Annotated in this window: 48 protein-coding genes and 3 tRNA genes; 19 read left to right on the forward strand and 32 right to left on the reverse strand. The window is 44.9% G+C overall.

The features are described from left to right. Window positions 1-507: 507 nt before the first annotated feature. From R7Z47_RS22420 to R7Z47_RS22485, 14 genes are all read right to left on the reverse strand, one after another. Entirely contained in the window at window positions 508-1662 is a 1155-nt protein-coding gene (locus tag R7Z47_RS22420) for a flagellin (protein WP_005382038.1), read from the reverse strand. 427 nt (window positions 1663-2089) lie between these two features. Next, window positions 2090-3283, reverse strand: a complete 1194-nt coding sequence (gene flgL / locus R7Z47_RS22425) for a flagellar hook-associated protein FlgL (protein WP_047102907.1) — start codon at window positions 3281-3283, stop codon at window positions 2090-2092. Between the two features lie 13 nt (window positions 3284-3296). Continuing rightward, complete coding sequence (flgK, locus tag R7Z47_RS22430; RefSeq protein WP_115385803.1) at window positions 3297-5237, reverse strand: flagellar hook-associated protein FlgK; 1941 nt, start codon at window positions 5235-5237, stop codon at window positions 3297-3299. Between the two features lie 160 nt (window positions 5238-5397). Beyond that, the gene (flgJ, locus tag R7Z47_RS22435) at window positions 5398-6324 is read right to left on the reverse strand and encodes a flagellar assembly peptidoglycan hydrolase FlgJ (protein ID WP_151514573.1); all 927 of its coding nucleotides are present in this window, start codon (window positions 6322-6324) and stop codon (window positions 5398-5400) included. 16 nt (window positions 6325-6340) lie between these two features. Then, window positions 6341-7432, reverse strand: a complete 1092-nt coding sequence (locus tag R7Z47_RS22440; protein WP_005393118.1) for a flagellar basal body P-ring protein FlgI — start codon at window positions 7430-7432, stop codon at window positions 6341-6343. A gap of 43 nt (window positions 7433-7475) precedes the next feature. Then, window positions 7476-8255, reverse strand: a complete 780-nt coding sequence (gene flgH / locus R7Z47_RS22445) for a flagellar basal body L-ring protein FlgH (RefSeq protein WP_005382033.1) — start codon at window positions 8253-8255, stop codon at window positions 7476-7478. A gap of 30 nt (window positions 8256-8285) precedes the next feature. Beyond that, window positions 8286-9074, reverse strand: a complete 789-nt coding sequence (gene flgG / locus R7Z47_RS22450; protein WP_005382032.1) for a flagellar basal-body rod protein FlgG — start codon at window positions 9072-9074, stop codon at window positions 8286-8288. Between the two features lie 18 nt (window positions 9075-9092). Further along, window positions 9093-9842 (reverse strand): flagellar basal-body rod protein FlgF, encoded by a 750-nt coding sequence (gene flgF, locus R7Z47_RS22455; RefSeq protein WP_005382031.1) that lies wholly within the window; start codon window positions 9840-9842, stop codon window positions 9093-9095. A gap of 330 nt (window positions 9843-10172) precedes the next feature. Continuing rightward, window positions 10173-11486 (reverse strand): flagellar hook protein FlgE, encoded by a 1314-nt coding sequence (gene flgE / locus R7Z47_RS22460; protein WP_005382030.1) that lies wholly within the window; start codon window positions 11484-11486, stop codon window positions 10173-10175. Between the two features lie 30 nt (window positions 11487-11516). Further along, window positions 11517-12227, reverse strand: a complete 711-nt coding sequence (gene flgD / locus R7Z47_RS22465; RefSeq protein ID WP_005382029.1) for a flagellar hook assembly protein FlgD — start codon at window positions 12225-12227, stop codon at window positions 11517-11519. Window positions 12228-12245: 18 nt separating this feature from the next. Continuing rightward, the gene (gene flgC / locus R7Z47_RS22470) at window positions 12246-12659 is read right to left on the reverse strand and encodes a flagellar basal body rod protein FlgC (protein ID WP_005393132.1); all 414 of its coding nucleotides are present in this window, start codon (window positions 12657-12659) and stop codon (window positions 12246-12248) included. A gap of 5 nt (window positions 12660-12664) precedes the next feature. Next, window positions 12665-13060: a flagellar basal body rod protein FlgB gene (flgB, locus tag R7Z47_RS22475; RefSeq protein WP_005382026.1), complete on the reverse strand. Its 396-nt coding sequence runs from the start codon at window positions 13058-13060 to the stop codon at window positions 12665-12667. Window positions 13061-13363: 303 nt separating this feature from the next. After that, complete coding sequence (locus R7Z47_RS22480) at window positions 13364-14191, reverse strand: CheR family methyltransferase (RefSeq protein ID WP_005382024.1); 828 nt, start codon at window positions 14189-14191, stop codon at window positions 13364-13366. A gap of 11 nt (window positions 14192-14202) precedes the next feature. Then, window positions 14203-15129, reverse strand: coding sequence for a chemotaxis protein CheV (locus R7Z47_RS22485; RefSeq protein ID WP_005382022.1), 927 nt, complete (start codon window positions 15127-15129; stop codon window positions 14203-14205). Between the two features lie 76 nt (window positions 15130-15205). On the opposite strand from R7Z47_RS22485, the gene flgA reads away from it, so the two are divergent. The 3 genes from flgA to R7Z47_RS22500 all read left to right on the forward strand — a co-directional run bounded on the left by flgA (window position 15206) and on the right by R7Z47_RS22500 (window position 16836). Beyond that, window positions 15206-15952: a flagellar basal body P-ring formation chaperone FlgA gene (flgA, locus tag R7Z47_RS22490; RefSeq protein ID WP_005382020.1), complete on the forward strand. Its 747-nt coding sequence runs from the start codon at window positions 15206-15208 to the stop codon at window positions 15950-15952. 116 nt (window positions 15953-16068) lie between these two features. Further along, entirely contained in the window at window positions 16069-16383 is a 315-nt protein-coding gene (gene flgM, locus R7Z47_RS22495; RefSeq protein ID WP_005382018.1) for a flagellar biosynthesis anti-sigma factor FlgM, read from the forward strand. Between the two features lie 27 nt (window positions 16384-16410). Beyond that, window positions 16411-16836, forward strand: a complete 426-nt coding sequence (locus R7Z47_RS22500) for a flagella synthesis protein FlgN (RefSeq protein WP_005393142.1) — start codon at window positions 16411-16413, stop codon at window positions 16834-16836. A 103-nt stretch (window positions 16837-16939) separates the two neighbouring features. On the opposite strand, the gene flgP is transcribed toward R7Z47_RS22500, so the two are convergent. Both flgP and R7Z47_RS22510 read right to left on the reverse strand, forming a co-directional pair. Beyond that, window positions 16940-17371, reverse strand: coding sequence for a flagellar assembly lipoprotein FlgP (gene flgP, locus R7Z47_RS22505; RefSeq protein WP_005382014.1), 432 nt, complete (start codon window positions 17369-17371; stop codon window positions 16940-16942). A gap of 9 nt (window positions 17372-17380) precedes the next feature. Continuing rightward, on the reverse strand, window positions 17381-18019 hold the full coding sequence (locus R7Z47_RS22510; RefSeq protein ID WP_005382013.1) for a FlgO family outer membrane protein: 639 nt from the start codon (window positions 18017-18019) through the stop codon (window positions 17381-17383). Window positions 18020-18188: 169 nt separating this feature from the next. Here R7Z47_RS22510 and R7Z47_RS22515 point away from each other — a divergent pair, with 169 nt between their 5' ends. The 3 genes from R7Z47_RS22515 (at window position 18189) to R7Z47_RS22525 (ending at window position 20360) form a co-directional block, all read left to right on the forward strand. Further along, on the forward strand, window positions 18189-19322 hold the full coding sequence (locus tag R7Z47_RS22515) for a flagellar assembly protein FlgT (RefSeq protein WP_213912489.1): 1134 nt from the start codon (window positions 18189-18191) through the stop codon (window positions 19320-19322). 175 nt (window positions 19323-19497) lie between these two features. Further along, window positions 19498-19574, forward strand: a tRNA-Arg gene (locus R7Z47_RS22520). A gap of 279 nt (window positions 19575-19853) precedes the next feature. Then, the gene (locus tag R7Z47_RS22525) at window positions 19854-20360 is read left to right on the forward strand and encodes a hypothetical protein (protein ID WP_005382011.1); all 507 of its coding nucleotides are present in this window, start codon (window positions 19854-19856) and stop codon (window positions 20358-20360) included. A 148-nt stretch (window positions 20361-20508) separates the two neighbouring features. Here R7Z47_RS22525 and tnpA read toward each other — a convergent pair whose 3' ends face one another. The 5 genes from tnpA to chiP form a co-directional block, all read right to left on the reverse strand. Then, window positions 20509-20898, reverse strand: coding sequence for an IS200/IS605 family transposase (gene tnpA, locus R7Z47_RS22530; protein ID WP_137282459.1), 390 nt, complete (start codon window positions 20896-20898; stop codon window positions 20509-20511). Window positions 20899-21089: 191 nt separating this feature from the next. Next, entirely contained in the window at window positions 21090-22052 is a 963-nt protein-coding gene (locus R7Z47_RS22535) for an OmpA family protein (protein ID WP_005382010.1), read from the reverse strand. A gap of 640 nt (window positions 22053-22692) precedes the next feature. Next, complete coding sequence (gene gltX, locus R7Z47_RS22540; protein WP_005384075.1) at window positions 22693-24120, reverse strand: glutamate--tRNA ligase; 1428 nt, start codon at window positions 24118-24120, stop codon at window positions 22693-22695. Window positions 24121-24297: 177 nt separating this feature from the next. Next, entirely contained in the window at window positions 24298-24894 is a 597-nt protein-coding gene (locus R7Z47_RS22545; protein ID WP_262630491.1) for a DUF2057 domain-containing protein, read from the reverse strand. Between the two features lie 123 nt (window positions 24895-25017). Continuing rightward, window positions 25018-26139 (reverse strand): chitoporin, encoded by a 1122-nt coding sequence (chiP, locus tag R7Z47_RS22550; protein ID WP_005382007.1) that lies wholly within the window; start codon window positions 26137-26139, stop codon window positions 25018-25020. Between the two features lie 478 nt (window positions 26140-26617). On the opposite strand from chiP, the gene R7Z47_RS22555 reads away from it, so the two are divergent. Further along, window positions 26618-29314, forward strand: a complete 2697-nt coding sequence (locus tag R7Z47_RS22555) for a copper-translocating P-type ATPase (protein ID WP_318130630.1) — start codon at window positions 26618-26620, stop codon at window positions 29312-29314. A 21-nt stretch (window positions 29315-29335) separates the two neighbouring features. Beyond that, window positions 29336-29785: a DUF411 domain-containing protein gene (locus tag R7Z47_RS22560; protein ID WP_151514570.1), complete on the forward strand. Its 450-nt coding sequence runs from the start codon at window positions 29336-29338 to the stop codon at window positions 29783-29785. A 65-nt stretch (window positions 29786-29850) separates the two neighbouring features. Here R7Z47_RS22560 and R7Z47_RS22565 read toward each other — a convergent pair whose 3' ends face one another. Together R7Z47_RS22565 and R7Z47_RS22570 are read right to left on the reverse strand one after the other, a co-directional pair. Then, on the reverse strand, window positions 29851-30543 hold the full coding sequence (locus R7Z47_RS22565) for an oligogalacturonate-specific porin KdgM family protein (RefSeq protein ID WP_005382004.1): 693 nt from the start codon (window positions 30541-30543) through the stop codon (window positions 29851-29853). 439 nt (window positions 30544-30982) lie between these two features. Then, on the reverse strand, window positions 30983-33634 hold the full coding sequence (locus tag R7Z47_RS22570) for a beta-N-acetylhexosaminidase (protein WP_253657013.1): 2652 nt from the start codon (window positions 33632-33634) through the stop codon (window positions 30983-30985). Window positions 33635-34128: 494 nt separating this feature from the next. On the opposite strand from R7Z47_RS22570, the gene R7Z47_RS22575 reads away from it, so the two are divergent. Next, on the forward strand, window positions 34129-35001 hold the full coding sequence (locus tag R7Z47_RS22575; protein WP_253657014.1) for a TraB/GumN family protein: 873 nt from the start codon (window positions 34129-34131) through the stop codon (window positions 34999-35001). A 151-nt stretch (window positions 35002-35152) separates the two neighbouring features. Then, window positions 35153-35536 (forward strand): hypothetical protein, encoded by a 384-nt coding sequence (locus tag R7Z47_RS22580; protein ID WP_005384085.1) that lies wholly within the window; start codon window positions 35153-35155, stop codon window positions 35534-35536. 321 nt (window positions 35537-35857) lie between these two features. Here R7Z47_RS22580 and R7Z47_RS22585 read toward each other — a convergent pair. Then, window positions 35858-35934: transfer RNA gene (locus R7Z47_RS22585), tRNA-Pro, on the reverse strand. Between the two features lie 259 nt (window positions 35935-36193). On the opposite strand from R7Z47_RS22585, the gene R7Z47_RS22590 reads away from it, so the two are divergent. The 3 genes from R7Z47_RS22590 to rluF all read left to right on the forward strand — a co-directional run bounded on the left by R7Z47_RS22590 (window position 36194) and on the right by rluF (window position 38300). Further along, a complete protein-coding gene (locus tag R7Z47_RS22590) occupies window positions 36194-36334 on the forward strand; it encodes a DUF3149 domain-containing protein (protein WP_005382236.1) in 141 nt (46 codons plus the stop codon). A 132-nt stretch (window positions 36335-36466) separates the two neighbouring features. After that, the gene (gene smrA / locus R7Z47_RS22595; protein WP_213894378.1) at window positions 36467-37048 is read left to right on the forward strand and encodes a DNA endonuclease SmrA; all 582 of its coding nucleotides are present in this window, start codon (window positions 36467-36469) and stop codon (window positions 37046-37048) included. A 94-nt stretch (window positions 37049-37142) separates the two neighbouring features. Continuing rightward, on the forward strand, window positions 37143-38300 hold the full coding sequence (gene rluF / locus R7Z47_RS22600; protein ID WP_213901876.1) for a 23S rRNA pseudouridine(2604) synthase RluF: 1158 nt from the start codon (window positions 37143-37145) through the stop codon (window positions 38298-38300). Between the two features lie 64 nt (window positions 38301-38364). On the opposite strand, the gene ybaK is transcribed toward rluF, so the two are convergent. The 8 genes from ybaK to hemA form a co-directional block, all read right to left on the reverse strand. Then, entirely contained in the window at window positions 38365-38838 is a 474-nt protein-coding gene (ybaK, locus tag R7Z47_RS22605; protein ID WP_154204786.1) for a Cys-tRNA(Pro) deacylase, read from the reverse strand. Window positions 38839-38940: 102 nt separating this feature from the next. Beyond that, a complete protein-coding gene (ushA, locus tag R7Z47_RS22610; protein WP_213901875.1) occupies window positions 38941-40623 on the reverse strand; it encodes a bifunctional UDP-sugar hydrolase/5'-nucleotidase UshA in 1683 nt (560 codons plus the stop codon). Between the two features lie 220 nt (window positions 40624-40843). Then, entirely contained in the window at window positions 40844-41695 is an 852-nt protein-coding gene (kdsA, locus tag R7Z47_RS22615) for a 3-deoxy-8-phosphooctulonate synthase (protein WP_005384095.1), read from the reverse strand. A 53-nt stretch (window positions 41696-41748) separates the two neighbouring features. Then, complete coding sequence (locus tag R7Z47_RS22620) at window positions 41749-42558, reverse strand: SirB1 family protein (RefSeq protein ID WP_005384098.1); 810 nt, start codon at window positions 42556-42558, stop codon at window positions 41749-41751. 6 nt (window positions 42559-42564) lie between these two features. Beyond that, complete coding sequence (locus R7Z47_RS22625; RefSeq protein WP_005382225.1) at window positions 42565-42948, reverse strand: SirB2 family protein; 384 nt, start codon at window positions 42946-42948, stop codon at window positions 42565-42567. A gap of 40 nt (window positions 42949-42988) precedes the next feature. Beyond that, window positions 42989-43843 (reverse strand): peptide chain release factor N(5)-glutamine methyltransferase, encoded by an 855-nt coding sequence (gene prmC, locus R7Z47_RS22630; protein ID WP_017634841.1) that lies wholly within the window; start codon window positions 43841-43843, stop codon window positions 42989-42991. Window positions 43844-43846: 3 nt separating this feature from the next. Further along, entirely contained in the window at window positions 43847-44935 is a 1089-nt protein-coding gene (gene prfA, locus R7Z47_RS22635) for a peptide chain release factor 1 (protein WP_005382222.1), read from the reverse strand. Between the two features lie 29 nt (window positions 44936-44964). Continuing rightward, window positions 44965-46221, reverse strand: a complete 1257-nt coding sequence (hemA, locus tag R7Z47_RS22640) for a glutamyl-tRNA reductase (protein WP_318130631.1) — start codon at window positions 46219-46221, stop codon at window positions 44965-44967. Window positions 46222-46355: 134 nt separating this feature from the next. Between hemA and lolB the strand changes: the two genes are divergently transcribed. The 6 genes from lolB to R7Z47_RS22670 all read left to right on the forward strand — a co-directional run bounded on the left by lolB (window position 46356) and on the right by R7Z47_RS22670 (window position 51040). Further along, complete coding sequence (gene lolB, locus R7Z47_RS22645) at window positions 46356-46994, forward strand: lipoprotein insertase outer membrane protein LolB (RefSeq protein ID WP_017634843.1); 639 nt, start codon at window positions 46356-46358, stop codon at window positions 46992-46994. Then, a complete protein-coding gene (ispE, locus tag R7Z47_RS22650; protein ID WP_005384108.1) occupies window positions 46991-47863 on the forward strand; it encodes a 4-(cytidine 5'-diphospho)-2-C-methyl-D-erythritol kinase in 873 nt (290 codons plus the stop codon). Before lolB ends, ispE begins: the two co-directional genes overlap by 4 nt. Before the next feature lie 27 nt (window positions 47864-47890). Then, window positions 47891-48835, forward strand: coding sequence for a ribose-phosphate pyrophosphokinase (locus tag R7Z47_RS22655; RefSeq protein WP_005393176.1), 945 nt, complete (start codon window positions 47891-47893; stop codon window positions 48833-48835). Between the two features lie 151 nt (window positions 48836-48986). Further along, entirely contained in the window at window positions 48987-49577 is a 591-nt protein-coding gene (gene pth / locus R7Z47_RS22660; RefSeq protein ID WP_005384112.1) for an aminoacyl-tRNA hydrolase, read from the forward strand. Between the two features lie 10 nt (window positions 49578-49587). Beyond that, window positions 49588-50679 carry a redox-regulated ATPase YchF gene (gene ychF / locus R7Z47_RS22665; RefSeq protein ID WP_005393178.1) on the forward strand — a complete coding sequence of 364 codons (1092 nt, stop codon included), beginning with the start codon at window positions 49588-49590 and terminating at the stop codon, window positions 50677-50679. 284 nt (window positions 50680-50963) lie between these two features. After that, window positions 50964-51040: transfer RNA gene (locus tag R7Z47_RS22670), tRNA-Met, on the forward strand. Window positions 51041-51156 lie beyond the last annotated feature (116 nt).

The raw sequence follows: 51156 nt of genomic DNA on the forward strand, positions 1-51156 counted from the left end.
TGGTGATTTCTCCAATTGATTTTCCGGTGTAGCGGTTTCCGACGTCTCGGAAAACCAAGTAGTTCTCTCAAAGTTACCTCTATTAACGACACCAAATTCAGAAGCTTTAGAAAAAAGTTTAAAAAAATAACATTGCGAGATTTAGCTAATAAAATTGAAGAAAAGTAAGAAAAAGTGCTCAAGTTTCCACAAATCGAGCCGAGAGGGCCAGATTGTATAGAAAACCAGCAAAAGGAAACAATTGAAGATAAGTTCGCAGACGATAGACGTAAGAATTAGAAAAGAAAAAGCCCCTTTTCCTTTGAGAGAACTGGGGCTAGGTTGGTCGCCAGAGCCTATGTGGAGATCAAGAGAAATGAACACATTTCCGGCATACCGAGTGCAACTTTACATTGAAAATGATTGGCAGGTGAGAGATGAGAGAGCCGCTCATTCTATTGTAAAGCTGCTTGCCAAAAGCCTGCATTCCCATCCACGTCTGAATGTATTGAGTACAGGCTAAGTAAACTACTGCAATAGTGACATTGCAGAGTTTGGCAACTGTTTCGCTTGAGCAAGAATCGATGTACCTGCTTGTTGCAAAATTTGTGCTTTGGTCATTTGCGTGGTTTCTTTCGCAAAATCTGTATCTTTAATTCGGCTGTTCGATGCGTCAACGTTTTCTTGGATATTCGCCAAGTTGTTGATGCTGTGACTCAAACGGTTTTGCTTCGCACCTAAGTCTGCACGTTGCGAGTCTACGTATTTCAGTGCCGAATCCAGCACAGAAATCGCGTTTTGAGAACCTTGTACCGTGGTCATATCAATATCTTGTACTGACGTTCTGATAGGTTCATCACTCAGGCCAAGCTCAGATGCTAATCCACCAGAAATAGAAATCTCACCCTGAACGTTTGGATGCGCGACAAAAACTTGCAACTTGCCATCTTCACTTACAGACGCATTAATCATATCAGACTGACCATTAATGTAAGTGGCAAGCTCTTCGATGTCGTCGCCCGCTTTAGCATTAATGTTGATTTCTAGATCATCAACATTGCCGTCTTCGTCTTCACCCATACCTGGTAGCGTGATCTTCAAGTCAGATTTAGCTGGGTCAACACTCCAGTTTTTATCTTTACCGTTCTCAGATAAGAAGGTCACACCGCCCATGCGAGTATCGTCCGCACGAATGCTGGTGAGTCCCATGATCATGGCTTCACCTGAGCTCGCACCAATCTGGAATGCCGCTTCACCGAATGAGCCGTTCAATAGACGACGACCACCAAATGAAGTGGTTTCTGCAATACGGTTTAGCTCGTCAATCAATGCCATTGACTCTTCGTTGATCGCCTGACGCTCAGCCGGAGAGTTAGTACCGTTCGATGATTGAATCGCAAGGTCACGCATTCGTTGCATGACAGAGGTTGCCTCATTCATCGCACCTTCAGCGGTTTGTGCAATCGAGATACCATCGTTCGCGTTACGCATTGCGACATCTAGGCCACGAGACTGTGCAGTTAAGCGGTTAGAGATCTGTAGACCTGCCGCATCATCTTTTGCACTGTTAATCTTATGTCCTGAAGATAAGCGCTCCATCGACGTGTTTAATTCATCAGTCGCTTTGTTTAGGTAACGCTGCGCGGTCATCGCGGAGACGTTAGTACTAACTGTTACAGCCATTTTGCTCTCCTGTTGAGTTCGCAAGATTTTGCGAAGCGGCCAGCTTTACTCTCATTTGGATAAGCACTGACCGTAAAAGTTACTTGCTAAATCTGCCTTAAACGCAGGGTTTAGAATCTCTAAATCTGTTCTGATATTTTCAATACAATTTGTGTGCCAACTTGCGTAAATTATTTAACTACTTTTAAAAGAATCAGATAAACAATAAGTTAGCTTTATCATTAAGCTATTTCAGGTTTGTCAGACTCATCTTAGCCCAAGGGTATTGAACGCTGCCCTGTTGCCGCCCGACTTGCCTCCCGCCTCATTGCCGCTTTGGGTAAAATCGTGCCGCATGACATCTCAGACTCTCAGGTTACGCCGACTTATCGCGCTTAAGGCTTTGCACATAAGGCATCAAAATCAGACAATGTGTATGAGTGCCATACTAGATGTAGTTAAACAACGTTAGATCTTTGGTCTTACCGAATGCTTGTTGCGATGCCTGTAACGCTCGCGAGTTTTCACTGAACTCGATCACGGCTTTAGAGTAATCCAAGTCCTCAAAGTTGCTCTTCGCTTTTGCGAGAGACAAATTAAAGTCTTCATGATTTTGCTCTTGGATATCCAGCGTACTCAATCGAGCACCGGCATCTGTACGCGCTTTATTCAAATGGATAAAAGCAGCGTGGAATTCTTCTGTCATTTGGTGCAATTTGGCGGTCGCCGACGTATCCGAAACCGATTTGTCTGACCATGCCATTGCATCCTTGAAGGTATCGAAAATGCTGAACTCTGCCCGCTTTTCGATCTCAATGCTGTCACCAGGCGTAATTTGGCCTTTTACGTGCACTTTCAGGCCTTTGTATTCAATCCCTTTCTCTGGAGAAAACTCATCGGCATCCACTACTTTGCCGTTACGCTCTAATTGGTAACCAAATTTGCCGTTATTCATATCGACAAATGTCACGCGATACGCCGCATCATCCTTCGTATCAACGTTAGTGGCTCTGTTTAATAGCAACTCAGAACCGTTTTGTAGATCGTAATTCGGCTGATAATCGCCAAATGGGTTTGGTATCTCCATAAACAGCTTGCTGCCAGGATCGTTCATTGGCATCTCAAGCATGCTAGAAACTTTCATTTTGCGCTGATAATCGTCCCCAGCGTATTGCACGCTACCATCTTTATCGCGATAAAATGGTTGGCTTTTTGGCTTAGTGCCAGCAAACACGTAGTTACCAGATTCATCTTGCGAGTTCACCAAGTTAAGGAAGTTGTTCGCAATCTCTTCTAGCTCACGCTTCTTTGCTTGTCGGTCTTCAGCAGAAAAGGCACCGTTAATCATCTCCATCGTTAAGCGCTTCGACTCGTCGGCAAAATTCTCCGCATTGGCGATATTAACTTCGTGGTTTTCTAGACGATTACGCACCAACACTATCGAGCTAAGATATTGTTGTAGCTGTTCTTGTTGCTGACTAATGTTTTGGATGTAATGCGCAGCGAGGGGGTCGTCACTAGGTTTCAGTAACTTTTTCCCTGAAGCAAGCTGCTCTTGGTTGTGGTGAACCTTATTCTCTTGACGACGCAGATCATTTTGTACGGACTGATAGTTATGGAAACTAGAAATTCGGGTTAGCACTTATCTCTTCTCCTTACCTCAGTTGTAAAATGGTATTGAAGGTATCGTTCGCCGCTTGCATCACACGTGATGAAGCCATGTACGCTTGTTGAAACTTCATCATGTTGGCCGCTTCTTCATCGAGGTTAACACCAGAAATAGAAGCAACGCGCTCTTGCGCCGCTTCATGCTCTAAACGAGCGACGGAGGCTAAACGGTTTGCTGTAGAAGACTTCAGTCCAACTTCAGTATTGAGGTTATGATAAACATCGATCAAGGTGCTGGATTTTCCATCCATCATCTTGTCTGTTTGGATCTTCTGCATTTTTCTCAAGTTGCCGTTACCACCTTCAGAAGGCACCAAGTTTGCGGTGAATTTATCATTCATCAGTGCGCCTTCGCTCAACTCAAACACGGTTGCATCGCCGTTTTTATACAGCGGATGGCTTTTCGGCACTGATATTTCAATCTTCGGGTTATCTTTATCTAACGGGTATGAGTATTTGTCCGATAGTAAATTACCCTTGTTATCCGTGATCTTTAACCACGGCTTATCATGCTTCTCGTCGGCTGGTTGTACGGTAACCTCAAACTCTTTAACATCCCCCGCCTCACGAATTTTAAACTTGGCGTTACCTTGGGCAAAAGTGGTTGAGGCTTCATAACTTTGTGCGGCAATAGCTTTTGCGTCATTGGTTTCCATCTTTATGATGGCTGCACCACTTCTCGTTGGGCGTAGCAATACGCGCTCACCGGCGGCAAGGCCTTCACCAATTTGCACTTTCATACCATCCAGAACAAACGACGAATCCGAACGGTCGATGTTCAACGACATTTGCTCACCTTTCGGTGTTGTCACGCTGTATTGGTCGCCATCATAACGCAGCGAATATTCACCACCTTTGATCGCGGAAATGTCCTCGATGTAAACCGCAACATCAGCTTGAGAGTCAGGCGCAGCAAAAACTCGAGATTTTGCCACCAGCTCAGAGTTCACGTCAGTAAATACGTCTTTACCTATCTTACCGTTGAGATCCAGACCTTGAGATTGCAGCTGATTAATTTTGTAGGAGAAGCCCGTTGCTAAACGGCCCATTTCATCTTGCAGTTGTGGGATGTGTTTGTCGCGCATTTCAAGTAAAGCGCCGATTTTGCCATCCATATCATCAGACTTGATCGCTTTAATGCCATTCCCTTCCACCATTGCTAATCGTCTTTGATGAACATCCGGATAGCCATCGATCATTTTGAGCTGGCTTGCTTCCGTGCCAGAAACAAGAGTGTGTCCATTGCCGATATGAACATTAAACCCTTCCGCATTTTTGCGTGGGGTTACGGTAACTTTGGTGTACTCTGACAGCTCAGTAACCAGCTTTTCATGCTGATCCATCAGGTCATTATGTGGGCCGGGAGTACGCATCATCAGTCGATGAATATCGCGAATTTCCAACGCAAGTTGGTTAACGCGCTCAATGCCCATATCCAATTTTTTATTGGTGACATCAGATTGCAGTCGCACGGTTTCGTGGAAATCATTTAATGTATCAGAGAAGATTTTCGCCTTTTCCAATACCACTTTTCGTGCCCCTAAATCGTTCGGGGTATCTGCCATGGTTTTTACTGCATCGAACCACTCATTCAGGTTCTCGGGAATTTTCTTCGATGCCACAGAGCTCAACATGCTAGAAAGCATATCAAGATTATCTTGGGTATCCGTTTTGTTGGCATTGTTGGTCGACGACAGGTTCAGTTCATTCACGGCAAACTGATCCCACGAGCGGCGAACATTTTCCACATGCACACCCATGCCGTAGGTAGAACCACCGAACATGCGCGGATCATTCGTGCCTTGGATAACAGACTGACGGCTATAACCCTCTGTATTAACATTAGAAATGTTATGACCAGTGGTGTTTAATTGTCTCTGAGCAGTAAGCACACTTTGAGTACCTACATTCAGAAGATCTGACGCCATACATGCCCCCGAAAACGAAATATAAATCGGCAAAACCGATCACCTAGACACATTAAAAGCAAAAGATGTGCCAAGTGATAGAAAGGCGTAGATGTTCAGATAAAGTGAAGGCTTGCACTATGGCAAGCCTTCGAGAACGTCATAAATTGTCGCAGAGACATTACATACTTTCGATTTTATCCTTCACCTGCAGGACTTTATCTGCGTAATTCGGATCGGTCGCGTAACCCGCACTGTGGATACCGCGAATAAACAACTCTGAATTCCCGCGTTTCTGCAATGCTGTCTCGTAACGTGGGTTGTCATTCAAAAATCGTACAAAGTCATTAAAGCTGTCTTCGTAACTTGAGTAGGAGCGAAACGCTGCCGTCTCTTTCACTGGCGTGTTATCGTGGAACTCTAAAGTTTGAGTCGTCACTTTGTCACCCTGCCAGCTTCGATCTGCTTTGATATTAAATAAGTTGTTGCTGCTGCCACGCGCGTTCTTCACGACCTTTTGTCCCCACCCCGTTTCCAAAGCGGCTTGCGCAAGTAGCAGAGATGGCTCGACTCCTAGGGCTTTCGCAGCTTTCTCCGCGTATGGCTTCATCGAGTTAACAAAGGATTCTGGTGAATCGAATCGAGTGGGTTCATTGCTTGGTCGAGATAGCTGACCAGATTCAATCAAGCGCTGTTCAATCTCGCGCGCTTTTTTCGTGTCAACACGACGATACTCCGCAGCATTGTTTGCCGCATCACGCATAGCCGTTTCTTTTTTGTCGTTCCCTTGCCCAGCCGTTAATTGCTTAACAATCATATCGGCCAGTCCCATTGAACCAGACGAACTCAATTCACTCGCCATCTGTTCATCCAACATTTGTCGGTAGAACTTCTCGTTTTGGCTGTTCATCATGTTGGACTCAAAGCCCTCATTGGCTTCACGCATGGATTTCAACATCATAGAGGTGAAGATCGATTCGAACTGACGAGCAGCCGCATGCAATGCTTCTTGCTCGCCATCTTTTCCCTCTTTCACTGCTTTTTGACGCAGAGTGTCCAGAGAACTGATGTCATGGATAAAACCAATGTCGTTAGGATTGTTCATTATACCAACCTCCTAACCATTAAATGATGATCAACTGGCCTTCAATGGCACCAGCTTGCTTCAATGCTTGTAAAATTGCCATCAAATCCGACGGCGCTGCCCCGACTTGGTTCACGGCACGGACCAAATCATCCAACGTTAAGCCTGGTTCGAACTTAAACATTTTGCCTTGCTCTTCGCTGACTTCGATATCCGAGTCTGGTACGACTACGGTTTGCCCACCAGAAAAGCCGTTAGGTTGGCTAACATTCAGGTTTTCTTTGATCGCAACCGTCATGCCGCCGTGCGTTACTGCTGCTGGTTTAAGACGCACATGCTTACCAACTACGATGGTGCCCGTGCGAGAGTTAACGATGATTTTGGCTGCACCATCTGCTGGGTCGAACTCTAGGTTTTCGATTGCCGATAAGAACGCAACACGCTGGCTGACGTCACGAGGAGCACGCACGCGCACTGATGTCGCGTCAACAGCGCTCGCCATTTGTGGGCCAAGGAAGTTGTTTACAGCATCCGCCATACGTTGAGCCGTTGTGAAGTCTGACTCAAGCAAGTTGAACGTGATGTAATCACCACGACCAAATGGGTTTGGAATTTCTCGCTCTACTGTCGCACCACTAGAGATAAGACCAACGGTTGGATTGTTACCTACGATTTTAGAACCGTCAGCGCCTTCAGCACTGAAGCCGCTCACCACTAAGTTACCTTGAGCAACCGCGTAAACTTGACCGTCGAGACCTTTGAGGAACGTTTGTAGTAGCGTACCACCACGCAAACTTTTAGCACTTCCGATGGAAGAGACAGTCACGTCCACTTGCTGACCCGGTTTAGAGAAAGGCGGCAACTCTGCCGTAACCATGACTGCGGCAACGTTTTTAATTTTTGGCTTTGTGCCCGGCGGCATCTGAATGCCGAAGTTTTGCAGCATGGCGGCGAAACTTTGCTCTGTAAACGGGTTCGCTTCACCCGTACCAGGTAAGCCTGAAACCAAACCATAACCCACGAGTTGGTTGCTTCGTACACCTGCCACTTGCGCGACGTCTTTGATACGTGCGGCTTGGGCTACGGTAGAAAACAGAGCAACGCTCATCAGTACTAAAAGGAGTTTTTTCATGCTTACTTATCTCTTGCAGTCAAATTGCCGTCAGCACGGCGTGTTATAGCGCTACATTAAAGAATCGTGCCAAGAAGCCTGGCTCTTGCATATCTTGTTGCAAACCAGTCCCTGAGTATTGAATTCTTGCGTTAGAAACACGATTTGATGCAATGGTGTTGTCGAAATTAATATCATCCGGACGAATAGTGCCACTTAAACGTATGTACTCATCACCTGTATTTAGCGTCATCCACTTCTCACCGCGGATCACGAGGTTGCCGTTTGCCAGTACTTCAATCACCTCAACAGTGATGTAACCACTGATGCTGTTGCTCTGCTTTGCAGAAGAGTCACCTGCAAATGAGTTGGAGTTGTTTAAGTCATAAGAGAAATTATATTTTCCGCCAATTTGCAGCTCTTCTCCGCCCACTTGAAGCGGGTCCATTTGCGCTTCATTGGTTTTCGATAAATCGGCATTTGCGCTTTTCGTCGCACTGGTTGTCTCATCCAGTGTTACGGTAATAATGTCGCCAATACCACGTGGTTTAGAATCGTCGTAGAGATCGGTAATGTGCTCGGCGCTAAACAACGAACCTGTTGCAGCAGCGTAATGCTCAGGCTTGTTTTTCGGATGAATTGGAGCCCAAGCAGGGTCGCCAGCAACCGGATCACTTCTACCACGTAAAGTATCTACAATACCGCTGCTCTCTTCTTTCGATTTATCGCCTTCTACTGCGTCGACCACAGTGGTTGCTTGTGTCACTTCATCCGTTTCAATCGGTTCCAACATGGCACAGCCCGACATCGTAGCAATCAAAGCGAGTAGGCAAATACGTTTCATCGTGAGCTCCTCAAATCTTGCTCTTAATCGTTACAATTGCTGGTTAACGAAGCTCATCATTTTATCGACTGACGAGATCACTTTTGAGTTCATTTCGTAAACGCGCTGGGCTTCGATCATGTTGACCAACTCTTCCGTTACATTCACGTTGGACGCTTCCAGCATGGATTGACGAATTTCCCCCAAACCGTCCAAACCAGGAACACCCTCTTGTGGATCGCCACTGGCACCCGTTGGTAAGTAAAGGTTCTGACCAATTGGCTCTAGGCCACCCGGGTTAACAAAATCTGTAATGGTTAGCTGACCAACGACTTGGTTGTCTTGCTGACCTCGGACGCGAACCGACACTTCACCATCCGTACCAACAGTAATAGAAATCGCATCTTCTGGAATCACAATTTCAGGCTCTACAGGGTAGCCAGAACCCGACGTGACTAACGTGCCTTCACCATTGAGCGTGAACTGACCGTTACGGGTATAACCGATGTTGCCGTCCGGCAATGTCACTTGGAAAAAACCGTCGCCTTCCACCATCATGTCCAGTGCGTTAGTCGTTGTCTGTGCATTGCCGTGCGTGTGCACTTTTTGCGTCGCAACCACTTTAGAACCCGCACCTAACATCAAGCCACTTGGCAGTTCCGTGTTCTGAGATGACTGGCCGCCAGGCTGGTTGATGTTCTGATAGAACAAATCTTCGAATACTGCACGGCTCTTTTTGTAGCCGACAGTAGAGGCATTCGCCAAGTTGTTCGAAATTGTGGCAATGTTGGTTTGTTGGGCGTCTAAACCTGTTTTACTTACCCATAGTGCTGGATGCATAGTGAACCTCTAACTCTGTTAACTCATACGAAGCAGTGAATCTGAAGATTTATCCATTTCTTCAGCTGTGCTCATCATCTTGACTTGCATTTCAAACTGACGTTGTAAGTCAATCAATGCGGTCATTTCACCTACGGCATTCACGTTACTGCCTTCTATCGCTCCCGTCTGGAGGCTAACAGTCGCGTCTGCTTCGTAAGGTTGGTTTGGAGTTTTATGGCGAAATAAGCCATTGGTGTCTTTAAACAAGCTTTGGTCATTAGGCTTAACAAGCTTAATGCGATCAACCGCTTGGAATTCTTCTGCCGGGGCACCTTGAGGAAGCACAGAGATGGTGCCATCCCGACCGATTTCAATTTTGGAGAGAGGAATAGGCAAAGTAATCGGCGCATCGTTTTCACCCAGCACCAAATGACCACTTGCGTTGGTAAGCATGCCATTTTGATCGACTTTTAGGTTGCCGTTACGGGTCAACCCTTCTTTCCCTGTATGATCGAGTACCGATATCCAACCGCTGCCTTCAATCGTCACATCCAGATCACGCCCTGTTGTAATCACGCTACCTTGAGCAAAGTTATGCCCTGGACGCTCTGTCATGCTGAACACACGTGAAGGATGGCCTTCACCATAAGCCTGCATTGAGCGAGCCTGTGCTAAATCAGCCCGAAATCCGGTCGTGCTTACGTTAGCCAAGTTATTAGCGCGCAATTGTAGTGCCTGCATATTTTGCTTGGCGCCACTCATTGCGAGAAACAGTGCGCGATCCATAAATTACTCCAAAAAATCTCTCTGTACACGGAGTAAAAGCAATAGTTATGCCAAAACAAAAATAGACTTATCAATCAATACTTTGAATTAAAAATCAACAATGAAAAGAGGTCAATAGAGGCAGAAAACTGTAACGAGAGGCAAGGTTTTGATCCATACGGCGGCAACAGCGGCAAATCGTAGATCAAAGCATGCTTAGCCTGAGTGAGGTGTATTCAGGCTAAGCATCAGATGAATGTCATGATGAAAATGAACAAAGCGGTAATTACTAAGAAGCAATCACACGCCATTGCTTACTCAAGCAGAGTATCGAATGACCCAGCTAGTGCTCTAGCGGATCTGTAAGATATTCTGTTGTAGTTGGTTGTGTACTTCTAGCGAACGTGAGTTTGCTTGGAAGTTACGCTGAGCAGAGATCAGGTCCACCAACTCCTGCGTCATATCAATGTTTGACTGTTCCAGCATACCGTTATTGATGGTGCCGAAAGAGCCTTTATTTGATTCACCCCAGATCTTGTCACCAGAGAACTGCGTTGAATCCCATTGAGTGCCGCCTTTCTTATCCAGACCTTGCTCGTTTGGAACACGTACGAGAGCAACACGACCTAATGTAACGTTTTCACCGTTTGAGTAAGTTCCCAATACGCTGCCGTTTTCATCGAAGTCAACTTTGGTTAGGAAGCCCGTTGTTGCACCGTCTTCGTCAAACTTAGTCAGTTCGAACGGAGCCGCAAACTGTGTTGCTGAGCCTAAGCCGAAGTTAAGCGTCTGCGCAGGATCGGCACCATTCATATCGACTGGTGTCGTGTTCGTCGCCGGATCGCCCAGAGCCACAGAAGTGATTGGCTGACCATTGTTCAAGCTCGCCAACGTACCATCGTTGTTGAACTTCATGGTATGCCCCACATGACCTGTTGGCGTTTGCGCATCACCAGCCGCAACATTTAAAGGCTTTTCACCTTCTTTATCTGTCACGGTGTAGTAAGTGTTCCATGTATTTGGCTGAGTCTGATCTTTCAAGTAATACGTCGTTAGCTTGTAAGACTGACCCATCGAGTCATAAATTGTCGAAGAGGTTGAACGGTTGTATGTATCTGGGTCTGAAAAATCAAACTGCGTTGGATCTTTCAAATCGCCGTTCGCTGGCAAGTTCACACCAACTTCAATGTTTGCTGTTTGTTTTGGCTTACCAAATTCAGCAGGAATATTGATGGGTTGTGGCTCGTATGAAGAAACCTCACCAGAACTTGGGTCCACTTGGTAACCTAACAAGAACTCGTCGTTCGCGGTCACCATGTAGTTTTCTTTATTTAAGTGAAATGCACCATTACGTGTCAGTTCATTCTGTTGTGGAGTTAGACGCTCTTTCGCTACAGCGAAAAAACCTGTCCCCGAAACACGCAAATCCATTGGGTTGTTGGTGTAAATGCTAGAGCCTTCATGGAACTGCTGTGCCACTTGGCTTGCTTGCGCACCACCACCCGGTGTGGTTTTTGCGTTAGTAAATAAAGAGTTAGAGTAGACATCAGCAAACTCAGCACGGGACTCTTTAAAGCCGTACGTGTTGGCGTTCGCAATGTTGTTACTGGTGGTGTTCAAATCCAGTTGGGCGGCGGACAAACCGCTTAAAGATACATATGACATTCCAAAATCTCCTAATCTAGCGAGCTATGACTACGCTTTGCCGACTTCCAATACTTCTGCAAGTCGAACTGGCGATTCAAAACCAGCCAGATTGAGTAATACGTTTCCGTCACCTTTGCCAAGCAATACGCTGTTTACGTTGGCATACGTCGATACTGGGAACTCTTGCGACTCCCCTTCAACTAAGCCAGACGCTTTCACTTTGTATTTGCCAGCTGGCAGTGGATTTCCGCTTTCATCTTTACCGTCCCAAAGCACACGCGTGTCGCCGGCTGGTTTCGCCCCTACCTCAAAGGTACGAACCAGTTGGCCAGCTTCATCCTCTACACGAACAAACAGATTATCGATAGATTGTGAAAGCTTAACCATTGCCGCCATTGGTGCGTCGTCCTGCTTCACACCTGCTGCTCCTGGGACCAATACGTCACGCCCTACCAAAGAGGAAGCTTGTAACGCTTGATTTGATGTCATTGACGAATTCAAACTCTCAAACTGAGTGTTCATCTTGCCAATGCCATCAACGGTCGCAAATGAAGCCATTTGCGCAATCATCTGGTCATTACTTACCGGCTTAAAAGGGTCTTGCTGAGACAGTTGCTTCGTGAGCAATGATAAGAAGTCTTCCTGTTTTAGGTCCTGCTTACCCGTGCTCTCTTCTGCTTTCTTGTTACTCTCTTGTAGACTTTTAAGCTGGTCGATATAGGACAAGCCGCTTTGACCAACGTTGTTAATTCCGGCCATACGCTACCCCCCTTATCCTTATTGACCCATCTGCAGCGTACGCAGCAGCATTTGTTTACTAGAATCAGCGACCTGTACATTAGTTTGGTATGCACGAGAAGCTGAAATCATGTTTGCCATTTCTTCCATTACATTGACGTTAGGCTTGTAGATGTAGCCTTCTTCGTTTGCAAGGGGATGGTCTGGGTTGTACTCCGCACTCAGCGGTTTATCACTTTCTACAATACCCATCACTTTCACTGGCACCGTATCACCGCCACGCATGGCGTTACTTAACTCTGCACCAAACACTGCATGACGCGCTTTGTAAGTGTCTTTCGCAGAGCTACTGACACTGTCGGCGTTTGCCAAGTTGCTTGAGGTAGTATTCAGACGAACGGATTCAGCGCTCATTGCGGAACCTGTCACATTGAAAACGTTAAATAAGCTCATCTAAATTATTCCCCTTTGATTGCTTTGGTTAAGTTCTTGAATTTGCTGCCTAGAAAGTCGAGTGATGCTTGGTGTCTGATTTGGTTTTGCATAAACAAGTTACGCTCTAAATCCAAGTCTACCGTGTTGCCATCTCCCGTATCTGGTTGCGTAGGAAGACGATATAACTTATCCCCAACCAACGTTGTAGTGGCAGGAATATGCCGACCATCTGTGCGACTAAGACCAATGCTTGCCCCAGATGTTGCCGCTTGCAATTCCTTCGCAAAGTCTAAACCTCTTGCTTTGTAACCAGGCGTGTTTGCTTGTGCGATATTGGTGGAAATCACCTCTGCATTGCGCTCACGTACGCCCACCGTGTGCTGGTGGATGCCTAGTGCGTTGTCAAAAGATATAGCCATGTTTGCCTCTACAATTAAGAACTGACCGTGATTGATAACCAAAAAGCAATTAGCATGCCAAAACCTAAAGCATTACACCAACCTAGTGGTTACCGTGAATTGAAATAGCAATAAGTGAGCCAAAGTAACTGGAATGTCATGTCGTATCACTTTGTTCACTTAATAAAGATACACCGTGTTGAGGGCACAAGGCAAAAACGCGCTTCAACTAATTGAGTGATACATGAAACGCTCGGCGCAGAAAGGTAACAAACAAAAAAGCCTGACACGAAGTCAGGCTTTTCTATCAATGAAGAGATACCGCTATTTAAGCTTGTAAATGATGCCCGGATTACAGCGCACCATTTCAAATTTATCAGTCAGACCAGTTAGCGACTCTGATGCCCCTAACAGCAAGTAGCCACCAGGGTTTAAACTGCTCGCCATTTGGTTAAGCACTTTAGATTTCATTTCTGGAGAAAAGTAAATCAATACGTTACGACAGAAAATGATGTCGAACTTACCCATCAGTGCGTAACTGTCCATCAAGTTTTGTGGGCGAAAGTTCACCAAACGCTTGACGTTATCTTTGACTTTCATGCGACCACCGTCCGCATTCTCAAAGAAGGTACGACGACGTTCTGGTGAAAGGCCGCGACCCAAAGCCAAGTTGTCGTACACCCCTGCACGACACATCTCGAGCATACTTGCCGAAATATCTGTGGCTGTAATGGACACGTTTGGTAACAAGCCCGGCTTGCGCTGTTGCGTTTCCAGGATTGTCATTGCAATAGAATACGGTTCTTGGCCCGATGAACTGGCAGCAGACCAGATCTTAATTGGGCGCTTGCTTGCCGCTACTTCTGGCAATAATTTGTCAGCTAAAACCGTGAACGGATAAGTATCTCGAAACCACAAGGTTTCGTTAGTCGTCATCGCATCCACAGCGGCGACTCGTAATTCTCGATTACGCCCTGTAACAACATCACGTAGCAAATCTGATAACGATGCGAGCTTAAACTTCGTCACTAAAGGACTCAGTCGGCTACGCACGAGGTATTGCTTGCTATCACCTAACACGATGCCACATTGCGATTCTAGAAAACGGCTAAAGTCACGATACTCTTGATCACTGATTGTAATAGCAGTCATTAATGTCTCTTTTATTGTGTTAATGCAGATTTAACCGCGTTACCCAACTCATCTGGGTTAAATTTCGCAATGAAGGTGTTGGCACCTACACGCTCAACCATAGCTTGGTTGAATACACCACTTAATGAAGAATGGAGGATAACATAAAGGTCTTTCAAATCGGCATGTCTGCGAATTTCAGCCGTTAAGGTATAGCCGTCCATTTCTGGCATTTCAATATCGGAAATAACCAACGAAATTTGATCGTAGATATTGCCTTCTTGAGCCATTTCAATCAACTTATTGTACGCTTCTTTGCCGTCTTTGACAGATACGACCTCAAAACCGATGGATGTAATCGCACGCTCTACCTGTTTACGCGCGACCGTCGAGTCATCAGCAATCAGTATGCGGCGTACAATAGGCTTTTCTTGTTCTGCTTGTGCGATTTCTTCGCCAATAGCGGAATCCATCGTTTCATCAACTGGCGCAATTTCTGCCAGGATTTTTTCAACGTCAAGGATTTCAACCAGCTCATTGTCAATGTTTGTAACGGCAGTCAAGTAGTGCGCTTTACCTGCGCCGTCTGGCGGTGGCAAAATCGCTTCCCAATGCATATTGATAATACGCTCAACCGATGATACCAAAAATGCTTGGATCGTACGGTTAAATTCTGCAATAACAACAAAACATTTATCTAAATCAGTGGTTGGGCGGCCACCAATTGCCAGGCTCAAATCAATAACGGACACGGTATGGCCGCGGATATGAGCGATACCTTTAACCAGAGGGTGTAGATTTGGCATTGAAGTCAGCTTAGGGCACTGTAGTACTTCTTTCACTTTGAATACGTTAATGCCGTAGCGCTGTCGGCCCATCAGTCGAAAGGTCAATAATTCCAATCGGTTCTGACCGACGAGTTGCGTACGCTGATTCACCGAGTCAAGAATCCCCGTCATATGCTCATCTCCATCTCAAACTTTTTGTTTTTAAATGATACTCTACCACTGGCAAGCACGATACCAGGGAGACAGTATGGCGTATTTCACTTTCACTTCGACACCATTGACTATGACAATATGTAGAGCGCTAATTACAAAGTACGCTAAGTCTATCGGCATTTTGCTCAGTATGTTTAGCTTTTTTGTTCATTCAGCTTCAGATAATCAGATCGAGCAAATAAAAACAGCAGCAGAACAACATATTCTTGCTACGGTTGATCAGCCTGATGGTGGCGAGCTATCTGTTAATGCGGCAGAGATCGACTCGAGAATAAAAGCAACGGATTGCCCTGTTCCGTTAGACACATCTGCCTCTTCCACCAGCAGCACGAGAAGTAACATCAATGTGTTAGTGGAATGCCAACCGGATGACTGGAAAGTCTATGTTCCTGTGAGGATCTCGGTATCAGTACCAATGATCGTCGCGACACGAACACTAGGGAGAGGAGAAATCGTCAGCGCATCGGATGTTACCACTTCCATGATCGAGCTACAGCGCTTTCGTAAAGATGGATTTTCTAGCTACGATCAAGTGGTTGGGGCAAAGCTAAAGCGTAATGTTCGCTTAGGCGATGTCGTAGAGAGAAATGATGTTTGTGTGGTATGCCGAAATGAAAAGGTCATTATCAAAGCGGTGAATTCTGGCATGACGATCACAACGCAAGGCACAGCATTGCAGGATGGTTCAGCTGGCGATCAAGTAAGAGTGAAAAATGATAAGTCACAACGTATAATAGAAGGCATAGTGACTGACATTGCGGAAATCACTGTTAATTTTTAATACCCACTGGTAGCGTGTTTAAACTGATCAATAAAAATGCAAAAAATGACTAAAGTTATTTTTGCGCTGGTCGATAGTCTGGATACCAGTATTACGATACAAGGCAAAGGTTAAACATGGCAGGTATAGATAATATACGTTCAGGGCAAATGATGACGACAACAAGTCGCGCACCTGCACGTAACGATTCCAATGCTACCAGCACAACAGAATCAAAAAAGGCGCCAGCGCAACAAGACGCAGTATCACTCAGCCAGCAAAGTAAAGCCGTCAGTAAACTCCAGAAGGATATGGCAGCTTCTCCGGCATATGACAGCGCCAAAGTTGCAGCAATCAAAGAAGCTATCACAAACGGTTCATACAAAGTCGATCCTGAAAAATTGGCTGACAACATGATTAAGTTTGAAAACGAATTGCAAGGCAAAAGCTAACTGACTTAGGCCGAAGGTAAGTATTTTATGGCAGCATTAGTCGATCTCGTTAATTTCCAGCTAGAAAATGCTAAGGCACTTTCCGCTGTTTTACGCCAAGAAACACAAGCAATAACGGCGCGTGTCTCTACCGAGATTGAGAGCATTGCCAAACAGAAGATGACGCTCATTGATCAGCTCAGAACAACTGATCAGCGAATCGCCTCTCACCCGCACGTCAATCAACTTACTGAAGATGAGCACCTAAGTCAGGTTGTTGCTCAGATCCAATCGATCGTCCTCGACTGTCAACAAGTTAACCAAGTAAATGGCGAATCGCTTAGTCGCGCACAGCTGAGCTTCAATAAACTCAACAACATGCTCCAGCGAACTCATGGCAAAGTTGGCATGACCTACAATGCGGGCGGAAAAACCCACACCATCTCGACGCTTGGCACCAATATAAAAGCTTAAACGTCACTCCTACCCTCAATTCCCGCGCTCACGTAGATATAAAAAAAGCGACTCATTGTTACCAATCAGCCGCTCAAAAAGATTATCTGTCTAGTGAAATGGTTTAAAACAAGGTTTGCTGACGCTTCTCAGGTACCTGCTGAACTTCTCCATAATCACGTAGCTTATCCATCTTACGGATATCCAGACGCAGCTCAGTCACATAACTGTCTTCAACAAGATAACTACGCACAACTTCTGCACCACGAATTACACCATCGACGGCACCAGTGGTGCTTTCAATACCCAAACGCTGGTCTTGCAGCTCTGCACGTCCGCTAACACGCATGCCATAAACTTGCTCTGCTAGCTCACGATAAGCATCAATTTTTGATGCGCGCATTGCTCGTACACGCTTTTCTTCTACTGTGCGGCCTGTTTGCTCACTGACGCTGGCGTAGCCCACCGCCACTAAGATTTCATCTTGACGCATCTGTTGTAATGGCTGACACCCAACCAATATCAGTGTGGCAACAATAAATAATAACTTCTTCATGCTTCTATCCTATGGACGGAGAATCACAGTGTACGGCTGACGAATGGTAGGGTCAGAACGAATCAACACACCATCTTGTGTGCGGATGCTATTTAACGTATCTAAGTCACGCCCAATACGGTCAGCCGGAAGGAAACCTTGCGCTGTCGCTACAACTACACGGCTTTGCATGCCAACCACGCGTGCATTGACAAGCACTCCGCCCTCTTGGCGCAGCATCGTTCCGGTCAATACATACTGAATTTGCTGCTCTTGAGCTAAATCTTGCCAATCACGACTTAAAGCAAAATCGCCCTGTTGCGTCACTTGAATAGAGCCCGTAGTTTTGAAATCAACCACTTTAAACCCTCGGCGCTGAAACTGATGGATAAAACCTTCAGAGACCGAGTTACCTAACCAGTTTGTTGCATCCATATTTTGTAGATCAACAAACGAGGTAATCGCAATCGGTGTCCGCGCTGATACTGCCACATTAGAAACCATCAGGTCTTCTGTCATGCTCTCAATGAAAAAGTCCATCGTATGACGCGGACTATCCATCAGCATGAACTGGCTTCCCGAGTACGGTTCTTTACCGTTGTAAATCGGTGAGTACGCGCACGATGTCAGAAGCGTCATCATCGATGCGGCGACAAGCCACTTTTTCATGGTTTGATTCTCCAGATAATCTTAGGTAATACCGTTCTTTATTAATTCCTTTCCAAGAAAGTGAATATTGGAACAGTCTTTGCTTTTCTTTGTTTGCCTAACGAAGAAAAACCCACCAAACTTCACTGAATTTGTTAAAGCAATATTTATACCCGAACGGTTGTAACCAATGAAAAAAATATTAAACAGTCTGTTTTCAATCACTTTAGTGATGCTTGTGCCTTTTAAGGTAATGGCATCTTGGTATGAAGTCACAGGCGTTGCCACCATCGTTTCTTCAGAAGAGACGGCAAGGCTCCATGCGTTGGAAGACGCGCTGTTCAAAGCCGTCAATTTTTCGGGCGCAGATATTGGCAGTATTAGCAACTTGATGCCGCTATTAGAAGAAAGCCGCAACGAATACCAGTTTACCAATCATGAAGTCCGTTACATTTTGGTCGAGTCTGAACGTAAACGTCGCGGTAAAGTCGAGGTAAAAATCCGCGTTGATATTTATCCATCGGCAACGGGTTGCCACACCGATCAATACAAAAAGACAATGCTGGTCGGCAATATTGAGGTCGCATCACCACAACAAGCAGTGATGGGACAAATTTATCAAGTTGGTGACGATTTTAGCCACGTAGTGAACCGTCAACTTGATCAAACCTCACGCAGCTTTGTGTCTGTTGGTACAACGGACTACTCAATAAGCCGCAACTATCCTGCTCGCACTCAAATGATCGCGCAAGACAACGGCGCACAATACATCATTGGAGGGGTCATTACCGATCTCACTGCAACGGTCGAATCTCAACTATTGCAAGATGACATCATCAATCGTCAGTTTGCGTTAGAAATGAAAGTATTTGATGGTAAAACTGGCCATGAAATCTTCAACAAAGCCTACCGTGAGGTCGCGCGTTGGCCATTTGCTAAGACGAGTCAAGTGGACACTCGTAGTGCACGTTTTTGGGCATCAACCTATGGCGAGATGATGCTTCGCGTTAGTCGCAATATTATGTTGGATCTGGAGTCGGAGCTGTCTTGCAAAATTACACTGCCAGAGGTTGTCGCAGTCTTCGGTAATACCGTAACGATGGATCTCGGCCGTATGCACGGCGTAAAAGAGGGAGACAAATTGCAGCTTTGGCACACCGCATCGTTTATCGACCAAAATGGATTGCCAAGAAACAAAGTCTCGCAAAGCGAAATTACATTAACGGTATCACGCATATACGAACACGAAGCGGAACTGACGATTGATCAGCCAAATTTAGCATCTAGCGTTCAAATTGGCGACGTAATGAACAAGATCCTATAAAAGCAAACATTAAGTCTTGAGATATGCTCGCTTTTGAATATCATAGGCAGCGCATCTTATTTGATTATACCAATGACCGTAGCGAATCGTTCAACGTGATGCTGATACAGATCTGGTAGATTGCTAGATTTGAACTCAGTAAAACAGTGCAATGAACTGCAACTATTGGTATTACGCCCCCATGGCACAGCTGGATAGCGCAGTCCCCTCCTAAGGGACAGGTCGTAGGTTCGAATCCTACTGGGGGCGCCATATCATAGCCTTAGCTCCCACTTGAGCTAAGGCTTTTTTGTATCTTCAATTTCAAGCCTCGCACTGCTCCCCCTAGTACACCGTGTTAGATAATCTTCCCAGTAATCAATATGATCGGATCGGGTGTTTCGGTTACGGGATAAAGCCTTCTACTGTTCTGACTTCTTCCCCTTGAAATCATTTCAACAAGCCCTATTTACAGTTTTGTATTTTATTACTTTAATTATCTATGAGTTTTGCTTACCCTTTTAGCTATTAATAAAATTATTAGTTAGCACTATGTCTAAGAGCAATTTAATAACTAACACTGGACACCGCTTTATTTCTAAAGGCAAGACAGCCTTTAAGATACATATCCATACCCCCGAGGATACGGTACTACACCGCTCGGTAGGATTTGTTCGTATTGGAGAAAAGAAAGGCTTACAAAAAGCCATTAAGCTGAGAAACGAGTTAGGCCGGCAAATGTGGGGCAAATTCTGGCGACGTCTTTTGAAAGACCCTTACCTAATGACTAGGCTTCCACATAGCGTTGAGCCTAAAATCGTTCACAAGCCTAACCCTACTCTTGAAAACCCTGACAACCGAGATACGTGTTACATCGCCAAGTGGCGAGAGTTCAATGATGACGGTGAGTATAAATATAAAACGGTGGTTCGCTCTATTAGTAAGTACGGCAAACTTGCCGCCTACATGCAAACCAAAAAAGCGTTGTTAGAAGCACATAAAGATAACTTGGAGATCCTGACATTCATGGGGCGTTTAAACAGCATTGATCTTAAGTAATACCTAGCCACTTTGAACATTTCAGTCAGTTTTTAAAGAGAAGTAAATTACCACCTTCTAAAGAAGGTGGCTTTGTGTGAGCCCCCTAAAAGGGGGCCTTTGTTTAGTCCAGCGCCAATTGCTGCTGCTCTACTCGCTCTTGCTTCTCTTAATGTCTTACATATCGGCGTATTATTTCTTCATTGATTCCAACACTATCGACAAAATAGCCTCTTTGCCAAAAGTGATTACCCCAAAGCCTGTTCTTCCTAAGGTGAGGAAACTTGCTAAATAGCTTTAAGGCTATTTTGCCTTTCAATACCCCCATCAACTTGGATATCGAAAGCTTTGGTGGGACCTTTACAACTAAATGTACGTGGTCAACTTGTACGTTTAGCTCTACGACTTCACATCCAAGTTGATTACAGTAAACATAAATACATCGATAAACTTCTTTACCTATATTGTTCTTCAAGATCCTAAATCGATACTTTGGCGTCCACACTATATGGTATTGACAACGCCAAAATACGTGGGAAGCTTGATTGTATCTACTCATGTTATTTGTCCTCTTTGACTTCTGGAAAAATCAAAGACGCATTTAGCATGAGTAGTTTTACAGGCAAAGCCGAAACGGATGATAACCACCTACTGAAGTAGGTGGTTTAGGGCTGAAAAATAAAAAGCCCCAAAGAGCGAGCTCTTTGGGGCTTTCAGCTTCAGTCTTCTATACTACGGTCGAATAGGAGCTTATTGCTGAACTTGGTATTCAAATTCTGGAACAACGACTTCTACGCGACGGTTTTGTTGACGACCTTCACGAGTGTCGTTTGAAGCGATTGGGTTGTTTTCACCTTCGCCACGAGCTTGGATACGTGATGAATCAATACCTTTTTCAACGAGTGCGTTAGCAACAGACTCAGCACGTTTTTCAGAAACCTTTAGGTTGTAAGCTGCTGGACCAGACGTATCTGTGTAACCTACAACTTCAACGTTCGCTTGTGGGTGCTCGTTTAGGAAAGCAACTAGGTTATCAAGTTTTGCAGCGCTCTCTGGTTTTAGAGTTGTGCTGTTTAGATCGAAGCTACCTGTGCCAATTGTTTGAGTTTCGAATGTTTTCGTAACTACAACTGGCTCTTCTACCACTTCTTCTACAACCACTTCTTCAACAACAACTGGCTCTTCTACGATTACTGGCTCATCGTTGCCGCCGAATTTGAAAGAAACACCTAGTGTTGCAGTGTTACCTGTCGCACGAGTTACATCGTTGCTGATGTCAGTCAGTGTTTGGTATTCCGCACGAGCTGTTACGTTTTGGCTTAGGTTGAATTCAAGACCAGCCGCGCCTAGGTAAGAGTAATCATCTTTGCCATCAAACATTACGTAAGCGCCACCCACTTTACCGTAAAGTGCGATGTCTTCAGTGATTGGTAGGCTAAATTTAGGAGCAAGAGTGATTGCTTCTACGTGGCCACCGAAAGAAGTTTGGTTAAAATCACCGATGTTGTCGAAACCCGCTTCTACTGCGAAGTATTTATTCATTTCGTAACCAACAAAAGCGCCAAGAGTAGAATCATCTTTGTCACAAGCCTGGCCCGCTACACACGCGTCTTCCATCCATGACTTACCCATCTTACCACCAACGTATACTTCTGCTTGTGCTGCTGAAGCCATAAGTAGAGACGCTGAAATTACCGCTGCTAATTTTTTCATTATTGATTCCTCTAAAGAAGTTCTTTTGTTAGATGCCGAAATGCGCCGTCTGACTGACGTTGTATTTCAATTCTTTTTATTCATTCCTTGAGTGAGATACTTAGTCAGCTTCTTTTTATGCACATGCATTTTTTTTATGGAAGCAACTTACGTACATTTCCTGTTCAGTGATACATATCGCCATCTCGGTATCGCTGACGGGATGAACTATAACGCTAAGAAATCGCGAGAAAAATCCCAATTCTGTCAATTTATTGTCATCAAAAATCTCGACAACATGTGATCTTAAGCAAAAAAATCCCCACGCAATCACGACGCAAACGTTTGCTTTGTTTTTTGGAACAACATAGCTAAAGCAAAGGTTTTTCTTAAAAATGAGACAAATAAAATGGAACTTTAAGGAAGATGGATAAAAATCAATCAGATATTTGATATATAATCGCTCGTTTTTTATTCATTCCAACGATGTTTGGATTAAAAAATCTTATCCATATTGAGGTAAGTTACAGGTGAAACCATCTCTTCATTCACCAATATGAAAGAAAGTTTCTCGTTATCTAAATTGAAGATACAAAAAAGCCGCGGTTGCTCACCGCGGCTTTGTGACTATTTATTCAAAAGAACGTTCAGTTCAAAGCAATTATGCGTTTGCTTCACGCTCAGCAATGAACTCAAGCGCCATCTTAATGCGAGCAATACAACGCTCTTTTCCAACCAGCTCCATTACTGCATCGACAGAAGGAGACTGACCACCGCCTGTTACAGCAACACGTAATGGCATACCGATTTTGCCCATGCCGATTTCCAACTCTTCACATACTGCTGCGATAACGCCATCTTTGATGTTCGCTGTCGTCCATTCAGTTAGTGCTTCCACTTTCGCTAATGCAAGTTCTAGAGGCTCTTTAGCCACGCCACGCAGGTGTTTCTTCGCTGCGCCCGCTTCAAACTCAGAGAAATCTTCATAGAAGTAACGGATTTGCTCAGCTAGCTCAACTAGCGTGTTGCAACGCTCACCCACTAGCTTGATCACGTCAGTGATAGCAGGACCATTCGTTACGTCTAGTTTTTGTTGATCTAGATGCCATTGTAGATGCTCAGCAACGTACGCAGGGTCTGAGTTCTTGATGTAGTGGTTGTTCAACCATTGCAGTTTGTCAGTGTTAAAAGCAGACGCTGACTTAGATACTGCGTTTAGGCTAAATAGATTGATCATCTCTTCTTGAGAGAAGATTTCTTGGTCCCCATGAGACCAACCAAGGCGCACTAGGTAGTTGTTTAGTGCCGCAGGCAGGTAGCCCATATCGCGGTATTGCATGACTGATACAGCGCCGTGACGTTTAGACAGTTTCGCGCCGTCATCACCCAGGATCATTGCACAGTGTGCAAATGTTGGTACTGGCGCACCTAGTGCTTCGTAGATGTTGATTTGACGAGGCGTGTTGTTGATGTGGTCTTCACCACGAACAACGTGAGTGATACCCATGTCCCAGTCATCCACTACTACACAGAAGTTGTAAGTAGGTGAACCGTCAGTACGACGAATGATTAGGTCATCCATTTGATCGTTGCGGATTTCAATGCGACCACGGATTTGATCATCAAATACTACGCTGCCTTCTTTCGGGTTACGGAAACGGATAACACATGGATCGCCATCTTTTGCCGCTTCGTTTGCTGCTTTGATTTTTGGATGGTTAGCATCGTAGCGAGGCATTTCTTTATTTGCTTCTTGCTCTGCACGGATTTCATCTAGCAGCTCTTTAGACGCGTAACATTTGTAAGCTTTGTCTTCAGCAAGAAGCTTATCAACCATTTCGTTGTAACGGTCAAAACGTTGAGTTTGGTAGTAAGGACCTTCATCCCACTCCAAGCCTAGCCATTCCATGCCTTCAAGAATTGCATCAACCGCTTCCTGAGAGTTACGCTCAAGGTCTGTATCTTCGATACGTAGAACGAATTCACCACCTTGGTTTTTAGCGTATAGCCAAGAGTAAAGTGCAGTACGCGCACCACCAACGTGTAGATAGCCAGTTGGGCTAGGAGCAAAACGAGTTTTAACCGTCATTTGAGTTCCTTAGGGGTAATGAGCAACGAGAGATCTCTCGTTGTAATGTCAAGGATAAAAGTGGCGACATTTTACCACCGTAAGTCAATTCTACAATCGGTTTGACAACAGAAATAAAAACAGGGCAGAACCAAAAAGGCACAGCCCTACTATTTACTGTTAAAGCACAAGACAAAATTACTTCAGGTTACGCATTGCCCATTGCATAAATTCTTGCTGCTCTTCACGGCTCAATTCATTAAACGATGCTTTGATTGTTTTGGTTTCCGCTGGAGAAGACGCAATGCTTGCCTTGGTCGATTCTTTATTCATTGCGTTGTTATAGTCGGCAACTTCTCGTTCGTAATCACGAAAACCTTGCAAACCACCTTTACGAAGTTGAACCATAGAGAATGCCACTTCTTTTCCGTTTTTGTCTTTCAATACCACTTTAGGATCGAGTTCGAAGGCTCTCGCCTCTTCAATAGTACGGAATGTTTGATAAGTCATAGAAAGCTCGGTGTCTTTTTCTGCATCAAACTCTAATACAAGTGGCTGCGAATCGAATTTACGGCGCTTTCCATCTTCAAATACGATTTGTCCAACCGTTACCGCTAATTGGTTTTCCCCATCCTTTAACTCGATGCTGTTGTTCTTGGATATCCACTCAGGGTAGACGAACTCGCCGTTGAGAACGTGAGGAACTAATTCAGATTGCAGAGTGAGTTGAGCAGCAAAAGCTGGCGCCGAAAGCATTGCGCAAAGTCCGAGAAGTGTCGTTGTTTTTTTCATCATGGTTTCTCACTTTATACCAATTTAGATAAGCCTCTAAAACTTACAGGCCAGTCATTTCAAAGGCTTATTTGAATAAGTATCAAGATAAAAAGGGCGTTTCCGCCCTTTTAGCTGCTTCTTTAGCTAGAAGTAGTATTCAACACCTACAGAGAACTCGTCGTAGTCAGCAGACTTCCAACGTGCTTCTGTTGGTTTATCTAATTGAGACGCACCGTCGCCAAAGTCTAGAGTACGAGCACGTACGTACAGCACTGCCGATGGGTCTACGAAATACATAACTTGTGCTGATAACACATCGTCCGCTGTATCGTTAATTTTCTTACCATCACGCTCGAGATCAAAGTTAGCGGCGTAAGCCAGTTTGTATTGCCAATCACCCGTGGTGTACATGATAGCGGCAGACATTGCATCTTGCTTTTCACTCACACCATTGCTTGCGTCCGCTTCCATGTATTTGTATTGCGCAAAGAAAGAGATCCCGTTATCAAACCAGCCTTGTGCCCCTACCAAGTACGTGTTGTTTTCCCACGTTTGGCTTTCCATCTTGATATTACGGTTACCTTCATATGCCGCATCTAACTGGATAGGACCAATTTTGTAGTGTGCTGCGATACCACCCCAGTAGTCATCCCCTTCACCTAGACCTGCTTTATCACCTGCACCAGCTGCGATATCTAGGGAGAATTTGTCAGCAAACATTGGAGAGTCCCAGCGGATAGTGTTTGATTGACGGTCTTGGTACTTGGCGCCACCAATAGCACCACCCCAGTCGTATACATCGCCGAGACCAGGGTTAGATGCTGGCCAGTCAACCAATTCGTACATAGGTGTCAAAACGCGACCCAGACGAATTTGACCCCAAGATGCACTTTCAAAACCGACGAATGTGTCACGTTCACCAAGACCTGCGCCCTCGCCACCAAAGCTAGGGTCTACATAACCGCCTTCGATTTGCCAAATAAAAGTAGGGTCGAAGTTAGCAAATTGTTTTTTACCACGGAAACCAATACGAGATTCGTTGTTTAGCTGCATGCCACCCAAATCATCGTCCGTTGCTTTGCTACCAGAATCGTAATCGCGGTACGCGGCCTGCATCGCGATGATTCCGTAAACTTCATAAGAAAATGAATCTTTGGTTAGAAACTCTTTTGCTGCGTCACTGTTTGCACCATCAGCAAATGCAGCACCACTGAACATCATGCCGGTAATTGCCGTGGCAAGTAGGCTTTTCTTTAGGTAAGACATTATAAACCCCTATATTTTTAGTTTTTTCCATTTTCAAATTCACTAACTAGGACATGGCAGGAACTTGAAACAGTGTTTGGACGGGGCAAATATGACAAACTTTTTTCGCACTAAAAAACTTTCCCTACAGCAATCTGAGCGACTTCAAAATGAGAAGATCAAAAATAAAATAAATCAATAAAAAACAATCACTTAACATCAAATATAAAAAATAAAAAACGTTAAAAGTACGTTTTGACACTGAACTGACATTGAGAGCATCTAAAAAACGTGAGCGACTTCATTCATCTTTTAGGTGTTTTAACGGAACTTTATATTCAAAGAGAAAAAACCTTGAGATCACTCGCAAGTAAAATGACCGTGCACTTGTGGGATTCGAGAGATTTTGACGAAATTGTTGTGAGTAGCAAATGGGTATTGACCTTACCCTTGCAGGAAGGTTTAAGCTCATAGCATCACTACTATTGAGGTGCAGATTATGTATCAGTTAGTTATACCTTTATCAGGGCTCAACTGCATGGGCTGTGCGAGAAAAGTTGAGAATGCTTTACATGCGAATCACGATGTGGAGATCCTCAATTTGTCCCCGACGCAAGTAGAGGTCAAAACCGAGTCTTCTCTTAAAGAGCTCGTCTCGTCGATTGAATCTCTTGGTTACCAAGCAGGAAATCACTACGAGCTAAACCTTTCAGGCTTAAGCTGTGGCGGTTGCGTCAAAAAACTTTCATCTTTATTAGAATCTAATCAAGACGTTATTTCTTTTGAGGCTTCAACAACGCACTTAGAGATTCGTACCCTCCTCTCCGAGCAACAAGTGATCGACTTAATAGCAACACTCGGCTATACCGCCAACCTTGATTCTGTTGAAGTAGAGAACGAAAGCTCACCAGAGACCGAACAGGTAGAAAAGCAAAGCAATATTAAAGATACGCAGGTGCCACCAGCGAGTATTCAATTGCAAATGCTGATTCAAGGCATGACGTGTGCGAGTTGCGTATCTTCAGTAGAGAAAGCACTTACTAACGTAGAAGGCGTTGAGAAAGCACAGGTCAACCTTGCAGAACAAAGCGCACTAGTATTCGCAAGCCAAGACTCTGATGACCTCCTTAACGCAATTGTTGAATCGGTAAAACAAGCCGGTTACCAAGCAGAGATCCTACAAGACGCCGCAACCCAGCAAGAAAAGCAAGCACAGCAACAACGTCAGCAACAAAAACGCTTTAAACTGGATGCTATTGCTGGCCTTGTCGTCGGTGCCCCTTTAATGATTTGGGGCGTTGCTGGCGGCAATATGATGATTCGCAACACCAACGACCAATTAGCTTGGGGCGCGATCGGTATCGTATGTTTACTCCTTCTTGCCACAGCAGGAAAACACTTCTTCAGTAACGCTTGGTTAGCAGCTACTCACAAGCGCGCCACCATGGACACGTTAGTCGCGCTCGGTACTGGCGCAGCGTGGTTCTATTCGATGCTTGTGGTGATTTTCCCAGACTGGTTCCCTCTTGCTTCACGCCACGTGTACTTTGAAGCGAGTGCAATGATCATCGGCTTAATTTCTCTTGGTCACTATATAGAAGCAAAAGCCAAAGCAAACACAACACGTTCCTTACAAGCGTTGATTAACCTGCAACCTCAGCAAGCTACGGTAATTACGGAACAAGGCGACCAAAAAATCGCGGTTGAGCAAATCACGTTAGGCATGAAACTGCGTATCAAACCAGGCGAGAAAGTGCCTGTTGATGGTGTTGTGATTCAAGGTGAATCATACATTGATGAGTCGATGCTCACTGGTGAACCAGTACCAGTGTTAAAAGCGCAAGAGGCTCAAGTGTCTGCTGGGACATTAAATACCGATGGTGGATTAGTCATTGAGGCAACGGGCATTGGCGCAAATACCATGCTGGCTCGTATCATCCGCATGGTGCGCACAGCGCAAAGCAGTAAGCCAGCCATCGCGAAACTGGCAGACCAGATTTCATCGGTGTTTGTCCCTGTCGTTGTTGGCATAGCAATACTGGCCGCGCTCGTTTGGTTTGCCGTTGGCCCAGAGCCAAAAGCGAGTTATATGCTGGTGGTCACCACAACCGTCCTGATCATCGCCTGCCCTTGCGCTCTAGGCTTAGCAACCCCACTTTCTGTCACGGTGGGAGTGGGTAAAGCCGCAGAGATCGGCATTCTGATCAAAGACGCCGACGCCCTTCAATTGGCAAGCAAAGTCGACACGGTTGTGTTCGACAAAACTGGCACGCTTACCCAAGGTAAACCTAGCGTTCAGCAAGTGTTTACTCACGCCACCAGCCAAGAAGATCTACTGGCTTTAGCGTATGCGGCAGAGCGTCAGTCTGAGCACCCACTGGCAAAAGCGGTATGTGATTACGCCAAACGACACGACGCAAAGGATGTCTCATTAGACAAGTTTGAGAACGTTCGCGGGCGCGGCATTTGGGCGACGTATCAAGATAAACCGCTACTCATTGGTTCGCTTCAATTTATGCAAGCAGAGAACGTCGAGACCAGCGCACTAAAACCTGCCATCGATGAATGCGCAAAAAATGCGTGGACTCCGGTAGCTGTGGCATTGAACGGCGAACTGATCGGTCTGATCGCCATTGCCGACCCGATCAAATCAGATGCGAAGCAAGCGCTCTCTGCATTAAAATCGCAAGGCATCAAAACGGTAATGCTGACGGGCGATAACCAACACGTTGCCAATGCTATCGGCCAAGAACTTGGTATTGATGAAGTGATTGCCCAAGTAATGCCAGATGAGAAAGCTCAGCACATTGAGCAACTTCAATCTCAAGGACATGTCGTGGCAATGGTGGGGGATGGCATTAACGACGCCCCTGCTCTCGCGTTATCCAACCTAGGTATTGCCATGGGTAGCGGCAGTGATGTCGCCATTGAAAGTTCGCAAATGACCATCCTGAACACGTCACCAATGGCGGTAGTACATGCGATTGAACTCTCTCGCGCTACACTTAAAAACATGAAGCAAAACCTATTTGGTGCCTTTGTTTACAACTCGTTGGGTATTCCAGTTGCCGCTGGCGTGCTTTACCCAGCGTTTGGATTTTTGCTCAGTCCTGTTGTCGCAGGAGCGGCAATGGCACTGTCTTCAATTACTGTCGTTAGTAATGCAAATCGACTACGACTGTTTTCAGTAAAGTAACCACTTCTTTTTGAGGGTATTATGAAGTTGAAACTATTGACCTTTGCAATGCTTGCGACCGTGTCCGCCAACGTATTGGCAGCCGATGTCATTAACCATAAATCGCCATACTGTGGCTGTTGTGGAGAATGGACAAAACACATGGAAGAGAACGGCTTTACGGTCGAAGAAAAATTGCACGATGACATGAACGCCATCAAACGCGATCTAGGCATCAAGAATGAACAGCTTTACTCTTGCCACACGGCAGAGATCAACGGCTATCTGTTTGAAGGTCACATTCCAGCCGAAGACATTAAAGCGTTTTTGAAAAATCCACCACGTAACGCAAAAGGCCTATCAGTACCGGGCATGCCAATGGGCTCCCCTGGTATGGAATATGGCGACAAAAAAGACAGCTACACCGTTTACGCCTTTAACGAAAAAGGCCAAGTGTTCGAATATAGCCACCACGAAGGCAACGGCAAATAAAAACAAAGCCCAGCGAGACAAACCGCTGGGCTTTTTCTTAATGGACAGTTAAGACAAATATAAAATTAGAAGCCGTAAGAGGCACCAAATACAAAAGCATTATTCACTAGGCTGTCACCACTCGCGTTTTCTGCACCGTGTGCTTGACTACGGAACTCAAAGTAAGGTTGAACACCTTTACGAGTCCACGTTGCACGAAGCTCGTGGTCCATGGTTTCCGCTTCAATCATGTAGACGTTGTTGTAGCTTAGCGTCACATCCTCATTCATCACGTAACCGATGCGGTTGTCCATGCGGTAATCTGTATCCGCATCTGCGTCTGTCGCATCAATGTGCGCACGAGTACGGTTACTTAAGGAGATGCCGTTATCGAAGTTGTAACCGATCTTAACCAATGGACGGTACTGTACATTCTCGCCAGCAGAGAACAGGTGTTGGTAACCAGCGGCAACCCATAAATGATCGGTAATATTAAATGACTGCTCACCACCCACAGTGATTGCTGGTGTTGTGTTACCTGCGCCACCGTTTTCTGTTTCCAGTTTACCCAACTGAATACCATCAAATTCGGTGTAAACCGTAAAGCCGCCGAATTGGTTATCAAAAGTATGACCAGCTTCCAGTGTAGACGTAACGTCCGAACCATGAATTCGACCATCATCGTGGAATTGAACATTACCTGTTACGTAAGAAGAACCAGCAAAAGCGCTAGAAGCGAAAGCGAGAGAAAGAGCACTCAGTGCAAAAATGTTTTTCATAATTACTGCCTTTATTTATTCACGTTATGCGATAGTTTTAGAGGGCATCTCTTCCCTTTTATCGCAAACTTTGGAATGTGCCTCCTTGGCGTTCGCAATATTGTTTCAATTAATTCGCGATGGAAAATAAAACATTTTAAAAAGTGATCTTGTTCAAACCGACGCTCAACAACCCTGATAAAAATATGGAAAATACAGGCACTTATCGTATTTTTATAAAATTATTCAAAAAATAGAAGTGTGATCGTAAACAGATAATTTATTGATATTTAGCAGATTAAGTCGATCCAGTTCACAATAACCTTGACCATTACAACCCAAAACTTATTTATCAATGAAAAATAATTAGACATCGATCACGCTTAATTTCCTTAAAAAATAAAGAAAGCCCCAACATGATGTTGAGGCTTTGCCAAAAAATTAACTTACAAGAATTGAGTTATTTCACACTGGTCACTCGACTTGCTTTCTCACCGGTTGCTGACACGGAACGGATAAACACTTCACCTTTCACATTTGGACGAGCATTATCTGCGTAAGTTAGCCAGTTCTTGCCGTCTAGAGAGTATTGAAGCGTCACCCCTGGGAACTGAACGTTCATTGCTAGCTTGCCATCTTCTACTTTCGCACCTGGTACAGGCAGGCGGTAGTCGATACCTGATTTTTCTAGCTTAGCCAGTTCACGTTGGCCAAGTACGTTCGCAAAGCGGTTGTAGTCTTGGTTTAGCGCGACTTTGTCTACTAGGTTAGAGTTTTGCGAGTATTCAACACCCACTTTGTAGTCGTTTTCCCAATCAGCACGGTGCCATGCACGCTCAGCGGCTGCTAGTACGCGAGGGAATACCATGTACTCGTATTGCTCGTCGTTACGTACTGTCTCAGACCACAGCTGTGCTGATAGACCATAGAAAGGTTTCGCTTCGATTTCACCTTTACCAGTGAAGCCGTTACCATCGCGGTCTACAGAGGTTTCTGCGTTCTGAGGCATGTTCTCTGGTGCAAAACCAAACATCTTACGAGTATCTGTTGCACGCGTCGCCCAGTAGTAACCACGCTCTTTCGGGTCAACTTCGTACGGCATGTCCATGTATACGTAGTCTGGGTTAGAAACGATAACGTCGTAACCTTTCTTAGACCATTCGTACACTGATGATGTGCCACCCCAGTAAAGAACGTCCCAGAAGTTAACACGCGTGTTTTCTGTTGCGAACGCTTTCTCACCTTCACTGTACTTAAGGCCATCTTGCCAAGCTTGGAAGTTTGGAATGCCTTTCTCTGCCACCATCTTCGACACTTCTTCTGCAAAGTGGCTTGGTAGATGAGCAAAATCGCTTACCGTACCGTCTGCAATTAACGCCTGACATTGTGGTGACTGTGCGAATGGCTTGTCTTGCTTAGACAAATCAATGTTACCCTTCCAGCTTACTTTGTCTTCTGCGTTGATGTCTTGCAGACCAGCGCCTAGCTTGATGTTCTTCGCTTCGTCACCACCAAAGTGCCATGTTGTTAGCGGCGTGCCCGCTTCTTGGTGCATTGCTGCTACTTCTGAAATCACTTTATCAACAAAGCGAGTTGAAGATTCCATACATGGGTTGATGAAGCTTTGCTTGTTGTAGAACTGAACCGTCGTTACGTTCGATGTATCTTGAGGATCCATCAGGCGATACTCGTTCGCTTCTGCTTCTTTACCTTCTTCCATTAGACGGTCGTAACGTGCTTCCATTGATACCACTGCTGCACGAGCGTGTGCTGGCATATCGATTTCAGGAATCACTTCGATGTTACGCGCTTTCGCGTACTTCAAGATGTCCACGTAGTCTGCTTTGCTGAAGAAGCCAGAACCAAAGTTGTCTGTCGTTGCACCTGAGCCAAGCTGAGGCAGTAAACAGCTTTTCTCTTCCAAATCGAAACAACGGTTAGCACCCACTTCAGTCAGCTCTGGCAGACCCGGGATTTCTAAACGCCAGCCTTCATCATCCGTTAGGTGAAGGTGTAGTTTGTTCATCTTGTACGCGGCCATTTGGTCAAGCGTTGCAAGAATCGCGTCTTTAGAGTGGAAGTTACGAGCCACGTCCACCATCACACCACGGTAATCAAAACGCGGCGCATCTTTAATAGACAGTTGTGGTAGAGAATCAGCATTTTGGCTATCTACCAGGCCAAAGATAGATTGTACTGCGTAGAAAGCACCTGTTTGGTCAAACGCTTTAATCGCAATACCGTCGCCTTTGATGCTCATTTCGTAAGCACCAGATTTTGCCAATTCACCGGTGAAGTCTGCAGGAACAACAGTGATGCTTACAGGAAGATCACCACGAACATCCACACCTACCACTTCTGCACGACCTTGAATTGCTGCGTATTGAGTCGCATCGAATGCGTCTTTAGGCAGCGCAATACCCGCCGCGATATCTACCGTACCTTTACCTGCTTCAACAGACATTGGCGTTGGTAGTAACGTGGTTGATACGTCTTGTTTTGCTAGATCTTCGTTCTTCTCGAAACGAGACACAGCGCTCGCAAATACGTTGTTGTCATCTGGCGTACGTTTTAGGTTGTTACCCTCAAGGCCAGTCACGAAAGATGCAACGTCTTCTGTGTTAAGAGAAGCGATCATCTTAGGCTCTGCATTTGGTGCAGCAACGAAAGCGCCTGGCATGAAGTCAGTTTCAAATAGCTGCCAGTATTCAGCAACAAGAGGAAGCACAACCTCTTCACCCGCAGCAAACCCATCAAACTTATCTGTTGGTTCTAGTTTGTGTAGATCACCCGTTACGCGAGAGATTTTGAACTGTTCGTTTTCAACATCCAGAATCAGACGAATGCTGTGGAAGTAAATAGCCCAATCTTTTGAGTCAACCGCTTCACCTTGGTTAACCAGCGTCATGTTTACCTTGTTACAAGACGCCCACTCAGCCCCTAAGTCCTGACAAGCAAGACCTTCGTTTGCACCGTGGTTAGTCAACACTTGGTATTGAATATCAAGATTATTAGCCAACGAATTTACAACTTGTTGTTCAGAGCTTTTCAGCGCAGAGCAACCTGCTAATGTAGTGATAACAGAAACAGCAATCAGACTAGGTTTAAACATCTTACTTCCCCAAAAAAGTCAGTGGTTCAAAACGACAATGATAAAAATCTCGGCCCCTCAAATGCGAGGTACCTAACCGTTACATTCAACATACAACCTGTTATTTCTAAGCGTAAAATAAATAGAAATAGGAAGTGATCCAGTTCAAAAAATGACACTCAGCAAAAACAATAAAAACCTAATTTTCATGGAGTTACAATACACGTCAAAATCGAACAACTTGTTTTGACGAGTTTGCTGCGATCTAGGTCACTTATATTCATGAGTTACGACTGATTTTGTAAGATTTGGATCACGCCTAATTATTTTGTGAACCATTAGTAAGCGAATTACCTATTTACCTTTCGTGAAGTGACTCTCATTTATTCGTCGTCAAAACTCGTCAATATTTTTAGAAATGACGATTTTGTCGAATACACCACTGGAGAAATTGCACTTAACCTCACGCTATTTTGCGTATAAAGTTTAAAGGTATCTTATCTGAGGGCCACTCTATGTTTCGTCTCTTGACGCTCATATCATCTCTACTTGTTACTTTGACTCCTTTTTCCTCTTATGCAGAGCCACAGCATTGGTTAGCGAAAAAAGGGGAAACCGAACTTATGATTATTGGCTCGGTACATGTGGGGGATAAAACGATGTACCCACTCCCTAGAACGGTCATCCAGCACTTAAGCCAAAGCGCAGGGTTGATTATTGAAGCAGACGTCAGGAATTCTGAAGGCTTGGTTTACCCACAAACAACCATTCTTTCTAAAGATGTTTTAGACAGAGCTCAACGTCGCCACTTAATTGAAATTGCCCAAGATTTAGGTTTGCCAGAAACTCAACTCCTAAATTCCCCACCTTGGATGGCTGCATTCACCATCCAACTCGCTTTAGTCAACAAACTGGGGTATGTCTCTGATAAAGGGGTCGACATGCACTTAATAGGACTCGCTGATAAAAAGCAAATCCCGGTCATTTCACTAGAGTCCGTGCAATTCCAAATCGATTTAATCGCAGGTCAATCAGAAGGCGGTAAAGAGATACTTCTCTCGTCAATTGAAGAATATGATGGCGGAGAAGAGTTGGTTCAATGCTTGATAGAGAGTTGGAAGAGCGGTGATGGTAGCATGTTGGTCGAAGCCTCTTTGACCGATCATACAACAGAAGAGTTTAACCAAGCCTTTTTATACGAGCGTAATCGAGATTGGGCTAAAAAACTCGACACTGGCAGTGTTCTACCTCAGCAAGCGGGTCGTTACACCGTTGTTGTTGGTGGCTTGCATTTAGTAGGTAAAGATAACCTGATTGAACTGCTTAAAAATCGGGGTTTTAACATCAAACCACTGGGTAAGACGCGCCAAGCAAATTGTGATATCTAGTGATTGTTTGAAAAATGCCATTTAAATACAATTATTTAAATACAACCATTTAAAATTCATTCAAACTTTCTTATAAATCGCCGTTAAGCTAAGTGGATACAAAACAACTCATATGAAATTTAAATATTTATTCCTATACACGATTGGAATTATGCTCACTTCTTCGCTGTCTTATGCTAAACCGCCATGCAACGTAGAAGCTTTTCAAGCTATTGATATAACTCCGGAAGTAAAAGGCGGTGTTTTAGATAAAGAGAGTGGTCAATTTCTTATTACCGAAAAACCAATGATGCGTTGCGCGAACATCACGTTTTCAACAGCCCACACTCGAAATCGCGTTGCACATATGATGAACCAAGGCTTTGAAGCGGTTTACTATGATGGAAATACAAGCAAATCTCACTCAGTAACGTTTGATGAAGACGATTTAAAAGCGGGTTACGTCAAGATTGGTCCAAATCACCCAAAGACCGCTTATGTCTGCTTCACTACTTCTGAAACTCCTATCAATACTATCTCGTGTGACATCAAGTAATAAATTTACTCACTCTAAAAAATGAAAAGGCCCTACATTTCTGTAGAGCCTTCCTCTCAATACGTGTCGGTGAAGTGCCATATTCGAACATCAGGCGAACCCCAATTTGATTCGATACTATTGAAGTCTAAAATTACTAGAGCTAAAAACGACGAAAGCCTGCTCATTGAGCAGGCTTTCTAAAAGTGGTCGGTGAAGTAGGGATTCGACGCGACCGAGCTTCCAGAGGCCTGGCATTCCAGACCCCGATCCTCTGGTTCCAAATAAATATCACCAAATACGAAAAAGGCTCTACATTTCTGTAGAGCCTTTTTCTCAATATGGTCGGTGAAGAGGGATTCGAACCCCCGACCCTCTGGTCCCAAACCAGATGCGCTACCAAGCTGCGCTATTCACCGATATGTTTAACTGAGGAATTGTCCCCGTCAACGAGTGCGTATATTACGGATTCTGAACTGTGGCGCAAGTGCTTTTTACAAAAAAACCTTAGGTCTTAATTCGTTTGATGAATAACTGAACACTAGCACGTAAAATGTGACTGATAACTCACAACAAAATACAGTTTATTAACCTTAGCAACATAATTGATCCAGATCAGTGTGCAACAAGACACCGCCATTTAGTTTATTCCTGTCGGGAACATCTTGGAGGAAACGTATGGACTTTTGGCTTGATCTCCTATTTGGTAATGCAGTGGGTCTATCGTCAATGATAGTAATTTTTGGGGCAATTGGTCTGATGTTATTTTACGGCGGTTTCTTCATATACAAGATCATGAACGACAAATCTCCTCACTAGATCTCGCTTAGCTCTAGAAACGCTTTGCACCGGAGTCGGTTACTTGCCTACTCCGGTTTTTTATTTGATCTCAATGCACCACTCATTGATATAATCCTATTATTCTTCCCTGTTCTTAATGAGATTACTGCTATGTCTCACGACGACGATTTTGATCTATTTCAACAGATGATGGGCGATGTAAAGCCAATCACTCAAGACACCACCGAACACAAAAAAGTACACCAAGTAACAGAAGCACAGCTCGCAAAACGCGAAGCAGCAATCTGGTTAACGGAAGATGACCCAGAATACCTATCACTTGATCACGCTGAAATGCTCAAGCCAGAGGACTTTGTTGAGTTCAAACGTGATGGTGTACAGGACGGGGTTTACCGCAAACTTCGCCTTGGTAAGTATCCAATCCAAGCTCGCTTGGATTTGCACCGTAAAACATTGAAAGAAGCACGTGATGAAGTCGTAAAGTTTTTAAAACAGTGCCTATCAATGGACATACGAACGGTCGTTATTGTCCACGGCCGAGGAGAACGCTCAAATCCACCTGCAATGATGAAAAGCTTTGTTAGCAGTTGGCTACGACAAATAAAGGAAGTCCAATGCATCCATAGTGCGCAACGCTTTCACGGTGGAACTGGAGCCGTTTACGTCCTACTTAGAAAAAGTGCGGAAAAGAAATTAGAAACCCGCGAACGTCACCAAAAACGGTTAGGCTAAATTTCACCCTAATGCTAGAATGCCCGCCCTTATTCTTCCTTCCCCTTAGAGGAAGGGAGCTTCATTCGCCGTTGTGAAACGTTAGGAGACAAAAATGTCACAAGACAACGCTAAACGATTAAATAAATTCATCAGTGAAACGGGGTTTTGCTCACGCCGTGAAGCAGACAGACTGATTGAGCAAGGCCGTGTCACCATTAATGGCAACAAACCTGAAATGGGGACAAAAGTGCTACCTGGTGATGATGTTTGTGTGGATGGTAAGCCAGTGGCAGCAAAAGAGAAGCCGATTTATATCGCTCTCAATAAACCAACAGGCATCACCTGTACAACTGAGAGAGACGTCCCTGGAAACATCGTTGATTTCATCGGCCACCAAAAACGTATCTTTCCGATCGGCCGCTTAGACAAACCCTCTGATGGTCTGATCTTTTTGACCAACGATGGCGACATCGTGAACAAAATCCTTCGCGCAGGCAACAGCCACGAAAAAGAGTACGTCGTACGCGTGGACAAGCCAATTACAGGCGAGTTTCTCAAACAGATGTCGAGTGGCGTTAAGATTCTCGACACAGTCACCCTACCTTGCAAGGTAACAAAAGAGACTAAATTCTCTTTCCGTATTGTGCTAACTCAAGGACTTAACCGTCAGATCCGTCGTATGTGTGAAGCGCTGGGCTATGAAGTATTCAAGCTGCGTCGCGTACGCATCATGAATATCTCTCTTGATGGTATTCCGAATGGGAAATGGCGTTATCTAAGTGACGAAGAAGTGGCAGAGATCCTAGCAATGTGTGAAGGCTCGGTAGGTACAGAAGAAGCATCAAAAACAGACTCTAGAGGTCGCAACATTCGTAAAGCGACCGACGCGAAGCTGTTTGATAGCCGAGAAGAAAACCAAGATTCTACTGCTCGTCGTAACCAGAAGACACGAACTTTCCGCGGTAACAATGCTGATGAATTCCGTCATGCACCAAACTCGAAAAAAGGTCAACAAAAGCGTCGTCAGCGTGATGATGAAGGCGGACGTCCAGCTAAAGAACATTACAAAGCGAAACCACAAGGTGAACGCAGCAGACCGCAAGGCGAGCATAGTAAATCACACCGTAAACCAGATGCATCGAGCAATACGCATTCAGCAAACAAGCCTCAATCACCGAGTAAGCCCAAGCAGCATTACATGAACCCAAATGCCGCGAAACCAAGTAAACCAGCTAAACGCACTGGTGGTACATTGAGTCTGAAGAAGTAACGCTTCACTGACAGGCAAGATCAAAAAAGGACGCTCATGAGCGTCCTTTTTATTTGTCATGAGTTTACAAACAAAGAGGTGCAAACTGACCGCGAGTTAAGCTCAGCAAATCTCTCGGGGCTAACTCAATTTCTAAACCACGTTTACCAGCACTCACACAGATTGTGTCTTGCTCTACTGCGCTTTCGTGCAAAAAAGTAGGTAAGGCTTTCTTCTGCCCTAGTGGGCTAATTCCACCAACGACATAACCTGTGGTCTTTTGCGCGATTTCCGGATCAGCCATATCGGCCTTTTTGCCCTTCGCTGCTTTCGCCGCCAGTTTTAGGTTCAGCTTTTGATCAACAGGGATAATCGCAACCGCAAGGTTCTTTGGCTCCCCGTTCAAGCAGAACAACAAGGTTTTAAATACTGTTTTCGGATCCTGTCCTAGCACTTCAGCAGCTTCTAAACCATAACTATCGGCTCTAGGATCGTGCTCATATTGATGGATGGTGTGTGGAATTTTTTTCTTTTTCGCAAGATTAATGGCCGGAGTCATCAAGATTCTCCTCATAAAAACAAAAAGCGCAGACTGAATTGGATCTGCGCTTTTAGTTAATGATATCAGCGAGTTTGAGTCAATCGCTTTTTCTCTGTTGGGTTACTGATCAATCGCCGTATCAACTAAATACGTGATTTCACCTGAAGGGGCATACTCATTAACATCAATAGGGCTGTGTGTTTCTAAATAATCCTTCAGAACCTCAGCATCGGTAAAACCTGTATTTACATACCCTGGATGATCGTCGATTTTAGGGTAACCATCTCCACCAGCAGCATTATAGCTTGGTACTGTAAAGCGGTAATTACCATCTAAGCGAAGTTGCTTATTACCAATAAACACATTGGTTACCTCACCATTATTGATACTCATCGCAATGCCGGCAAACTGTGCATAAGCACCAGAGTCAACAGGCTTAGTTGCAACGACATTTAGATAATCTAATACCTCTTTACCCGTCATATCAACGTAAGAAACCATATTGCCAAATGGCTGAACAGTGAGCACGTCTTTATAAGTAATATCACCCGCAGCAATCGAATCTCGAACACCACCAGAATTCATTACAGCAAAATCTGCTTTCGCACGTTCCATGTGAGCCGTTGCAATTAATCGACCTAAGTTTGTTTGCTGGTAACGAACCACATTGCGGTCACCCTCAAGCTTACCGTTAGATTCTGCAATCTTCACGTTTAGCTTGCCCTGACCTTTTTCTTGATAAGGACGAAGAAACTCAAGCATCATTTCGTCTTGTTTAATCTCATCTTGGATCAAGACTCGTTGCGACTGACCATCAACTTTAATTTTCTTTTTCAAGTTTACAGGGATTAGATCGTAGCTCACCATCGAGAGTTCGCCATTACGAAACTCGTAATCGGCGCGTCCCACATATTTCCCCCACTCATGTGCCTGAACAATAAAGGTACCATTTTGTTTATCGGGCTGACATTCATCACCTGGTTTAAAGTTCTTTTTGATAACGTTTGGACCTTCCATGCACACAGGTTCTTGTGAGTGTCCTCCAACGATCATGTCGAGATCGCCGTCATTCAAATAACGAGCTAACGCCACATCGCCAGGAGCATTGATGCCTCTATTACCATTTTCATAGTGTCCCATATGCGTGACAGCAAAAATCAGATCTGGATACTCTGTCTCTTTCAGTTCTGCAATCAACTTCTTGGCTTCTTCTTTTGGGTCACGGAAGTCAATTTGTTCAATGAATTCAGGGTTGCCAAGTTTCGCTGTGTCTTCGGTTGTAAGACCAATGACCGCAATTTTAATGCCCTGCTTGTTAAACATCGCGTATGGTTGGAATAAACGCTTGCCAGTATTTTTATCGTAAATATTGGCAGACAACATCGGAAAGTTTGCCCACTCTTGCTGCTTGAATAGCACGTCCAATGGATTATCAAACTCATGATTACCTAGAGCCATCGCATCGTAACCAATTTTGCTCATGCCTTTAAAATCCGGCTCGGCATCTTGTAAATCAGACTCAGGTACTCCTGTGTTGATGTCACCACCAGAAAGCAGTAACACGCTGCCCCCCTCATCCTGTATTTCTTCGCGCAAATCATCGATTAACGTTTTACGCGCCGCCATGCCATATTCACCGTATCGATTTTGCCAAAAGCGACCATGATGATCGTTAGTGTGCAACACGGTCAATTTATAGGTTGTATCGGCATTCCATTCTGGTGCAGGTTGCGTAGCACACCCAGCTAACGAGGCCAAGATAGCGGCACTCAAAACAGTTTTGATCATCAGACGCTGATTCATTTATTTACCTTTTTCTTATTGGGATTACTGACGCACATTTTAAGCATTCGATCTATTTGAAAACCACGTGCACCCTAACACATTGATTTAATAATTATGATGCATTGTTTAGCAATAACAAATTCATCAGTAACAAGTTTGAGAATTTACAGTTTTTCAGATAAAAAAATAGCCAACACTCGGTTGGCTATAGTATTTGTTACCACCAGTCATCTGGCGTTTACTTGATATCGATATCTGCAAAGCTCTTGATTAGATCATCAAGCGATTTCATTTGTGCTAAGAATGGCTCTAACTTGTCTAGAGGCAGTGCAGATGGGCCATCACAACGCGCTTGGTCTGGGTTTGGGTGCGCTTCGATAAATAGACCTGCGATGCCTGTCGCTAGACCCGCTTTTGCAAGCTCAACTGTCTGCTCACGACGGCCGCCAGATGCTGCGCCTGATGGGTCACGCATTTGTAGTGAGTGCGTTACGTCAAAGATGATTGGACTACCTTTTGAAGCATTTTTCATCACACCAAAACCAAGCATATCTACAACTAGGTTATCGTAACCGTGGCAAGAACCGCGCTCACATAGGATGATCTTGTCGTTACCGCATTCTGCGAACTTCTCAACGATGTTACCCACTTGACCAGGGCTCATAAATTGAGGTTTCTTCACGTTTATAACCGCACCTGTTTTGGCCATAGCTTCAACAAGGTCAGTTTGACGAGCTAGGAATGCAGGAAGCTGAATAACGTCTACCACGTCAGCGACAGGTTGAGCTTGCGCTTCAGTGTGAACGTCCGTGATGATCTTTACACCAAAAGTGTCTTTCAGCTCCTGAAAGATTTTCATGCCTTCTTCCAGACCTGGACCACGGTATGAATGAACAGAACTGCGGTTTGCTTTGTCAAACGACGCCTTAAATACGTAAGGAATACCAAGTTTTTCCGTTACTTTTACGTAGTGCTCACAGATCTGCATCGCAAGATCACGAGACTCAAGAACGTTCATACCTGCAAATAGGGTGAATGGCTTGTCGTTAGCAACCTGAATGTCGCCGATATTAACGATTTTCTGTTCCATTTTGATTCTCTTTTTCTGTCCACGATACGCCACAGTTCGGCACATCGATAAAATTAGTGAAGTGTGACGTGCGTTTCACTCATCACATTAACTTGTGATTTTAGTAGCTCGGAAGCCGGATCGTCAGGGCATTGGTCAATAAAGTACTGAAAATCTGATACCGCTACTTGAGGGCACTCTAGCTGTTGGAAAATAAAACCACGGTCACGAATTTCGTATGGATCATCTGGCACAAACGTTAGAGCAAGATTCGTACAACGTAATGCCAGCGTATAATGCTCTTCGCGCAACATCGCACTTTTAATCAACGCCAACCAGCGACCAATAATTGTTGGGTTGTCAGCTTCCTCAAAATGTTCAGGCTTTAGCTGAGCTAGCGGTCCTTCTTGGCCAATAAGCCAAGCTTGAAGAATCCTTTCACCTACATACTCACCATTAAATGGGTTGATGTAGTCTGGCTTCTTATGCATCCAGTCGACTTTTAACAGGAACTGAGTAGGGAAAGTAACTCCCTTCAACGGGAACCCCAGCTTTTTGCCTAGGTATAACAAAATCGAACCTAAGCTCACAGGAATACCTTTTCTGCGCTCCAACACTTTATCGATGAAGCTGTTGTCCGAAATAAAGTATTCCTGCTCGTCGCCTTTGAATCCCCACTCATGGAAAAACAGTCGTAGGAATGCATCAAATCGTTGCTCTTCATCGGTTTCATGAACAAGCGTGGCTTCTGCATCTTTGTAAAGACGCTCTAACTCTTGTTTCGCCCAATGTACTTTGGTTTCTGGGTTAATCGCTTTGTTTAGCTCAAGCGCACCTTCCACCAACGGTATATTGTCAAAATCTTCGTCAAAAAACTCTAACATGACGTCTTATCCAAATAACGTAGGGCTCTTAGACACAGCAATGTTTGCAGCCATGACCAACCAACCTAATGCGCCGAAAAAGCCAAATATCTTCAGTAGGTTGTTTTTCGCAAGTTTCAATGAGAAGAATCCAAGCGCAATGTACGCCAGTACACAGGTGATTTTGTTTGTTAACCACGGTGCGGCATCGGTAAACGGGATGAAACCCGTAATGAAAATAAGCGCGATACCTGACACTAGCAATGCAGTATCAACGATGTGGGGAAACACTTTCAAAAAGCGATTATTTCGCTTCGGTGAGTTCATCATCATTAACACGAATCGGATCGATAGTAGCGTCGCGCTGAGAGCGATCGTCACTAAGTGTATGTGTTTTAGAGCTACGTACATTTTTCTTCTCTTTTTAGTTAGTGTTTGCTGACTTCCATGATTAACTGGCCAGACAACCAAGTGTTACTCGATCGTTACCGCCATAATCTTTTTCCGTAGCGACCTGTTGGTAACCAAAGCCACGCATTATCTCACGCACCGCCTCACCTTGATCATAACCATGTTCAAATGCCAGCCAACCGCCCACTTCAAGATACTGACGAGCAAGATCCGAGATATGACGAATATCAGCTAAGCCATTCTCTTTAGCAACTAATGCAGATTTTGGCTCAAAGCGCACATCACCTTGGGATAAATGTGGATCTTTTTCATCAATATATGGCGGGTTGGAGACAATTAAAGCAAACTTCGTACCTTCTGTAATAGGCTCAAACCAACTGCCTTGAGCAAAGGTCACATTTTTGATGTTTAGCTGCTCAGCATTGTACTCTGCAAGTGCTTTCGCTTCTTGTTTGAGATCTACGCCCATCACTTGACGTTTTGGCATTTCAGATGCGAGTGCGATAGCAATTGCCCCCGTCCCCGTTCCAAGATCTAAAATAGGCCCAGTTTGCTCGTAGGTCTTATCGAGTGCAACCTCGACCAAACGTTCTGTATCCGGTCTTGGGATCAAGGTAGAGGGAGAAACTTTGAACGGTAAAGACCAAAACTCTCGCTCACCAATAATATAAGCGACGGGTTCACCAGTTAAACGTCGTTCAAGTAGAGCGTCAAACTGAGATTTTTGCTCTGCTTCTAACGCTTTTTCTGGCCAGGTCAGCAGGTAAGTTCGTGGTTTGCCAAGGACATGGCAAAGGAGTACAGCTGCATCGAGAGAAGGCGACTCTTTGCCGCCTTCTGCCAGTTTCGCCGTCGCACTTTTCAGTGCTTGCTCAATCGATTGAACTTGGCTCATCGATTAGCCGTTCTCTGCGAGCGCCGCAAGTTGGTCTGCTTGGTGCTCTTGAATCACAGGATCAATCAAGCTCTGCAGGTCACCTTCCATCACTTCGTTCAAACGATAGATGGTCAGGTTGATACGGTGATCAGACACACGACCTTGTGGGTAGTTGTATGTACGAATACGGTCACTACGGTCACCAGAACCTAGAAGGTTACGACGTGTATCAGACACTTCTGCGGCACGACGCTCTTCTTCCGCTTGAACGATACGAGCAGCAAGAACCGCCATTGCTTTCGCTTTGTTCTTGTGCTGTGAACGCTCATCCTGACACTCTACTACCGTACCCGTTGGTAAGTGGGTAATACGGATTGCAGAATCCGTGGTGTTAACGTGCTGACCACCCGCGCCAGATGCACGGAACGTATCGATTTTCAGGTCTGCTGCTTTGATTTCTGGCAGATCCGCTTCAGGGATTTCCGCCATTACTGCTACTGTACAAGCAGAAGTATGCACACGGCCTTGAGATTCAGTTGCAGGAACACGCTGTACACGGTGACCGCCTGACTCAAATTTCAACACGCCGTATGCACCGTCGCCGCTTACTTTCGCGATCATCTCTTTGTAACCACCGTGCTCTGCCTCGTTAGAAGACATGACTTCGATGCGCCAGCCACGCTTTTCTGCGTACTTGCTGTACATACGGAATAGATCACCCGCGAAAATGCCCGCTTCGTCGCCACCCGCACCTGCACGAATTTCTAGGAAACAGTTACGATCATCGTTCGGATCTTTTGGCAGAAGAAGAATCTGTAACTCATCAGTAAGACGCTCAATCGTCGCTTTCGCTTCTTTGATTTCTTCTTGCGCCATTTCACGCATTTCTTCGTCGTCTTCGTTTGCCATCTCTTCAGCGGCGACAAGATCTTCTTGTGCTTGTTGATAAGCTTGGAAGCACTTGGTTACTTCTTCTAGCTGAGAGTACTCTCTTGATAGAGCACGGAATTTGTCCTGATTTCCAATTACATCAGGATCACCAAGAAGATGTTGAACTTCTTCGTAACGTTCTACTAGCGTTTCTAGCTTAGTCAGAATAGAGGCTTTCATAGTGTCGTTTTCTTAATAAAAAGCGTGAGTTATAGATCATCCAAGCCAAGTGTTTGGCGGATAATCGTTAATTTTGCTGGTTCGCCTTGCTCAGCTGCACTTTGCAATGCGCGAGTTGGAGCGTGAATCAGTTTGTTGGTGAGTTTATTACTCAGCTCGCGCAGCACTTTCTCCGGATCTGCGCCTGCCGCTAAAGATTGCAAACTTTTGCTCAGTAACTCTTCACGAATTTCGTTGGCTGATTTGCGATAGTCGCGAATACTATCGACGGCTTGCAGTGAACGCAACCATGTCATAAATACAGCGCTTTCTTCACTAACAATCGCTTCAGCTTGAATCGCTTCGACTTTACGCTGCTCAATGTTGCTGTCGATGATAGATTGCAAGTCATCAACAGAATACAGATATGCGTCGTTCAGTTCACCGACTTCCGACTCTACATCTCGCGGCACCGCAATATCGACTAACAAGATAGGTTGATGTCGGCGCTGCTTTAGAGCCGTTTCGACCATACCTTTGCCAATAATAGGCAATGGGCTCGCCGTTGAGCTAATCACAATGTCCGCTTTCGCCAAATGTTCAGGAATTTCGTTCAAACTGATCACTTCTGCGCCAAATTGGTCCGCTAAGCCTTGCGCGCGCTCTTTAGTGCGGTTCGCGACAATCATTTTTGTGCAACCGTTGGACGCTAAATGCTTCGCGACCAATTCAATCGTCTCACCCGCACCAACTAAAAGCACGGTTGAATCTGATAACGACTCAAAAATATGTTTTGCCAGTGTACATGCCGCATAAGCCACGGACACGGCATTACCACCAATATCTGTCTCTGTTCTCACCCGTTTGGCGACTGAGAACGTCTTTTGAAACAGTTTATCAATCGAGGCATCGACAGCTTGATGATCTCGCGAGTCAGAAAATGCTTGCTTTACCTGCCCCAAAATTTGAGGCTCACCCAACACCAGAGAGTCAAGACCGCACGATACGCGCATCAAATGCTTTATTGCAGCTTGTTCTTCATGAACATACAAACTCGGCATTAAATCTTCGCGGCTCACTTGATGAAATTGAGCAAGCCAATCGATCAACTTGTTTCGCGCTCCTTGCTTAACATCGCAGTACAACTCAGTTCGGTTACAGGTTGAAACAATCACACTGCCGTTAACTGCTTCGTGCTCTCTAAGTTGCTCGAGTGCAGGGCCGAGTTTATCCGGACCAAACGCCACCTTCTCTCGCAAGTCGACAGACGCTGTATTGTGATTAATTCCAATAGCAAGCAAGGACATCTAACGTGGTATCTCTGGGATAGGTTATAAAATAGGTCCAGAATTTTACTGTAAGCACGCATTTATTGAAAGGGTAAGCCGGATTTGTTTTCCTAAGTGCGACTTTTCAATGCTATAGTTGTGAGCGATTCCCGATGAAACTGATTAATAAGCCATCAAACATGACGTTACGCTCCTTTATTCTTTTTTTCTTGTCGAGCTTACTGCTCGCTGGTTGTTCGTCCGTTCCTGAAAGTGTTACCAGCGTTGAATGGCAAGCTCATGAGCAGCGACTCGAAACCATCCAAGATTTTCAAGCAACGGGGAAACTTGGTTATATTGGCCCAGACCAAAGACAAAATTTAAACTTCTACTGGAAACATTCTTCAGCACTAAGCCAGTTGCGTTTAACAACGATTCTCGGACAAACGGCATTAAAGCTCACCATCACCCCACAAGGCGCCACAGTAGAAACTTACGACGATCAGGTCCTTTCTTCTCGCAGTGCTAACCAGCTGATTTACCGTCTTACAGGGTTGATGATGCCCGTCGATCACATGCCTGACTGGCTATTAGGTCTACCGACCGATGCCGACAAATTCCAACTGTCTCCAACCAATACACTGCAAGCGTTAAACAAACAAATTGGTTTAAATGATTGGAGCATTGCATATCAACGATATGGCGACGTTCAATGGCATGAACAGTCTCTCCCTCTGCCAAATAAGCTGAAACTCACCACAGCTGATGTCAAAATAAATCTAGTGATCACAAAATGGAACATCACCCAATGATTGAACTTTCAACACGCTGGCCATCACCAGCGAAATTGAATCTCTTTCTATATATCAACGGCCGTACAGAGAATGGCTACCACGAGTTACAAACGTTATTCCAATTCGTCGATCACGGCGATGAGCTCACCATTCAAGCGAACCATTCTGGTGATATTACGATTTCTCCAGAGATAGAAGGTGTGCCTCTTCAAGACAATTTAATTTGGAAAGCAGCAACCGCGCTTCAAGCTTACTCAAACTGCCCTTTTGGCGCGCACATTGAGCTACAGAAAGTGCTGCCTATGGGTGGAGGCATTGGCGGAGGCTCATCGAACGCAGCTACAGCATTAGTGGCACTGAATTACTTATGGCAACTGAATCTAACTGACGACGAACTGGCTGAAATTGGTTTAAAACTGGGCGCAGATGTGCCCGTATTTGTGCGCGGATTTGCAGCTTTTGCTGAAGGTGTTGGTGAAAAACTCTCTCCTGCTTATCCCGAAGAAAAGTGGTATTTAGTCGTCAGACCGAATGTATCTATCGCAACCGTCGACGTTTTTTGTCATCCAGATCTAACGCGAAACACCCCAAAACGAGATCTAGAAACACTTTTAAATACGCCAAGCGTAAACGATTGCGAAAAAATTGTACGAATGCTCTACCCAGAGGTTGATAAGCAACTTTCTTGGCTGCTACAATACGCGCCGTCAAGATTGACGGGGACAGGATCTTGCGTTTTTGCTGAATTTTCGAGCAAATCTGAAGCAGAAACTATCCTTGCACAACTCTCTGATAAAGTCTCGGCATTTGTCGCTCAAGGGCGCAATATTTCGCCATTAAAAGAGACTTTGGCTGAATACCAATCAGCCTCACACCGACCTATTTAAACTGGACGCAAACCCGAGGTTTCCACCGTGCCTGATATGAAGCTATTTGCTGGTAACGCAACACCTGAACTAGCCCAACGTATTGCTGATCGTCTTTACATCTCTCTTGGTGATGCATCTGTTTCTCGCTTTTCTGATGGCGAAGTTGCAGTTCAAATCAATGAGAATGTTCGTGGTAGCGATGTTTTCATCATTCAATCCACTTGTGCACCGACTAACGACAACCTAATGGAATTGGTTGTTATGATTGATGCAATGCGCCGTGCTTCAGCAGGCCGTATCACTGCAGTTATCCCTTACTTCGGCTACGCTCGCCAAGACCGTCGTGTACGTTCTGCGCGTGTGCCAATTACTGCAAAAGTTGTTGCTGATTTCCTATCTAACGTTGGTGTTGACCGCGTTCTAACTATCGACCTACACGCAGAGCAAATTCAAGGCTTCTTCGATGTACCTGTAGACAACATCTTCGGCACGCCAGTGCTACTTGAAGATATGCAGGCTCGCGGTCTAGATAACCCTGTAGTGGTATCTCCTGACCTAGGTGGCGTTGTTCGTGCTCGTGCAACAGCAAAAGCACTAGGCGACATCGACATCGCAATCGTAGATAAGCGTCGTCCACGTGCAAACGTTTCTGAAGTAATGAACCTAATCGGTGATGTTGAAGGTCGTGACTGTGTGATCGTTGATGACATGATCGACACAGGTGGCACACTATGTAAAGCAGCTGAAGCACTAAAAGAGCGCGGTGCTAAGCGTGTATTCGCTTACGCTACTCACGCAGTATTCTCAGGCAACGCTGCGGATAACATCAAGAACTCAGTTCTTGACCAAGTTATCGTAACTGACTCTATCTCTCTGTCTAAAGAGATGGCTGCAACAGGTAAAGTGACAACACTAAGCCTATCTCGCATGCTGGCTGAAGCGATTCGTCGTATCAGCAACGAAGAGTCAATCTCTGCAATGTTCAACTAATACGAACATTTCAGTTACACTGATTTCAAAAGCACCCCTCTTTGGGGTGTTTTTTTATTTGTACTGATAACTAGAAAATCCCTTGGTCGCCCACCGCGAGTTTTCTGTGCTATCATACTGCGCTTTTTGAGATTCCAGAGAGATCCTAACCTTGAGTCAACAAATAAAACTTCTTGTTGGTCTTGCTAATCCAGGACCAGAATACGCCAGAACTCGTCACAATGCGGGCGCTTGGGTTGTAGAAGAATTAGCACGCGTTCACAACGTTACACTGAAGAACGAACCAAAGTTTTTTGGTCTAACAGGACGCATTATGGTCAATGGCCAGGATCTCCGTTTGCTTATCCCAACCACCTTCATGAATCTATCAGGTAAATCGATCGCAGCGCTTGCGAAATTTTATCAAATTAAACCTGAAGAGATCATGGTTGCTCATGACGAGCTAGACTTACCGCCAGGTGTCGCTAAGTTTAAAAAAGGTGGGGGGCACGGTGGACACAACGGTCTGCGTGACACCATTAGCAAACTGGGCAATAACAAAGATTTTTATCGTCTTCGTATTGGCATTGGTCATCCGGGACACAAAGATAAAGTGGCGGGTTTTGTATTAGGTAAAGCGCCAGCTAAAGAGCAAGAGCTTTTAGATGCAGCAGCTGATGAGGCTGTTCGTTGTCTAGATATCCTGATTAAGGATGGCCTATCTAAAGCACAAAATCGCCTCCACACGTTCAAAGCTGAATAAGGTTACTATCATGGGTTTTAAATGTGGCATCGTTGGTCTACCTAACGTAGGTAAATCAACTCTGTTCAACGCACTAACTAAAGCGGGTATCGAAGCAGCAAACTTCCCGTTCTGTACCATTGAACCAAACACTGGTGTGGTTCCTGTGCCAGATCTACGTCTAGACGCACTAGCTAAGATCGTTAACCCACAGAGAGTTCTTCCAACGACGATGGAGTTCGTGGACATCGCTGGTCTTGTTGCTGGTGCATCACGTGGTGAAGGTTTAGGTAACAAATTCCTAGCTAACATCCGTGAAACAGACGCGATTGGCCACGTTGTACGTTGTTTTGAAAACGAAAACATTGTTCATGTTTCAGGTAAAGTTTCACCTATTGAAGATATCGAAGTGATCAACCTTGAACTTGCAATGGCTGACCTTGATTCTTGTGAGCGAGCGATTCAACGTAACGCGAAGAAGGCAAAAGGCGGCGATAAAGACGCAAAATTTGAACTAACCGTACTAGAAAAACTGTTACCAGTACTAACTGAAGGCGGCATGGCACGCACAGTTGAGCTATCTAAAGAAGAGTTAGCAGCAATCGGCTACCTAAACTTCCTAACACTGAAGCCAACTATGTACATTGCAAACGTAAACGAAGATGGCTTCGAAAATAATCCATATCTAGATGCGGTTCGTGAGTTCGCAGAAAAAGAAAACAATGTCGTTGTACCTGTATGTGCAGCTATCGAATCTGAACTATCTGAACTAGAAGATGAAGATCGCGAAGAATTCCTAGCAGATATGGGGATCGAAGAGCCGGGTCTGAACCGTGTAATTCGCTCTGGTTACGAACTACTGACTCTACACACCTACTTCACAGCAGGTGTTAAAGAAGTACGTGCTTGGACAATCCCTGTTGGTGCAACTGCGCCTCAGGCGGCAGGTAAGATCCACACTGACTTCGAGAAAGGCTTTATTCGTGCAGAAGTAGTCGGTTACGACGATTTCATCCAATTCAATGGTGAAAATGGCGCAAAAGACGCAGGTAAATGGCGTCTAGAAGGTAAAGACTACATCGTAAAAGATGGTGATGTTGTACACTTCCGCTTCAATGTTTAATTAAATGAATGAATTCTAAACACTTCATTTACACTAAAAGCCAGCTGTTAAGCTGGCTTTTTTAATACCTTAAGTAAATGAACAAAAATAAATTACGCAAGTGCAAGCTAATTTATTTCCAGTTTTAGATCATAAACACGCCTCTTTGTTTAAAAAGGAAGCGAACGAGGTTTTTTCCGAAATTTATTAAAAAAAACTGTTGACGGATCTCACTCAACTTCGCATAATGCGCGCCGTTCCCAACGACAAGGCAACAAAGCGTTGAGAACAAAAAATATGGTTTTGGCTACGTAGCTCAGCTGGTTAGAGCACATCACTCATAATGATGGGGTCACAGGTTCGAATCCCGTCGTAGCCACCATTCCTAAATGTTCTTTTTATCAGAGCAGTTAGGAATAGATGCGGAAGTGGCGGAATTGGTAGACGCACCAGATTTAGGTTCTGGCGCCGCAAGGTGTGAGAGTTCAAGTCTCTCCT

Source organism: Vibrio sp. 1641, assembly GCF_033339995.1.
In the GTDB taxonomy this organism is placed as follows: domain Bacteria; phylum Pseudomonadota; class Gammaproteobacteria; order Enterobacterales; family Vibrionaceae; genus Vibrio; species Vibrio alginolyticus.

Coding starts and splice junctions, on each gene's coding strand:
- R7Z47_RS22420 (WP_005382038.1), bottom strand. CDS start 1,662: ATGGCTGTAACAGTTAGTACTAACGTCTCCGCGATGACCGCGCAGCGT.
- flgK (WP_115385803.1), bottom strand. CDS start 5,237: ATGGCGTCAGATCTTCTGAATGTAGGTACTCAAAGTGTGCTTACTGCT.
- R7Z47_RS22440 (WP_005393118.1), bottom strand. CDS start 7,432: ATGAAAAAACTCCTTTTAGTACTGATGAGCGTTGCTCTGTTTTCTACC.
- flgH (WP_005382033.1), bottom strand. CDS start 8,255: ATGAAACGTATTTGCCTACTCGCTTTGATTGCTACGATGTCGGGCTGT.
- flgG (WP_005382032.1), bottom strand. CDS start 9,074: ATGCATCCAGCACTATGGGTAAGTAAAACAGGTTTAGACGCCCAACAA.
- flgF (WP_005382031.1), bottom strand. CDS start 9,842: ATGGATCGCGCACTGTTTCTCGCAATGAGTGGCGCCAAGCAAAATATG.
- flgE (WP_005382030.1), bottom strand. CDS start 11,486: ATGTCATATGTATCTTTAAGCGGTTTGTCCGCCGCCCAACTGGATTTG.
- flgD (WP_005382029.1), bottom strand. CDS start 12,227: ATGGCCGGAATTAACAACGTTGGTCAAAGCGGCTTGTCCTATATCGAC.
- flgC (WP_005393132.1), bottom strand. CDS start 12,659: ATGAGCTTATTTAACGTTTTCAATGTGACAGGTTCCGCAATGAGCGCT.
- flgB (WP_005382026.1), bottom strand. CDS start 13,060: ATGGCTATATCTTTTGACAACGCACTAGGCATCCACCAGCACACGGTG.
- R7Z47_RS22480 (WP_005382024.1), bottom strand. CDS start 14,191: ATGACTGCTATTACAATCAGTGATCAAGAGTATCGTGACTTTAGCCGT.
- R7Z47_RS22485 (WP_005382022.1), bottom strand. CDS start 15,129: ATGACGGGGATTCTTGACTCGGTGAATCAGCGTACGCAACTCGTCGGT.
- flgA (WP_005382020.1), top strand. CDS start 15,206: ATGGCGTATTTCACTTTCACTTCGACACCATTGACTATGACAATATGT.
- flgM (WP_005382018.1), top strand. CDS start 16,069: ATGGCAGGTATAGATAATATACGTTCAGGGCAAATGATGACGACAACA.
- R7Z47_RS22500 (WP_005393142.1), top strand. CDS start 16,411: ATGGCAGCATTAGTCGATCTCGTTAATTTCCAGCTAGAAAATGCTAAG.
- flgP (WP_005382014.1), bottom strand. CDS start 17,371: ATGAAGAAGTTATTATTTATTGTTGCCACACTGATATTGGTTGGGTGT.
- R7Z47_RS22510 (WP_005382013.1), bottom strand. CDS start 18,019: ATGAAAAAGTGGCTTGTCGCCGCATCGATGATGACGCTTCTGACATCG.
- R7Z47_RS22515 (WP_213912489.1), top strand. CDS start 18,189: ATGAAAAAAATATTAAACAGTCTGTTTTCAATCACTTTAGTGATGCTT.
- R7Z47_RS22525 (WP_005382011.1), top strand. CDS start 19,854: ATGTCTAAGAGCAATTTAATAACTAACACTGGACACCGCTTTATTTCT.
- tnpA (WP_137282459.1), bottom strand. CDS start 20,898: ATGAGTAGATACAATCAAGCTTCCCACGTATTTTGGCGTTGTCAATAC.
- R7Z47_RS22535 (WP_005382010.1), bottom strand. CDS start 22,052: ATGAAAAAATTAGCAGCGGTAATTTCAGCGTCTCTACTTATGGCTTCA.
- gltX (WP_005384075.1), bottom strand. CDS start 24,120: ATGACGGTTAAAACTCGTTTTGCTCCTAGCCCAACTGGCTATCTACAC.
- R7Z47_RS22545 (WP_262630491.1), bottom strand. CDS start 24,894: ATGATGAAAAAAACAACGACACTTCTCGGACTTTGCGCAATGCTTTCG.
- chiP (WP_005382007.1), bottom strand. CDS start 26,139: ATGTCTTACCTAAAGAAAAGCCTACTTGCCACGGCAATTACCGGCATG.
- R7Z47_RS22555 (WP_318130630.1), top strand. CDS start 26,618: ATGTATCAGTTAGTTATACCTTTATCAGGGCTCAACTGCATGGGCTGT.
- R7Z47_RS22560 (WP_151514570.1), top strand. CDS start 29,336: ATGAAGTTGAAACTATTGACCTTTGCAATGCTTGCGACCGTGTCCGCC.
- R7Z47_RS22565 (WP_005382004.1), bottom strand. CDS start 30,543: ATGAAAAACATTTTTGCACTGAGTGCTCTTTCTCTCGCTTTCGCTTCT.
- R7Z47_RS22570 (WP_253657013.1), bottom strand. CDS start 33,634: ATGTTTAAACCTAGTCTGATTGCTGTTTCTGTTATCACTACATTAGCA.
- R7Z47_RS22575 (WP_253657014.1), top strand. CDS start 34,129: ATGTTTCGTCTCTTGACGCTCATATCATCTCTACTTGTTACTTTGACT.
- R7Z47_RS22580 (WP_005384085.1), top strand. CDS start 35,153: ATGCTCACTTCTTCGCTGTCTTATGCTAAACCGCCATGCAACGTAGAA.
- R7Z47_RS22590 (WP_005382236.1), top strand. CDS start 36,194: ATGGACTTTTGGCTTGATCTCCTATTTGGTAATGCAGTGGGTCTATCG.
- smrA (WP_213894378.1), top strand. CDS start 36,467: ATGTCTCACGACGACGATTTTGATCTATTTCAACAGATGATGGGCGAT.
- rluF (WP_213901876.1), top strand. CDS start 37,143: ATGTCACAAGACAACGCTAAACGATTAAATAAATTCATCAGTGAAACG.
- ybaK (WP_154204786.1), bottom strand. CDS start 38,838: ATGACTCCGGCCATTAATCTTGCGAAAAAGAAAAAAATTCCACACACC.
- ushA (WP_213901875.1), bottom strand. CDS start 40,623: ATGAATCAGCGTCTGATGATCAAAACTGTTTTGAGTGCCGCTATCTTG.
- kdsA (WP_005384095.1), bottom strand. CDS start 41,695: ATGGAACAGAAAATCGTTAATATCGGCGACATTCAGGTTGCTAACGAC.
- R7Z47_RS22620 (WP_005384098.1), bottom strand. CDS start 42,558: ATGTTAGAGTTTTTTGACGAAGATTTTGACAATATACCGTTGGTGGAA.
- R7Z47_RS22625 (WP_005382225.1), bottom strand. CDS start 42,948: ATGTACGTAGCTCTAAAACACATACACTTAGTGACGATCGCTCTCAGC.
- prmC (WP_017634841.1), bottom strand. CDS start 43,843: ATGAGCCAAGTTCAATCGATTGAGCAAGCACTGAAAAGTGCGACGGCG.
- prfA (WP_005382222.1), bottom strand. CDS start 44,935: ATGAAAGCCTCTATTCTGACTAAGCTAGAAACGCTAGTAGAACGTTAC.
- hemA (WP_318130631.1), bottom strand. CDS start 46,221: ATGTCCTTGCTTGCTATTGGAATTAATCACAATACAGCGTCTGTCGAC.
- lolB (WP_017634843.1), top strand. CDS start 46,356: ATGAAACTGATTAATAAGCCATCAAACATGACGTTACGCTCCTTTATT.
- ispE (WP_005384108.1), top strand. CDS start 46,991: ATGATTGAACTTTCAACACGCTGGCCATCACCAGCGAAATTGAATCTC.
- ychF (WP_005393178.1), top strand. CDS start 49,588: ATGGGTTTTAAATGTGGCATCGTTGGTCTACCTAACGTAGGTAAATCA.